The 57,671-nt window shown below is 39.4% G+C and carries 53 protein-coding genes and 1 tRNA gene (1 of these 54 running past the window's edge); 8 read left to right on the top strand and 46 right to left on the bottom strand.

The window, feature by feature from the left end:
* The 8 genes from eno to rpoN all read right to left on the bottom strand — a co-directional run.
* Window positions 1-747 carry the 5' portion of a phosphopyruvate hydratase gene (eno, locus tag Q4550_RS18695; protein WP_283153608.1) on the bottom strand. It extends 543 nt beyond the left edge of the window, so 747 of the gene's 1,290 nt are visible here — the first part of the coding sequence; its start codon is at window positions 745-747; its stop codon lies beyond the left edge, outside the window.
* Window positions 748-773: 26 nt separating this feature from the next.
* Window positions 774-2,306 carry a 2,3-bisphosphoglycerate-independent phosphoglycerate mutase gene (gene gpmI, locus Q4550_RS18690; protein ID WP_194218793.1) on the bottom strand — a complete coding sequence of 511 codons (1,533 nt, stop codon included), beginning with the start codon at window positions 2,304-2,306 and terminating at the stop codon, window positions 774-776.
* Entirely contained in the window at window positions 2,299-3,060 is a 762-nt protein-coding gene (gene tpiA / locus Q4550_RS18685) for a triose-phosphate isomerase (protein WP_283154257.1), read from the bottom strand. Before tpiA ends, gpmI begins: the two co-directional genes overlap by 8 nt.
* Window positions 3,061-3,101: 41 nt before the next feature.
* Window positions 3,102-4,286, bottom strand: coding sequence for a phosphoglycerate kinase (locus Q4550_RS18680; RefSeq protein WP_303535208.1), 1,185 nt, complete (start codon window positions 4,284-4,286; stop codon window positions 3,102-3,104).
* A gap of 133 nt (window positions 4,287-4,419) precedes the next feature.
* Complete coding sequence (gap, locus tag Q4550_RS18675) at window positions 4,420-5,427, bottom strand: type I glyceraldehyde-3-phosphate dehydrogenase (RefSeq protein ID WP_303535207.1); 1,008 nt, start codon at window positions 5,425-5,427, stop codon at window positions 4,420-4,422.
* Between the two features lie 47 nt (window positions 5,428-5,474).
* Window positions 5,475-6,506, bottom strand: coding sequence for a sugar-binding transcriptional regulator (locus tag Q4550_RS18670; protein ID WP_283154256.1), 1,032 nt, complete (start codon window positions 6,504-6,506; stop codon window positions 5,475-5,477).
* A 150-nt stretch (window positions 6,507-6,656) separates the two neighbouring features.
* Window positions 6,657-6,893: a glutaredoxin family protein gene (locus Q4550_RS18665; protein ID WP_303535205.1), complete on the bottom strand. Its 237-nt coding sequence runs from the start codon at window positions 6,891-6,893 to the stop codon at window positions 6,657-6,659.
* 80 nt (window positions 6,894-6,973) lie between these two features.
* Entirely contained in the window at window positions 6,974-8,269 is a 1,296-nt protein-coding gene (rpoN, locus tag Q4550_RS18660; RefSeq protein WP_303535203.1) for an RNA polymerase factor sigma-54, read from the bottom strand.
* 192 nt (window positions 8,270-8,461) lie between these two features.
* Between rpoN and Q4550_RS18655 the strand changes: the two genes are divergently transcribed.
* A complete protein-coding gene (locus Q4550_RS18655; protein ID WP_283153603.1) occupies window positions 8,462-8,743 on the top strand; it encodes a hypothetical protein in 282 nt (93 codons plus the stop codon).
* A 159-nt stretch (window positions 8,744-8,902) separates the two neighbouring features.
* Here the strand turns inward: Q4550_RS18655 and Q4550_RS18650 are convergent.
* Window positions 8,903-8,981 (bottom strand) — tRNA-Arg (locus Q4550_RS18650).
* Window positions 8,982-9,283: 302 nt separating this feature from the next.
* On the opposite strand from Q4550_RS18650, the gene Q4550_RS18645 reads away from it, so the two are divergent.
* Window positions 9,284-9,670 (top strand): YhjD family protein, encoded by a 387-nt coding sequence (locus Q4550_RS18645; RefSeq protein ID WP_303535201.1) that lies wholly within the window; start codon window positions 9,284-9,286, stop codon window positions 9,668-9,670.
* A 164-nt stretch (window positions 9,671-9,834) separates the two neighbouring features.
* Window positions 9,835-10,419: an ATP-dependent Clp endopeptidase proteolytic subunit ClpP gene (clpP, locus tag Q4550_RS18640; protein WP_098445023.1), complete on the top strand. Its 585-nt coding sequence runs from the start codon at window positions 9,835-9,837 to the stop codon at window positions 10,417-10,419.
* A 206-nt stretch (window positions 10,420-10,625) separates the two neighbouring features.
* Here the strand turns inward: clpP and Q4550_RS18635 are convergent, their stop codons facing one another.
* The 16 genes from Q4550_RS18635 to Q4550_RS18560 all read right to left on the bottom strand — a co-directional run bounded on the left by Q4550_RS18635 (window position 10,626) and on the right by Q4550_RS18560 (window position 24,404).
* Complete coding sequence (locus Q4550_RS18635) at window positions 10,626-10,880, bottom strand: HPr family phosphocarrier protein (protein WP_194218785.1); 255 nt, start codon at window positions 10,878-10,880, stop codon at window positions 10,626-10,628.
* A gap of 320 nt (window positions 10,881-11,200) precedes the next feature.
* Window positions 11,201-12,142, bottom strand: a complete 942-nt coding sequence (gene whiA, locus Q4550_RS18630) for a DNA-binding protein WhiA (protein WP_194218784.1) — start codon at window positions 12,140-12,142, stop codon at window positions 11,201-11,203.
* A 40-nt stretch (window positions 12,143-12,182) separates the two neighbouring features.
* A complete protein-coding gene (locus Q4550_RS18625) occupies window positions 12,183-13,151 on the bottom strand; it encodes a gluconeogenesis factor YvcK family protein (RefSeq protein ID WP_226615241.1) in 969 nt (322 codons plus the stop codon).
* A 1-nt stretch (window position 13,152) separates the two neighbouring features.
* The gene (gene rapZ / locus Q4550_RS18620; protein ID WP_194218782.1) at window positions 13,153-14,043 is read right to left on the bottom strand and encodes an RNase adapter RapZ; all 891 of its coding nucleotides are present in this window, start codon (window positions 14,041-14,043) and stop codon (window positions 13,153-13,155) included.
* A 45-nt stretch (window positions 14,044-14,088) separates the two neighbouring features.
* A complete protein-coding gene (locus Q4550_RS18615) occupies window positions 14,089-14,562 on the bottom strand; it encodes an 8-oxo-dGTP diphosphatase (RefSeq protein ID WP_303535196.1) in 474 nt (157 codons plus the stop codon).
* Between the two features lie 366 nt (window positions 14,563-14,928).
* Window positions 14,929-15,897, bottom strand: a complete 969-nt coding sequence (trxB, locus tag Q4550_RS18610; RefSeq protein WP_303535194.1) for a thioredoxin-disulfide reductase — start codon at window positions 15,895-15,897, stop codon at window positions 14,929-14,931.
* Between the two features lie 112 nt (window positions 15,898-16,009).
* Entirely contained in the window at window positions 16,010-17,590 is a 1,581-nt protein-coding gene (locus Q4550_RS18605; RefSeq protein WP_303535192.1) for a tetratricopeptide repeat protein, read from the bottom strand.
* A gap of 191 nt (window positions 17,591-17,781) precedes the next feature.
* A complete protein-coding gene (locus tag Q4550_RS18600) occupies window positions 17,782-17,919 on the bottom strand; it encodes a hypothetical protein (protein WP_165994973.1) in 138 nt (45 codons plus the stop codon).
* A 67-nt stretch (window positions 17,920-17,986) separates the two neighbouring features.
* Entirely contained in the window at window positions 17,987-18,616 is a 630-nt protein-coding gene (hisIE, locus tag Q4550_RS18595; RefSeq protein WP_303535190.1) for a bifunctional phosphoribosyl-AMP cyclohydrolase/phosphoribosyl-ATP diphosphatase HisIE, read from the bottom strand.
* Entirely contained in the window at window positions 18,613-19,371 is a 759-nt protein-coding gene (hisF, locus tag Q4550_RS18590) for an imidazole glycerol phosphate synthase subunit HisF (protein ID WP_303535188.1), read from the bottom strand. Before hisF ends, hisIE begins: the two co-directional genes overlap by 4 nt.
* A 2-nt stretch (window positions 19,372-19,373) precedes the next feature.
* Window positions 19,374-20,093, bottom strand: a complete 720-nt coding sequence (gene hisA, locus Q4550_RS18585; protein ID WP_303535187.1) for a 1-(5-phosphoribosyl)-5-[(5-phosphoribosylamino)methylideneamino]imidazole-4-carboxamide isomerase — start codon at window positions 20,091-20,093, stop codon at window positions 19,374-19,376.
* Between the two features lies 1 nt (window position 20,094).
* Window positions 20,095-20,730: an imidazole glycerol phosphate synthase subunit HisH gene (gene hisH / locus Q4550_RS18580; RefSeq protein ID WP_303535185.1), complete on the bottom strand. Its 636-nt coding sequence runs from the start codon at window positions 20,728-20,730 to the stop codon at window positions 20,095-20,097.
* On the bottom strand, window positions 20,731-21,324 hold the full coding sequence (gene hisB / locus Q4550_RS18575; RefSeq protein ID WP_483298570.1) for an imidazoleglycerol-phosphate dehydratase HisB: 594 nt from the start codon (window positions 21,322-21,324) through the stop codon (window positions 20,731-20,733).
* Window positions 21,324-22,595 (bottom strand): histidinol dehydrogenase, encoded by a 1,272-nt coding sequence (gene hisD / locus Q4550_RS18570; protein ID WP_194218773.1) that lies wholly within the window; start codon window positions 22,593-22,595, stop codon window positions 21,324-21,326. Before hisD ends, hisB begins: the two co-directional genes overlap by 1 nt.
* Complete coding sequence (gene hisG, locus Q4550_RS18565) at window positions 22,582-23,223, bottom strand: ATP phosphoribosyltransferase (RefSeq protein WP_303535182.1); 642 nt, start codon at window positions 23,221-23,223, stop codon at window positions 22,582-22,584. Before hisG ends, hisD begins: the two co-directional genes overlap by 14 nt.
* Entirely contained in the window at window positions 23,223-24,404 is a 1,182-nt protein-coding gene (locus Q4550_RS18560) for an ATP phosphoribosyltransferase regulatory subunit (protein ID WP_303535180.1), read from the bottom strand. The genes hisG and Q4550_RS18560 overlap by 1 nt, the downstream gene beginning before the upstream one ends.
* A 305-nt stretch (window positions 24,405-24,709) precedes the next feature.
* Between Q4550_RS18560 and cax the strand changes: the two genes are divergently transcribed.
* On the top strand, window positions 24,710-25,783 hold the full coding sequence (cax, locus tag Q4550_RS18555) for a calcium/proton exchanger (RefSeq protein ID WP_303535179.1): 1,074 nt from the start codon (window positions 24,710-24,712) through the stop codon (window positions 25,781-25,783).
* A gap of 212 nt (window positions 25,784-25,995) precedes the next feature.
* On the top strand, window positions 25,996-26,751 hold the full coding sequence (map, locus tag Q4550_RS18550; RefSeq protein ID WP_303535177.1) for a type I methionyl aminopeptidase: 756 nt from the start codon (window positions 25,996-25,998) through the stop codon (window positions 26,749-26,751).
* A 36-nt stretch (window positions 26,752-26,787) separates the two neighbouring features.
* On the opposite strand, the gene Q4550_RS18545 is transcribed toward map, so the two are convergent.
* The 14 genes from Q4550_RS18545 to uvrB form a co-directional block, all read right to left on the bottom strand.
* The gene (locus tag Q4550_RS18545) at window positions 26,788-27,294 is read right to left on the bottom strand and encodes an acyltransferase (RefSeq protein ID WP_303535175.1); all 507 of its coding nucleotides are present in this window, start codon (window positions 27,292-27,294) and stop codon (window positions 26,788-26,790) included.
* The gene (ppaX, locus tag Q4550_RS18540; protein ID WP_303535174.1) at window positions 27,291-27,935 is read right to left on the bottom strand and encodes a pyrophosphatase PpaX; all 645 of its coding nucleotides are present in this window, start codon (window positions 27,933-27,935) and stop codon (window positions 27,291-27,293) included. Before ppaX ends, Q4550_RS18545 begins: the two co-directional genes overlap by 4 nt.
* The gene (locus tag Q4550_RS18535) at window positions 27,925-28,875 is read right to left on the bottom strand and encodes a nucleoside recognition domain-containing protein (protein WP_303535309.1); all 951 of its coding nucleotides are present in this window, start codon (window positions 28,873-28,875) and stop codon (window positions 27,925-27,927) included. Before Q4550_RS18535 ends, ppaX begins: the two co-directional genes overlap by 11 nt.
* Before the next feature lie 10 nt (window positions 28,876-28,885).
* Entirely contained in the window at window positions 28,886-29,698 is an 813-nt protein-coding gene (gene lgt / locus Q4550_RS18530; RefSeq protein WP_303535172.1) for a prolipoprotein diacylglyceryl transferase, read from the bottom strand.
* A gap of 36 nt (window positions 29,699-29,734) precedes the next feature.
* The gene (hprK, locus tag Q4550_RS18525) at window positions 29,735-30,673 is read right to left on the bottom strand and encodes an HPr(Ser) kinase/phosphatase (RefSeq protein ID WP_303535171.1); all 939 of its coding nucleotides are present in this window, start codon (window positions 30,671-30,673) and stop codon (window positions 29,735-29,737) included.
* Between the two features lie 206 nt (window positions 30,674-30,879).
* Complete coding sequence (locus Q4550_RS18520; RefSeq protein ID WP_303535307.1) at window positions 30,880-32,556, bottom strand: glycerol-3-phosphate dehydrogenase/oxidase; 1,677 nt, start codon at window positions 32,554-32,556, stop codon at window positions 30,880-30,882.
* A 272-nt stretch (window positions 32,557-32,828) separates the two neighbouring features.
* On the bottom strand, window positions 32,829-34,325 hold the full coding sequence (gene glpK / locus Q4550_RS18515; protein ID WP_303535170.1) for a glycerol kinase GlpK: 1,497 nt from the start codon (window positions 34,323-34,325) through the stop codon (window positions 32,829-32,831).
* Between the two features lie 31 nt (window positions 34,326-34,356).
* Entirely contained in the window at window positions 34,357-35,184 is an 828-nt protein-coding gene (locus tag Q4550_RS18510) for an MIP/aquaporin family protein (protein ID WP_194219585.1), read from the bottom strand.
* A gap of 206 nt (window positions 35,185-35,390) precedes the next feature.
* Window positions 35,391-35,951, bottom strand: a complete 561-nt coding sequence (locus Q4550_RS18505) for a glycerol-3-phosphate responsive antiterminator (RefSeq protein WP_194218763.1) — start codon at window positions 35,949-35,951, stop codon at window positions 35,391-35,393.
* Between the two features lie 85 nt (window positions 35,952-36,036).
* Window positions 36,037-36,399: a phage holin family protein gene (locus tag Q4550_RS18500; protein ID WP_194218762.1), complete on the bottom strand. Its 363-nt coding sequence runs from the start codon at window positions 36,397-36,399 to the stop codon at window positions 36,037-36,039.
* A 63-nt stretch (window positions 36,400-36,462) separates the two neighbouring features.
* Window positions 36,463-37,515, bottom strand: a complete 1,053-nt coding sequence (locus Q4550_RS18495; RefSeq protein WP_303535168.1) for a DUF4097 family beta strand repeat-containing protein — start codon at window positions 37,513-37,515, stop codon at window positions 36,463-36,465.
* 43 nt (window positions 37,516-37,558) lie between these two features.
* Window positions 37,559-37,852 carry a magnetosome magnetite crystal formation protein family gene (locus tag Q4550_RS18490; protein WP_303535167.1) on the bottom strand — a complete coding sequence of 98 codons (294 nt, stop codon included), beginning with the start codon at window positions 37,850-37,852 and terminating at the stop codon, window positions 37,559-37,561.
* Window positions 37,853-37,960: 108 nt separating this feature from the next.
* On the bottom strand, window positions 37,961-40,828 hold the full coding sequence (gene uvrA / locus Q4550_RS18485) for an excinuclease ABC subunit UvrA (RefSeq protein ID WP_303535166.1): 2,868 nt from the start codon (window positions 40,826-40,828) through the stop codon (window positions 37,961-37,963).
* Between the two features lie 7 nt (window positions 40,829-40,835).
* Complete coding sequence (uvrB, locus tag Q4550_RS18480; RefSeq protein WP_303535165.1) at window positions 40,836-42,812, bottom strand: excinuclease ABC subunit UvrB; 1,977 nt, start codon at window positions 42,810-42,812, stop codon at window positions 40,836-40,838.
* Window positions 42,813-43,027: 215 nt separating this feature from the next.
* Here uvrB and Q4550_RS18475 point away from each other — a divergent pair, with 215 nt between their 5' ends.
* A complete protein-coding gene (locus Q4550_RS18475) occupies window positions 43,028-43,894 on the top strand; it encodes a sulfite exporter TauE/SafE family protein (protein ID WP_303535164.1) in 867 nt (288 codons plus the stop codon).
* A 3-nt stretch (window positions 43,895-43,897) separates the two neighbouring features.
* On the opposite strand, the gene Q4550_RS18470 is transcribed toward Q4550_RS18475, so the two are convergent.
* From Q4550_RS18470 to Q4550_RS18440, 7 genes are all read right to left on the bottom strand, one after another.
* Window positions 43,898-44,128, bottom strand: coding sequence for a DUF2198 family protein (locus Q4550_RS18470; protein WP_194218757.1), 231 nt, complete (start codon window positions 44,126-44,128; stop codon window positions 43,898-43,900).
* 133 nt (window positions 44,129-44,261) lie between these two features.
* Entirely contained in the window at window positions 44,262-44,789 is a 528-nt protein-coding gene (locus tag Q4550_RS18465) for an acyl-CoA thioesterase (RefSeq protein ID WP_194219583.1), read from the bottom strand.
* Window positions 44,790-44,932: 143 nt separating this feature from the next.
* A complete protein-coding gene (locus Q4550_RS18460) occupies window positions 44,933-45,268 on the bottom strand; it encodes a hypothetical protein (RefSeq protein ID WP_303535163.1) in 336 nt (111 codons plus the stop codon).
* Between the two features lie 286 nt (window positions 45,269-45,554).
* Entirely contained in the window at window positions 45,555-46,745 is a 1,191-nt protein-coding gene (locus Q4550_RS18455; RefSeq protein WP_303535162.1) for a PDZ domain-containing protein, read from the bottom strand.
* Between the two features lie 253 nt (window positions 46,746-46,998).
* Window positions 46,999-48,438, bottom strand: a complete 1,440-nt coding sequence (locus tag Q4550_RS18450) for a S41 family peptidase (RefSeq protein WP_483298571.1) — start codon at window positions 48,436-48,438, stop codon at window positions 46,999-47,001.
* 500 nt (window positions 48,439-48,938) lie between these two features.
* Window positions 48,939-53,033 (bottom strand): hypothetical protein, encoded by a 4,095-nt coding sequence (locus Q4550_RS18445; protein ID WP_303535160.1) that lies wholly within the window; start codon window positions 53,031-53,033, stop codon window positions 48,939-48,941.
* A 264-nt stretch (window positions 53,034-53,297) separates the two neighbouring features.
* On the bottom strand, window positions 53,298-54,806 hold the full coding sequence (locus Q4550_RS18440; protein WP_303535159.1) for an ATP-binding protein: 1,509 nt from the start codon (window positions 54,804-54,806) through the stop codon (window positions 53,298-53,300).
* A 702-nt stretch (window positions 54,807-55,508) separates the two neighbouring features.
* Here Q4550_RS18440 and Q4550_RS18435 point away from each other — a divergent pair.
* Complete coding sequence (locus Q4550_RS18435; protein WP_303535158.1) at window positions 55,509-56,117, top strand: ArsR/SmtB family transcription factor; 609 nt, start codon at window positions 55,509-55,511, stop codon at window positions 56,115-56,117.
* A 79-nt stretch (window positions 56,118-56,196) separates the two neighbouring features.
* The gene (locus Q4550_RS18430) at window positions 56,197-57,486 is read left to right on the top strand and encodes an MFS transporter (protein WP_303535306.1); all 1,290 of its coding nucleotides are present in this window, start codon (window positions 56,197-56,199) and stop codon (window positions 57,484-57,486) included.
* The last annotated feature ends 185 nt before the right edge of the window (window positions 57,487-57,671 follow it).

The following is a 57,671-nucleotide window of genomic DNA, read 5'->3' as shown; positions in this document are numbered from 1 at the left end:
ATAGATTTCAGAAGATGCTACGTCTAGAGCGAGCATTACTTCTTCACCAGGCTTGTAGCCAGCTTTTTCGATTGCTTCGATAATTGTTTGGATCGCTTCTTCGTTTGAACCAAGGTTAGGAGCGAATCCGCCTTCGTCACCTACAGAAGTGTTAAGGCCTTTTTCTTTCAAAACACCTTTAAGGCTGTGGAAAATTTCAGCGCCAGTGCGAAGTGCTTCTTTGAAAGAAGGCGCTCCAACAGGCATAACCATAAATTCTTGAATGTCTACGTTGTTATCAGCGTGCTCTCCACCATTAAGAATGTTCATCATTGGTGTTGGAAGAGTTTTGGCATTGAAACCACCAAGATAAACGTAAAGTGGAAGTTCAAGCTCTTCAGCAGCTGCACGTGCAACAGCCATAGATACGCCAAGAATAGCGTTAGCACCTAGCTTACCTTTGTTATCAGTACCATCAAGGTCGATCATCATGTGGTCGATTCCAAGTTGGTCGTAAACGCTCATTCCTACTAGCTCTGGAGCGATTGTTTCGTTAATGTTAGCTACTGCTTTTTCTACGCCTTTACCAAGGTAGCGATCTTTGTCACCGTCACGAAGTTCAACTGCTTCGTATTCACCAGTGGATGCGCCAGATGGTACCATTGCGCGTGCTTTAACGCCTGCGTCTGTAAATACTTCTACTTCAACTGTTGGATTGCCGCGGGAGTCAAGGACCTCGCGTGCATAAACGTCAGTAATGATTGGCATAACGTGTCATCTCCTTTAAATGTAAGTTATTTAATTAATGATTTCCCTGTCATTTCCTTCGGTTGCTTGCCGCCAAGCAAATCAAGAAGGGTTGGTGAAAGGTCCGCAAGAATTCCGTCTGTACGAAGCTCAGCACCGTCTTTAGTAACAATAACAGGTACAGGATTCGTTGTATGAGCAGTCATCGCATCGCCATCAAGCGTCGTGACTTCATCAGAGTTCCCGTGGTCAGCGGTAATGATCGCATTTCCGCCTTTTTCTAAAATTTTATCAACGATCTTACCAAGACATTCGTCAACAGCTTCAATCGCTTTGACTGTCGGTTCAAGCATTCCGGAATGCCCTACCATGTCAGGGTTAGCAAAGTTCAAGATAATCGCATCGTGCTTATCGGCATCGAGCTCTTTCAGTAACGCGTCCGTTACTTCGTAGGCACTCATCTCCGGCTTCAAGTCATAGGTTGCAACCTTCGGAGAGTCGATAAGAATGCGCTCTTCCCCAGGAAACTCTTCTTCGCGTCCACCGCTAAAGAAGAAAGTAACGTGTGGGTATTTCTCTGTCTCAGCAATACGCAGCTGCTTGTAGTCCTGCTGAGCTAGTACTTCACCAAGCGTGTTATCAAGGTTTGTTGGTTTGAAAGCAACGTCGCCTCCAACTGTTTCACTAAAACGAGTGAGTGAGACAAAGTGAAGATCTTTCGGACGTTCTTCCCCACGATCGAAACCGCGGAAATCATCATTCGTAAAGACTTGTGAAATCTGGATTGCTCGGTCAGGACGGAAGTTAAAGAAGATTACTGCATCCTCATCATCTACCGTCGCAATCGGTGAACCGTCTTCTTCTGTCATAACGGAAGGAAGAACGAATTCATCATAGATTTCATTCTTGTAATTATCATCAATTAACTCATTTGGATCTTTGTAAGAAGGGCCTTCACCGTATGCCAGGGCACGGTAAGACTTCTCTACGCGATCCCAACGCTTGTCGCGGTCCATGGAATAATAACGTCCTGAGAGAGTCGCAAGACGACCTACTCCGACTTCTTCCATTTTTTCCTCTAACTGCTGAATGTAGGTTTTCGCAGATTGTTGGCCAACATCACGACCATCAAGGAAACCGTGAACATAGACATCTTCTAAACCTTGCTTAGCAGCAAGTTCAAGAAGAGCGAAAAGATGTTTAATGTGACTATGAATACCACCGTCAGAAAGAAGTCCGAACAAGTGTAGGCTTGTCCCTTTTTTCTTCGCATGGTCAATAGCCTCTAGAAATGTTTCGTTCTCGAAGAAGTCGCCTTCTTCAATTGCAAGATTTACTCTTGTTAAGCTTTGATAAACAATGCGTCCTGCACCGATATTCAAGTGGCCAACTTCTGAGTTACCCATTTGTCCGTCTGGAAGACCAACTGCTTTACCACTCGCTTGTAGGGTAGCGTGTGGATATTGGTTCCAGTAACGGTCAAAATTCGGTTTTTTCGCATGAGCTACGGCATTTCCTTTTTCTTCATCTCTAAGGCCGAAACCATCTAAGATGATTAAAGCTTCTGGCTTTTTAGGCATTCTGACCAGCCTCCAAAAGCTGAAGGAAAGATTTCGCATCAAGACTCGCGCCGCCGACTAAAGCTCCATCAATGTCGGATTTACCCATAAGCTCGTCAATGTTACCAGGTTTCACACTGCCGCCATATTGGATACGGACCGCATTAGCTGTTTCGTCAGACGTTTCGTCTTTAAGTACGCCGCGGATAAATGCACATACATCATTTGCTTGATCGCTTGTTGCTGTTTTGCCAGTTCCAATTGCCCAGATCGGCTCATATGCGATGACAGATTGAGCTACCTGTTCATTTGTAAGACCAGCGATTGCCTTTTGAACTTGTTCTTTAACGACATCTTCTGTTACGTTGCTTTCACGCTGTTCAAGCGTTTCACCAACACAGATGATCGGTGTTAGGTTATGTTTAAACGCTGAATGAGTTTTCTGGTTAACGACTTCGTCCGTTTCACCAAATAGCTCACGGCGTTCAGAGTGACCAAGAATAACATAGCCTACTCCAAGATCGTTAAGTGCGACAGGGCTGATTTCACCTGTAAACGCGCCATTTTCTTCAAAGTGCATGTTTTGAGCACCTACTTGAAGTGCTGTTCCTTCTAGCTCATCCGTTAAATAATCAAGGAAAAGAGCAGGAGCACAGACAACGGAATCTACGCGATCGCCATTAGGAATAAGTCCTTTCACTTCGTCAACAAAGCTTTTTGTTTCCGTAAGTGTTTTGTTCATCTTCCAGTTACCTGCGATGATTGGTTTGCGCATGTTCACTCACCATCCCTTTATAAATTTAAGTCATAAGTATTTTATTTGTCGTTAAGTGCGACAACCCCAGGAAGTTCTTTACCTTCCATAAACTCAAGAGAAGCACCGCCACCAGTAGAGATATGGCTCATTTGATCAGCATAGCCGAATTTCTCAACCGCTGCTGCAGAGTCACCGCCACCAATAACAGAATACGTATCATTTGCATTAGCAAGTGCTTCTGCTACTGCTTTTGTTCCATTAGCGTAAACATCTAGTTCGAATACACCCATAGGGCCGTTCCAGATAACTAGCTTGGAATCAGCAACAACTTTGCTGTATGTTTCTCTTGTTTTTGGTCCAATATCAAGCGCTTCCCAGTCAGAAGGGATTTCTTCGATGCTTACAATTTTCGTGTTTGCATCATTTGAGAAATCGTCGCCAATAACAACGTCTTCTGGCATATAGAAATTAACGCCTTTTTCTTTCGCTTTATCCATGAATGTTTTCGCAAGCTCAATTTTGTCTTCTTCAAGTAGAGAAAGACCGATCTCATGGCCAAGCGCTTTTACGAATGTATAAGCAAGTCCACCACCGATGATCAAGTTGTCCACTTTATCAAGTAGATGATCAATCACACCGATTTTGTCTTTTACTTTCGCTCCACCGATAATCGCAGTAAATGGACGAGAAGGCTCCGTTAGCGCGCTTCCTAGAACTTCAAGTTCTTTTTCCATAAGAAAACCAGCTACAGCAGGAATATGATGAGCGATGCCTTCTGTTGAAGCGTGGGCACGGTGTGCAGCTCCAAAAGCATCATTTACGTAAAGATCTGCCATTGCAGCAAATTTCTTCGCAAGTTCTTCATCATTCTTCTCTTCTCCAGCTTCAAAACGAACATTCTCAATAAGAAGAAGGTCGCCATCTTCAAGACCTGCAATCGCACGGTCTACTTCTTCACCATAGACTGCATCTGTTTTTGTTACTGTTTTGCCAATGAGGTCGCTTAAACGGTCTGCAACCGGATCAAGACGTAACTCATCAACAGCTTCACCTTTAGGACGACCAAGATGGCTTGCAAGGATGACTTTTGCTCCTTGATCAGCCAAATGCTGAATCGTTGGAAGTGCTGCTTTAATGCGCGTTTCATCTGTTACCTTTCCATTATCCATAGGTACATTGAAATCAACGCGACAAAATACCTTTTTGCCTTTTAACTCAACATCACGAATTGACTTTTTGTTCATCACGCATGTCCTCCTCTGCATAAAGTTTTAAAAGGTCGTTAATACCACCTTTTAAATATAGCTATATCGTTAGTAATGACAATGGAAAAGGAGGAAGGCTCAAGACTTCCTCCTCCTCTATTAACAATTCTTATTATAGCCCTTTTGCAGCGATGTAGTCGACTAGATCTACTACACGGTTAGAATAGCCCCACTCGTTGTCGTACCAAGAGATAACTTTAACCATGTTTCCATCGATACCCATTGTAGAAAGACCATCTACGATTGAAGAGTTCGGGTTACCGTTGTAGTCTTTTGATACTAGTGGCTCGTCGCTATAACCAAGGTATCCTTTAAGGTCGCCTTCAGCAGCTTCTTTAAGAGCAGCGTTTACTTCGTCAACTGAAACGTCTTTATCAAGTTCAGCTACAAGGTCAACGATTGATACGTTAGGTGTAGGTACGCGCATAGCCATACCATTCAACTTACCATCAAGCTCTGGAAGTACAAGAGATACTGCTTTAGCAGCGCCTGTAGATGTTGGGATGATATTTTCAGCTGCCGCACGAGCACGACGGTAGTCTTTATGTGGAAGATCAAGAATTTGCTGATCGTTTGTATAAGAGTGAGTTGTAGTCATTAGACCACGCTTAATACCGAACTTGTCGTTCAATACTTTAGCAACTGGTGCAAGACAGTTTGTCGTACAAGATGCGTTTGAGATTACGTGATGGCTAGCTGCATCGTACTTTTCTTCGTTAACACCTAGAACAACTGTAATATCTTCGTCTTTAGCTGGTGCGGAGATGACAACTTTCTTAGCTCCTGCTTCAAGGTGCTTCGCAGCATCGTCACGGTTTGTGAAACGGCCAGTGGATTCGATTACCACTTCAACACCAAGATCTCCCCATCCAAGTTGTGCTGGGTCGCGCTCAGAAAGAACAGTGATTTCAGTTCCGTTAACTACAAGATTCTCGCCGTTAACTTCAACTTCAACATTAAGTTCTCCATGTACGGAATCGTATTTTAGAAGGTGTGCAAGCATGTTTGCATCTGTAAGATCGTTTACAGCTACAATATCAACACCAGGGTTGTTTAATGCTGCACGGAATACGTTACGTCCAATACGTCCAAAACCGTTAATACCTACTTTTGTTGCCATTGTGTAGTTCCTCCTTGAATTTCCTCGTTTCCCGAGGTGTGGTTTATTTAATAAAGGGAATCTCCCTCTAATAACGCTTTAGCGGCGCCTTCATCAGTCACAAGGATACTTTGAATCCCTGTCTTAAGATAGGCTTCGATGGCTTTTGCTTTCGAACGGCCGCCGGCAACCGCAATGACTAGTTCACTTCGCTCTAAATCTTCGAGCTGCAGTCCGATCGTTTTCACTTTATGAACGACTTCACCAGACTGATTGAAGTAATACCCGAACGCTTCAGCGACAGCATCCTCACGCTCAATCTTATCAATAACTTCAAGCGTAGATTTACGCCTTTGCGCCATCGTTCTAGCTTCCCCAATCCCATGAACCACAATACCGGCAGACTTGATAATCTCAAGGATATCTTTCACACCAGGCTCTTCAATCAGGGATTGGTATGCTTCTTCACTCAATTGATCTGGAACATGAAGCAAACGATAGTCAGTATGGGCTTTTCTTGCCATCTTCGCACAAATAGTGTTGGCCTGATTTTCAACCTGTTCTCCGAGGCCCCCTCGAGCCGGAACAAACAGCGTCCCTTCCATATCTGAGGAAGGAATCATCATATCAGCCACACCTGCGAGCGTGGTACCGCCTGTTACAGCAATCACTCTATCTTTTAGCTGAAACTTTTTCAAGCGTCCCACAGCGGCTCTGCCCATTTCTTTCTTTACCCAGGGGGTTACATCACTATCACCAGGGACAATAAATACTTCCGGAATGCCAAGTTTATCTTTCAAGCGTTTTTCAAGATTATCAAGCCCGGAAACTTCATTCATAACCGGTTCAAGCTCAAGAAGTAGCTGTTCGCCTTCCTCCGTCAGTTGCATACCTTGTACAGACATATGTAGGAGCCCCTGATCTTTAAAGAAAGTGACTTCGCTTCTGAGAACTCGTTCGGTTATACCCAGACTGTTCGCGAGACTTCTACGGCCAATTGGCTGCATTAGCCTCAACTGTCTTAATACCCGATAGCGCTTATTCATAACATCTAACATGTCCGGCAATAATTTTTGTTGAAGTGACAATAATGAGCGCATAATTCGTCTCCCCTGCTGTTCTTCTTTTTCCATGAGACGTATTATGTCCCGCTTAGACATTTTCAGTCCCACCCGGATCAAAAAGAACTTCTTACAATTTTCATTGTAGCAGTTGCCAAAAGTATGGGCAACTATGTTATACTGAAATTTTTAAAGTAAGCGTTTTCTTATCGTTTTTTTTGAAATTCGACCATAATCCACTACTTCCTCATCTATTTCAACGACGGGTATCATCAGCATAAACTTTTCTAACAGTGCCTCATCCTTATAAATATCGACTATCTGAAGAGAGAACATTTCCTCTTCCTGAAGCTCAAGAAGTAGTTCATATGCTTCATCACAAAGGGGGCATGTCTCTTTCGAATATAAAATAACCGATTTTTGCACACGTTAAACCTCCCTTCATTACTTTACTAGTTTACTCAGACAACCTTTCGAACGCAAAAAAAGAGCGACTAGTGTAGCCGCTACGAATATCGTTTTCGTTTCGATGAGCTTAAGATCTTTAACTCATCTCGATACTTTGCAATTGTACGCCTCGATACTTCAATCCCTTTCTGGATATGAAGAGCTTCTACAATCTTTTGATCTGATAATGGTTTCATCTTGTTCTCATTCTCCACAAGTTCCTTAATAAATAGCTTTACACTAGAGGAAGAAGCAGCTTCTCCAGATTCACTTGACAGTTTGGACGTAAATAAGTCCTTTAAGGCAAAAAGACCATGTGGTGTTTGGACGTATTTGCTTTTAATCGCTCGACTTACTGTGGACTCGTGAACATCTGCTTCCATCGCTACTTCCCTCAAGGTTATTGGAGAAAGCTCACTTATCCCATTTCTCAAAAAATTTTGTTGGTGAACAATAAAAACGCCCATGATTGCACGAAGCGTTTGCTTTCTTTGCTCAATACTTTTTAATAACCAGCTGACTTGCTGGTATTTATCCTTTAGATACTCTTCCGCTTCGTTATTTTTAAAAGAACGGTAGGCGTTGCTCACTTTCATTGCTGGTAAATCGTCATCAAGTAATGCAATAGAGAATCTCCCATTTTTCTCTTCTATCATGACATCTGGAACAATGTAGGATGGTTTATCAATGCCCCACTTTGATCCTGGACGAGGATCGAGATCAGCTACTATATCTGCAGCCCGCTGTATCTGCTCCACAGGAACATGAAATTCTCTCGAGAGTTCACGATATTTCTTTTCTGCTAGCGCTTTCAAATGATAGGAAACAAGATCTCGAGCAAGCTCAAAAATTTCTCCCGACTCTTTTAACTGTAATAAGAGACATTCGGAAAGGGAACGCGCCCCTATACCTGTTGGATCAAGTAATTGAATCTCTCTAATGGCTTCAGTAATCTCAAAGGGCTCGACATCAAGGTAATTTATTACCTCCGTCTCATTTATTCTTAAGTAACCACTTTCATCAATATTATCAATTAAATAATGCACAATGGCTTCCCTTTTACGTGGAAAGTGTAGACACCTCGCCTGATCGTGTAGCTCATCATGCAAACTTTTTCTTGTTTCAGCGTATTCGAGTGGATCTTTTTTAAGTCCCGTATCATAAGAGCGTTTTGAAGAACGAACGCCACCATCCCATGAAGGCGAGTGTAATTCAATTAATGGATTTTCAAGAGCCTGTTCTTTCACGTACTCCAGTAATTCGACCGTAGAATATTGGAGTATAGAAATCGCTTGATGCAACTGGGTTGTCATGACTAATTTCGTTGTCTGCTTTTGTATCAATCCTAATTCCATCGCAATCCCTCCACCTTCATCATACTATATCGCTTCATTTTATGGTATGAAAAAAATGATAATGACCAGAATTTTCTGTTTTTTAAAAGGGGATTTTGACACCATTTTTAAAGAAAATGATGAAATAGCCCGTCCCTTAGTCAAATTTCTACATAAACTGTCTTATAGAGAGAGAAAAAGGAGGCAAATGCCATGGATTTAGCTGTATATGGAATTGCTTTGCTTCCAGTCATCATTGGAGTTGTACACCTTTTTAAGGTGTTTGGTTTTCCGGTAAGGTTCTTACCGATTCTTTCCATTGGAATTGGAATTGTAATGAGCCACATTTATGTTGAACCGGAAGACTTCAAAAAAGCCTTCTTTATAGGATTATGGCTTGGACTATGCGCTACTGGAATGCACTCAGGCTTCAAACACACGATGAGTGGAGCAATCAGCAAAGGACATGACGATGACAAAGATAAGCCCTGTTAGAAGGTAAGACTGATCGCAAGAAGAGTGGACGAGTTCTACTCTTCTTTTTTTGTTCAAAATGAAGGATACTATTCATTCCCTGGATCTAAGCGAACAAAAATGACATTTACCATAAAAAAATCCCCTTCACACTAGCGAAAGGGATTGGAATTATGTATTTGGTGCGCCCGGAGGGATTCGAACCCCCGACTGACGCGGTACCGGAAACCACCGCTCTATCCGACTGAGCTACGGGCGCGCTTCATTAGCGCAAGGATTATTATACGATATGCCCCCTTTTTTTGCAAGGTGAATTTCATAGCTTCCATGTGGCAATCAATGAGTAAACAATAGAGTATAAGAGCATTTTATCTAAACCATGTTAATGAACGCTGTTGCTTTTTTGCTCTGGAGAACGGTGAGATATTAACAACATAGGCTAAAGCTATTACCCAAACATTTCATTCATATCATAGAAAAGGTATTGCTTCAGTTCTTGACGTCTCAACTGTCTCATAGTAAAGTTATACCAAACATACGTTCTGTTAGGTGGAGATGATCATGTTCCAATTAAGTAAAGAAGAAACTAAGGCATTAAGAAACTACCTCTTACTTCCTTACCTGAAAAGAGTGCTGGAGATTGACGCGAAATGGGTGAACCGTTCGAAAATGAAACTTCCGCGCCCTTATCTGGAACTAATTCATGCCGCTTTAACGTTAGCCTCCTCTGACTTAAAATGGGCAAAAGCAATACTTCATGATAGAGGAATCCGCGTCTATATAGAAGATACGAAAGAAGATGTTGTGATTTGCAAAGTATATTGTCAAGGTTACAATCAAACATACCGCTATTCTTCCATTCAAATACGTAATCAGGTAGAAAGACGAATTTTAGCTTACTTTTTAGCAGACGATCGATTAAAAAAAAGGAACATTCCCTCTGTTTAAAATAAAGGGATGCGGGGAAAATGGGTGTATGTGGTTAAAGAAAAATCAAACCCTTTTCATCTATTAAAAAATAGGACAGCACTTTATTTGACCTATATTGACCTTTTAGGTATGATGAACATACAGCAACTACATATTCCACAAATATAAGGGAGGAATTTAAAATGGTTTTAATTCCAACGGTAATTGAACAAACAAACCGCGGTGAGAGAGCGTACGACATTTATTCTCGTCTTCTTAAGGACCGTATAATTATGCTAGGAACAGCAATTGACGACAACGTATCAAACGCAGTCGTTGCACAGCTTCTTTTCCTTGCTGCCGAAGACCCAGATAAAGACATCTCACTTTATATCAACAGCCCCGGTGGTTCAATCACTGCAGGTATGGCGATTTACGATACTATGCAATTCATTAAGCCAAAAGTATCAACAATCTGCATCGGTATGGCTGCTTCAATGGGTGCCTTCCTTCTTGCTGCTGGTGAACCTGGTAAGCGCTATGCTCTACCAAACAGTGAAGTAATGATTCACCAACCGCTTGGCGGTACGCAAGGTCAAGCTTCTGATATTGAAATTCACGCAAAACGCATCATCCAAATGCGCGAGAAGCTAAACAAAATTCTTTCTGAGCGCACAGGTCAACCACTTGAAACAATCGATCGCGACACAGATCGTGACCGTTTCATGGAAGCGACTGAAGCGAAAGAATACGGCTTGATTGATGAAGTAATGGAAAAGAAAGCATAAGATAGACCCTAGAAAGCCTTTCCCTACATAATTGGGAAAGGCTTTTTATTTCTTGGAATAGGCGCTGTTTTTGAACCACCTTCTATTTGAGCAGCCAATGAAACACAATGGATGCTCCCTCTCTCTATAACTCTATTCTCTTAAGAATGTTTCGCAACGTTTACAATTTAATGCAAAACAAAAACCTGGCACACAGCCAGGTTTTGCTAATCTTTTTGAATAAAATCAATTAATGAAGACATCGCATCTTCCTCATCATTACCATCAACAGTTAAAACAACAGAAGAACCAGTTCCAACAGCTAAGCTCATGATGCCCATGATGCTTTTGGCATTAACTTTTTTACCATCCTTTTCAAGGAAGATGTCCGAGTTAAATCGGTTTGCTTCCTGTACGAAAAGAGCTGCTGGACGTGCCTGTAATCCTGTATCCAATGTAACCACAACTTCTTTTTGAATCACTTGTTCATTCCTCCCCTTATTTAAAACAGTCGATCAGAACACTAGAAGTGCTAAACCAGTTATTCTTGTACTCGCCACTTTCAAGCTAAGGCTATGATAGCTTATTTTGTAGCCTCTCGATTTTTAATTTACCAAAGTGTTATTCCACCCAAAAAAGTAAGCGCTATCTCGAAAGGTGAAAAATTTAGAAAAACGCTATTTCCAATGCTTTCATTAAGAAATAGGGTTTTTCTTTGAAGATTCATGCTATCTATTGTACTGCTAGAAAACAACCTTCCACCATTATAGGTGGAAGCTTTTTTCTAACTTGTCCGAAAGACTTAGGAAATCGGTTTACCATCACGAAGCTTATCAGCAATCTGGTCAATCTTTCGTAATCTATGATTGATCCCTGATTTACTAATAGCTCCGCCAGTAACCATCTCACCGAGTTCTTTCAGTGTAACATCTTGATGCTTCACGCGAAGTTCAGCGATCTCTCTTAACTTATCAGGAAGAATTTCTAAGCCAACTTCCTTTTGGATGAAGCGAATATTCTCAACCTGCCGAAAAGCCGCGCCTACCGTTTTATTCAAATTAGCCGTTTCGCAATTCACGATACGATTAACAGAATTCCGCATGTCTTTCATAATGCGTACATCCTCAAAATAGAGTAGCGCCTGATGGGCACCGACAACACTTAAGAACTCCGTAATCTTCTCGCCTTCTTTGATATAAACGATATATCCTTTCTTTCGCTCAAGCATTTTCGCGTTTAATCCAAATTCATTCATTAAGTTACAAAGCGATTCCGTATGCTCTTCGTACATTGAGAAGATCTCAAGATGATAAGAGGTTTCAGGATGATTGATTGATCCACCCGCCAGAAAGGCTCCTCTTAGATAAGAACGTTTACAACAAGACTTTTTGGTAAAATCCTTTGAGATTACTCTAGTGAACGTAAAGGCGTTATCCATTATACCGAGATCTTCAAGGAGATCTCTTGCTTTGGCTGAGACACGGACAATGTATACATTGTTTTTCTTCAGCCTCATTTTTTTACGGACAAGTAGTTCAACATCGAAGTTGTATATCCGCTTAATGAGCGTATAAATTCTTCTTGCAATGGCAGCATGTTCAGTCGGAATGTTTAAGATCAGCTGTCTGTTTCCAAACGAGATCGATCCATTCATTCGAATAAGTGCTGCTAGTTCTGATCTTGCACAGCAAGGTTTACTTTCTAACTGCGTCAATTCTTTCTTTGTATCAGCAGCAAATGACATTGCCATCCCCCCTTTTTCATGCAGGGGCCCCACTGACCCATCATGATCTTTTATCGTCTAATAAGGATAAAAGAATCGATGATATTTCCTTCGCATCATGGCGTACATATTTCTCATCGTATTGAATAATTTTATCACTGATTACATGAAAACCAAAGCTCTTTAGACGATTTTCGTCATATTGCACAACCTCTGCTCGTTCTTGTGCATAACGTTTTGCATAGAACGATGGAATCATTTCCTCGTTTACAATAATCGTATCCATAAGTTTATAGCCGATGTGATCAATGAGTGCCTGCACGTGGTCACTCGCCGTATAGTTTTCCGTTTCACCGAGCTGAGTCATAACGTTACAAACATACACTTTCCTTGCCTTTGACTGCTGAATTTCCTCAGCAATGCCAGGAACAAGTAAATTCGGTAGAATGCTTGTATATAGACTACCTGGCCCAAGAACAATCAAATCAGCTTCACGAATGGCTTGTAGCGATTCAGGGAGCGCTTTGATGCCTGGTGGTGAAAGAAATACCCGCTTAATTGCTTTATTTACCTTAGGAATTTGTGATTCACCTTGAACAAAAGTACCATCACGCATTTCAGCATGTAAAACAATACTTCGATTTGATGCAGGAAGAACTTCACCACGTACGTTAAGAACGCGGCACATTTCTCTAACTCCTGTTACAAAATCACCAGTAATGTCCGTCATGGCAGCTAACATTAGGTTGCCAAGGGAATGACCTGATAGCCCATTCCCATTTTTAAACCGATGTTGCATAAGTCCTTCTAACAGAGGTTCAACTTCCGATAGCGCTGTAATAACATTTCGTACATCACCTGGAGGAGGTATATCAAACTCATCACGTAATCGACCTGAACTTCCTCCGTCGTCAGCTACAGTGACAATCGCAGTAATGTCGACAGGAAACTTTTTAAGTCCACGAAGAAGTACCGATAGGCCTGTTCCTCCACCAATGACGACAGCCTTTGGCAGATTAGTGTCATCCATATTATTTATGACCCTTCCCTTTTTCGATATCCCTGTGCGTAATATTCGTGCGATACTCTGTTTCGAAATGGTGACCAATGTGTTCTGCAAATGCAACAGATCGATGCTTTCCACCCGTACATCCAATCCCAATGACGAGCTGGCTCTTCCCTTCTCGTTTATATTGAGGAAGCATATACGCAAGCATATCAATTAATTTGGCTAGAAATGTTTGTGTTTCTTTCCACTTAAATACATAGTTCGCGACTTCTTCTTCCACACCTGTTTTTGGACGCAAATGCTCCACATAGTGTGGGTTTGGTAGAAAACGAATGTCAAAGACTAGATCGGCATCGATTGGAATACCGTATTTAAATCCAAACGACATCACATTGACACCAAAGTTCTCTTTCTCATTGTTCGAGAATCGGTCCATGATTTTTTCTCTTAGCTGAACTGGCTTAATGTCGCTCGTATCAATAATTTGCTGCGAGCGCCCTTTTAGCTCTTCAAGCATTTCTCTTTCTTTCTTAATGCCTTCTAGCGGCAAACCTTCTGGTGCAAGCGGATGAGAACGTCTTGTTTCTTTATAGCGTCTAACAAGTGTAGAGTCCTTTGAATCAAGGAAAAGAATCTCCGCATCAAGACGCTCATGTGAATCAAGGTGATCAACAGCTTCCACGAGATGGTCAAAGAAATCCCCACCACGTAAATCCATCACGAGTGCTACTTTATTTAATTTCCCTTCCGAACCGTCAACCATTTCAACGAACTTCGGTAAGAGCGCGGGTGGCAGATTATCAATACAGAAATAGCCGATATCTTCAAAACACTGCATTGCCACTGTCTTACCAGCACCACTCATTCCTGTAATAATGACCATATGAATGCGTTTATCAATCGAATCGGTCATTTTCCCCACTCCGTTTCTCAATTTCTCTTATTGTGACACTTCTATTTAAGACGGGTCTAATCGATATGAAAGAAGTTTAAAGTCAGGTGTATAAGTAAATGTACCGTAAATAATGCCGTGACCTTTCATCATATAATCGAGTATATGATAATCACCTGGAGCCATTGGAAGCTCACTAACGTCATCTGTATTTACCCACGAGACTTTTCCTTCATCTGATTTCTCAACTGGTTCGCCATCGTACTCCGTTGCAAGAAACGTAAACATCATCCATTCTGATTTTGTTACTTCATTTTCTTTAATAATGAATGTGAAAATGCCTTTTAGTTTAGGGTTCTTTAAATAGACACCAGTCTCTTCTCGAAACTCTCGGATCACGGAATCACGGATTGATTCTTCCGATTCCATCTTTCCACCTGGTGCAACCCACCATCCGCGTCTTGGCTTTTGTAGTAAAAGTACTCGATCATTTGCTTCGTCATTTAAAATACAGTTTGTTACACGTTGCACAATTGTCACCTCAATTCGATTATCCGATTTTTATATGAAAGCCTTATGTGCTCAGACTTCAAGATTTTCTATACATAGTATACTATGATTGCTTATCATGAACAATGAGATCGGTTTGGAGAAGCTGTTACGAACCGTCTCAACTCCAAAAAAAAGAGCACGGAGCATATGCCCGTGCCAATGAATGAATCTATTTAAAGGGGGTTAAATCTATTTATAGTGTACCCCATTTGTATTTCAGCGCTGTTACAGCGAAATTAAAAGCGAATGACGCGGTGACAGGCACCACCCGATACCGCTCGAAAGCTGTCGAAATAAGGTTTGTGGGTCAAATGTAAAACCGGGAATCATGAAATTCCCGGCTTCGATTTGGTATTAAACCAGCGCTTCTTTTCCAGCGTCTTCTAGTGATTCAATGTAGTGCTGAACAGATTGTGCAGCAATACTTCCATCACCAGTAGCTGTTACGATTTGACGAAGCATTTTGTCTCGAATGTCACCAGCTGCATAGATGCCTGGAACCTTCGTCGCCATATTTTCATCTGTTACGATATAACCTTCTTCATTTGTAATCTCAAGTCCACTAACGGCCTGATTTAATGGAAGCATACCGATGTAGATAAAGACACCATCTGCACTGAATTCACGCTCTTCACCCGTTACAGTGTTCACAAGAAGCGTTTTACTCACTTTCCCATTTTCACCTAAAATTTCTTTTATTGTATGATTCCAAATAAAGTCGATTTTTTCATTATCAAACGCACGTTGCTGAAGAATCTTCTGTGCTCTTAGCTGATCACGTCTGTGTACAATCGTCACTTTAGATGCAAATCGAGTAAGATACACACCTTCCTCTACAGCAGAGTCTCCTCCACCAACAACAACGAGTTCTTTGTTTTTAAAGAAAGCCCCGTCACAAACTGCGCAATAAGATACGCCACGGCCACTGTACTCAGCTTCACCAGGTACACCGATTTTCTTGTATTCAGCTCCACTTGTTACAATAATGGCTTTCGCATGGAATTCTTGATTTCCGGAGACGACTGTTTTGTAATCACCATTATCTCGAATTTCTTTTACATCACCATATTGATATTGAGCGCCAAATTTCTTCGCGTGCTCAAACATTTTCGTAGATAGATCTGGACCAAGAATACTATCAAACCCTGGATAGTTTTCAACATCTTCTGTATTTGCCATTTGTCCGCCCGGAATCCCGCGTTCAATCATAAGAACATCGAGATTAGCACGAGAAGTGTATACAGCTGCAGTCATGCCTGCAGGACCGGCACCGACAATAATGACATCATAAATTTTTTCACTCATCTGTTTCACTTCCTTCACGTTTCTATTAGTAATTTAATTATATTCATTATTAGAAAGTAATATTTCTTATTTAGAATCATATCCGATTAGTAGAAAAAAGTCTAATAGGATGCTCAACATACCTATTGTTCTAAAGTAATCGAGTTAACTTTTTACGATAGGCATAAACTGTTGACCCAGATACACCGAACGCATTTGCTACGTCGATTTGAGTCACATCCGTTTGGTTAACTTTATGCCACATGTAGAGCATGGCTGCAGCAGTGGCTTTCTGATTTTGAAATGCTTTGCCACTTTCTGAAAGCTTAACATAACAAGGTAACCAGATCATCGCAATTAGCTCATGCAAATCTGAGTCACTGATGTCCGCCTGCTCGAGCTCAGCAATCACACGCATACCTGAAAGAACGTGATCAGGGAAGTCTGTCTGAGTGTAAACCATATATTCATCTTTTTCATTTACAATTTGAACAGGTTCATCAGAAAGCGTAAGCGCAATATAAGCTGACAGTTCCTTTACAATAAGGGGCTCATCTTTACGTCTGCAATACGATTGCAGAATTGATGCGCCTTCCGGATCACGTCTTGTATGGAGCAGCATAAGATGCGTCATTCTCGCATGATAATCATGCTTCGCATCATTCTCCTCTGGGACCGACATCTGGGATCGGTAGCTTAGCTGATTTTTATCAAGCGTCCCTTGCTCTAGTTCACTAAGATAGCGGCTCGCCATTTCATTAGATGATTCCACTTGTTGCATCTTTTTCCAATTACGTCTCGCAAGATCAGGACGATCGAGATGAAAAGCAGAGACAGCCAGCCAATGATAGAATGGTGCATCCCATGTGTGACGTGTTACTTCTGCTTTACGTAGCCAGTGATAGGCTAACTCATGTTGACCTAAGAATCCAAATGTACTCCCAAGCTTATATGAATGATCAGGATGAATCGGATAAACATTTTTCAACCGTTCCAGCATGACGTCACGTTTGACGTGCTGGCCAAGGAAATCATAGAAAAGCGTGAGATTACAAACCGCATTCAAGTTCCCTTCGTTTTTCGTCAAAACATCATCTAACACTTGGATGGCTTCCTCATATTGCTCGCTATAAAAATAAGCGAGCGCAAGGTTATTATAGGCAGGCCAGAATTCAGAGTAAACCTCCGTCATCTGCTCCAGTAAATCTATGGCATCAAGAAAGTGGCCGGATTCAATGGCTTTACGTGCAGCTTCATGCGCTTGAATCAGCTGCTCCTCTTCGCCAATCTCCTGAGGTAAATCTTCCGACTGCTCGAATAAAATAAGATCTACGAGCTCTTCTGCATCTTCAATAAATTCTCCCTCAGGTTCGTGCTCAAGGTAAGTTCGCGCATTCTCTTCCGTTTGTTTAAACAGACCCATATGTGCGTAATTGTTCGCAAGAAAAAAGTAGCAATCATAGTATTCAGGATCAAGATCGTCAAGTACAAATTTGAGCCATTCATTTGATGCTTCATATTCGCCTAATTCCGACAGGACCGCTGCAAGTTGACATATATAATCGACTTCTTCGGGGACAAGTTTAACCGCACGTTCAAGATGCTGTTTTGCTTTATCCAAATTCCGTTGCTGATAGGCTTTCATAGCCTTTTTATAAAAATAATCTCCGTCCTGAACGAACGGAATCAGTCGGCCTTTCATTTCCGAAGAAGCATGAAGTTCTTTCCTCATGTTTCCCCCCAATAAGTTCGCTTCGAATAATACTATTACCAGTCATATCCGTTCAAAAGTATAACATACATCAGGGTGAAGTCGTAAAAGAAAATAAGTAGTAAAACCTGGCTAGCGGCACACTCAAGCTAACTTAATTGTTTCTTTTTGTCCCAATAGCCCATAATAAAAACGAGCTCCGCGGCTCGCTTTTATTTCCACATATCTTTTTTGCGCTTTGAGATTTCTTGCGCAATAAAACCAATTCCCATTCCAAGCAGTACACCAGGTCCTGGCTGTCCGAGAAAAAGCCCAATAGCAAGTCCCACAAACATAAACCCTACAAACATACGACCTCTCTCCATTTCTCGTAATTGAATTTACTCTTATCTACGATCAAAAGAGAATAAAGTTTCATTACTTCGAAGCGTGTCGTTCCTCAAGTACTTGAAGGACGTCATCAAGTGAACATTCCTGCTCTCTTAACAGAACCATCCAGTGGAAAATGAGATCCGCTGATTCCCACGTAAGTTCTTCGCGATCGCGGTTTTTCGCTGCAATTATAACTTCAGAAGCCTCCTCTCCTACCTTCTTCAGTATTTTATCGACACCTTCCTTAAAGAGATACGTAGTATAAGCCCCTTCAGGACGCTCTACTTCTCTTTTCGCAATCACTTCTTCAAGCGTATTGAGTATGGTGAAGCGATCAGCATCCGGCTTTACTTCTTCTAAAAGTAAGGAATCATTGAAGCAAGAATAGGTTCCTTTATGACAGGCAGGTCCCGCAGGGTTCACAAGTACAAGGACGGCGTCTTGATCGCAGTCATAACGTAGATCCAATACCTGTTGCGTATTACCTGAAGTCTCTCCTTTATGCCAGAGTTCTTCACGAGAGCGACTGTAAAACCACGTTTCTTTTGTTTCAATCGTTTTCGTAAGGGACTCTTTGTTCATATAAGCAAGTGTGAGAACTTCTTTACTTGCTGCATCCTGTACAATCGCGGGCACTAGACCTTTTTCATCAAATTGGATCATTTCGGTATTCATCGAATCGCCACCCCGTTTTGTTTTAAGTAATCTTTCACATGTGATAGAGAGGTTTCTTTATAATGGAAGATGGACGCCGCAAGAGCAGCATCTGCTGAAGCATCACGGAAGACTTCGAGAAAATCTTCTGAAGACCCTGCTCCTCCTGATGCAATCACTGGAATTGAGATGGCATCTCCAATTGCTTTCGTTAAAGGAACATCAAAACCATCTTTACTGCCATCCGCATTCATACTAGTTAGTAATATTTCTCCTGCGCCCATTTCCTGTGCCTTGATTGCCCATTCAACTGCATCCCATTCCGTCGCAGTCCGACCACCGTGCGTATACACACGCCATGATTGTGTTTCATCTTCCCACTTCGCGTCAATCGCCACAACCATGCACTGCGTCCCAAAATAATCGGCACCTTCACGGATTAATTCTGGACGAAGAACAGCGGCGGTATTCATCGATACCTTATCAGCTCCGGCACGAAGTACACGCTTCATATCCTCAAGCTTATTAATGCCTCCACCAACTGTGAAAGGAATGGCAAGCTCTGCTGCAACTTGCCTTACCACATCAACCATCGTTTCTCTTCCTTCATGAGAAGCTGATATATCTAGAAAAACGAGTTCATCAGCGCCCTCTTCATCATACACTCTTGCTAATTCAACCGGATCACCGGCGTCTCTCAGACCAACAAATTGGATACCTTTCACAACGCGGCCGTCTTTTACATCAAGACATGGAATAATTCGCTTTGTTAGCATGTCTAGACCTCCAACGCCTGTTTCAATGTAAATTGATTTGTATAAAGAGCTTTCCCGATGATCGCACCGCTAATCGAATCACTTCTTTGCTGAAGACTTTTTACATCGTCAAGGTTACTTATCCCACCTGAAGCAATCACTTCTTTCCCCGTAGCCTCACCAAGTTCAGCAATTGCCTCAACGTTTGGCCCAGACAGCGTGCCGTCCTTTGAAATATCCGTAAAAATGAAAACTTCCGCTCCGTGTTCAGCGAGTTCTTTGCCAAGATCCACCGCTTTGATTTCAGAGGTTTTCAACCAGCCTTCCACAGCGACATACCCATCTCTTGCATCGATACCAATCGCGATTTTTTCTTTATAGCGCTCAAGCATTCTTTTCACGAAGTCAGGATCTGAAATGGCGCTACTACCGAGAATAATACGATCAACACCGTTTTCAAGGTAATAAGCGACATCTTCTTCAGTTCGAACCCCGCCGCCAACCTGGACACGTGCTGATAACCCATTGGCGACCTCAAGAACGTGACGATTATTCACGCGCTTACCTTCTCTCGCACCGTCAAGATCAACCATGTGAATCCACTCGGCCCCATCATCTGCAAATTGCTTTGCCATATCAAATGGTGAATCGCCGTAAACCGTTTCTTTGTTATAGTCACCTTGCAAAAGGCGCACACATTTGCCGCCTCTCATATCAATAGCAGGATAGATCGTAATTGGCATCTTATGCGTCATTCCTTTCTACGTATTGTGCATAATTCTTTAAGATCTCAAGGCCAGCATGGCTACTTTTCTCCGGGTGAAACTGGGTGCCAAACACCTTCCCTTTACCAACAACCGCCGGAACTTCCTCAGCGTAATTTGCCGTGGCAATAAGAACATCCCGATCGTTCGTATCAACATAATAGGAGTGAACAAAATATACGTGTTCCTCACCGACATCATTCATTAAAAACGACTCTGGCTGCTCGATCACTAGCTTGTTCCATCCCATATGTGGAACTTTATAAGCGTTGCCTAAAGAATCTTGTCCAAGAAATTTCTTTACTTTACCTGGCAAAAAAGAAAAGCCTTCCGCATACCCATTCTCATCGCTTTCTTCAAATAGAAGCTGCATGCCAAGACAAATACCAAGTAGCGGCTTTCCTGCCTCCACTTCTTTTTCAATAAAAGCCTTTAATCCTGTTTCAGTCAAAATCGACATCGCGTCACGAAAGGAGCCGACGCCAGGAAGGAGGAGCCCTGTTGCTTTTGAAAGCTCCTGTTCATCTTCGGAAACGAAATAATTATAACCGAGACGCTCTAGTGCCTTACTAACGCTGTATAAATTCCCCATGCCATAATCAATAATTCCAATCATTTACAGCATTCCTTTCGTTGATGGTACGCCTTCTACACGAGGATCAATAAGCGTTGCTTCGTCTAAAGCACGTCCTAGCGCTTTAAAAATGGCTTCAATGATGTGGTGCGTATTGTGACCATAGTGAACAATCACGTGTAAGTTCATTCTTGCTTCAATGGCAAGCTTCCATAAAAACTCATGAACCAATTCGGTATCAAATGTCCCTACGCGATTCGATGGCAATTCAACACGATATTCAAGATGAGGACGGTTGCTTAGATCAACCACTACTTGCGCAAGCGCGTCATCCATCGGCACAAACGAATTTCCATACCGCTTAATGCCTTCTTTCGTACCCAGTGCTTGTTTCAACGCTTCCCCTAGACAAATACCAATGTCTTCCGTTGTGTGGTGATCATCCACTTCGGTATCTCCGTTCGCAGCAATGGCTAAATCAAACTTTCCGTGCTTCGTGAACAGATCAAGCATATGAGTAAGAAAAGGAACGCCGGTTTGTAAATCTGTTTTCCCGCTTCCATCTACCCCAAACGAAAGGTTAATCGATGTTTCAGATGTTTCTCTTGAAATCGAACTTTTTCTCTCTTCACCCATCATAAATCCTCCAATCGAAGTTCAACGGCTCTTGCGTGTGCATCCAGACCTTCAAGCTTTGCGAGCGCTGCGATGCTGCTACCGTTTGTTCTCATTGCCTCTTTACTATAAGAAATGACGCTTGATTTTTTAATGAAATCGTCTACTGATAGCGGACTTGAAAAACGAGCTGTTCCGTTCGTAGGTAGTACATGGTTCGGGCCGGCAAAATAATCACCAACTGGCTCTGAGCTATATGGTCCAAGGAAAATAGCTCCTGCGTGACGAATTTTCCCAAGAAGCGTCATTGGTTCCTCGACCATAATTTCAAGATGCTCCGGAGCGAGTTCATTGACGGCATCGACCGCTTCAGCAAGATGATTCACGACATAAATCATTCCGTAATCATCAATTGACTTAGATGCAATTTCAGCTCGTGGAAGCTCGACAAGCTGTTGCTTCACCTCTTCTTGAACACGCTCAGCTAGTGTCTCTGAAGTTGTCACTAGAACAGCGCTAGCTCGCTCATCGTGTTCGGCCTGCGATAATAAGTCTGCTGCCACATAAGCTGGATTAGCCTTTTCATCGGCGAGAACAACGATTTCACTTGGACCAGCGATCATATCAATATCAACAATCCCAAATACTTCTCGTTTCGCAAGGGCTACAAAAATATTTCCTGGACCGACGATTTTATCTACGGGTGCGATCGATTCCGTCCCGTAAGCAAGCGCGCCAACAGCCTGCGCTCCACCTACTTTAAAGATTTCCGATACCCCCACTTCATTTGCTGCAACAAGTACACCTGAAGGAACGTTTCCGTCTGAGTCAGGTGGCGTTACCATTGCAATTCGCTTCACACCTGCAGCGACAGCAGGAATAACATTCATTAATACAGAAGAAGGATATGCAGCTTTGCCACCCGGAACATAAACACCGACAGAATCAAGCGGTGTTACTTTTTGTCCAAGCATTGTACCGTCTTCAGAAGTTGTAAACCATGATTGACGACGCTGGCGTTCGTGAAATGATTGAATATTGCCAGCCGCCTGTCTAATCGTCGTAATGAGTTCATCAGATAAATCGCGATATGCCCGTTCGATTTCTTCATTTGAAACGCGAAGTTCTTTCAAGTCTGCTCCATCAAACTTCTTTGTATTTTCCTTAACGGCTTCATCGCCAGTTGCTTTAACTTGCGAAAGAATAGAAAGAACAGCCTGACGCTGCTCTTCTGTTCCCTGCTCAATCGATCGTTTGATGGATGCCCCTTCGCTCCTATTAACGATTTTCATCTACGCTCTCTCCTTCCACAACCGCTGAAAGACGCTCGACCATATCGTCAATGATTGCATCCTTCGTTCGATAGCTTACCGGATTCACAATAAAGCGAGAGGTGATTGGCTCAATAAACGCCGTTTCCATTAAACCGTTTTCCGTTAGCGTTCTTCCTGTTGAAACAATATCGACGATGCGATCAGCAAGGCCGATTAGCGGAGCAAGCTCAATCGATCCGTTTAACTTAATAATCTCTACCTGTTCACCCTGCTGGCGAAAATAGTTAGAAGCTACGTTCGGATACTTTGTAGCAATCTTTGGTGCAACGCCTTTAATTGGCCCATCCGAAAGACCTGCAACAGCTAAATAGCATCCACTAATTTTTAAATCTAGTACTTCGTATACATTGCGCTCTTCTTCTAGCATGACATCTTTCCCAGCAATTCCAACATCCGCTACACCGTGCTCCACGTATGTCGGAACATCCATTGGTTTTGCTAGAATGAAACGAAGATTTTCTTCTTCTATATCGAGAATTAATTTTCTTGAATCATCAAACTCAGGGGGAAGTTGATAACCCGCGCTTCGAAGCAATTCTACCGCCTCTTCAAAAATACGCCCTTTTGGCATTGCCATCGTCAACATTACAACATCCCCTTTCCGTTCTTACCGATTAAATACGTGACGTCATCAAAACGTTCCGAGTAAGCATCAAGGTTTGTGACACCACTTAATTCCTGCACCACAACTTTTTCACCATTAGCCCTTCGTTCTGACGCCTGTTGAATCGCTTCTTCTCTTCGTTCAGGACTAAAGATAATCGCATATGGGAGATTTTCCTCACTCGTTACACCAAGTGCTTCAGCAAGGTGATCCAAACGAATACCGAACCCTGTTGCCTGTGCCGGACGATCAAAACGAGACAGCAGTTCATCGTAGCGTCCGCCATTGCTTAACGGTACACCAAGATTATTGGCATATCCCTCAAACACAACTCCCGTGTAATAACTCATGTGACTTACAAGAGTGAAATCAAATTTCACCTGGTTAGCTACCCCATATGCTTCAAGCGTATGTAGAAGTGTACGAAGCTCCTCAAGAACTCTTTCACCAGCGTCAGTCGGTAGCAATTCAATGGCTTCTTCTAGTTTTGAACCATCACCTCTGAGCGTTAAAAGAGCCATAAGTCTTTTTTGATCAATTGTAGAGAGCGGCATTTCTCTTACATGCTGGCGATACCCTACATAGTTTTTTTCATATAAATAGCGGCGTAGAATGGCAGCTCTCTCTTCGTTACCAACGATCGAAAGAAACAGCTCCTGAATAAATCCAACATGGCCAATCGCGATTTGGAAATCTTCAAGACCAGCTTCTTTTAAAACGGCTGCCATTAATGCGATAACTTCTGCATCAGCACTCGTCGTGCGATCACCAATTAACTCAACACCTATTTGTTCAAACTCTGCCGGTTTTCCACCTTCGTCTTCCTGCGCTCGAAACACATTAGAATCATAAGCAAGGCGCAGTGGAAAAGGCTCATTCTTTAGACTAGACGCAGCGACACGAGCGATTGGCGCGGTCATGTCGGGTCTTAAGACAAGCGTATTGCCACGCTGGTCAAGTAGTTTAAAAAGCTGCTGATCAAGGATAGCAGAAGCTTCTCCGACCGTTTCATAGTACTCTAGCGTAGGGGTGTTCATAAAACGATAGCCCCATCCCTCTGTTACACGCTGAATTTTTTCACGAATGCTTGTTTTCAAGTCATATAGTACCGGTAGCGTATCGCGCATACCGAGCGGCTTCTCAAATACGAATGGTCTTGTCATTTTGTGCACCTCACATTTCCTTTAGTTCGCTAACATACTAACAAGATGAAGTTATTTGTAGTTTACACGCCTTTATTTTCTTCGTCAACCAATAAGGGGCATTATTCCCTTTACTCCTTTTCTGTACTCCAATATGAATCCCCTTTATTTTTTAGGTAATCTTAAGGAATGATGTCGATTTATGACTCTTCCCGTCTTCATCAGGATCACTTATTGATAAATTAGGGTAATAGCTTTGAAAGAAACTTTCTTTTCCAATTTAGGAAATCTATAATGAGGAAAAGAGTAGATAATGAAAAGAGAGGATGTGTCATGTGGTCAATAAAATCTTCTTCTTCCTAGTTATTATTGGGGTACCATTGTCCGTTGCCGGAAGTCTTCTTCACTGGTCGCAAACACTAATGTTTATTGTGTATTGCTTAACAATCATTTCTCTTGCTGCTTTTATGGGAAGAGCGACGGAAAGCCTTGCTGTCATCTCTGGCCCTAGAATTGGCGGGTTGTTAAACGCCACATTTGGCAATGCTGTTGAACTGATCATTTCTATCTTTGCATTAAGAGAAGGTTTAATTGAAATTGTGCTCGCTTCGCTAACAGGATCAGTACTAGGGAATCTACTCCTCGTTGCAGGATTATCCTTTTTCGTTGGAGGCTTAAAATTCAAAAGGCAAAAATTCAATGTATTTGACGCAAGGCACAACTCAGGATTACTTATGTTTGGTGTCATCGTAGCGTTTGTTATTCCTGAAGTTTTTTCAATGGGTATGAGTGATGCTGAAGCCATTTCATTAAGTACAGGCATTTCCATTATCCTCATCATGCTTTACCTTGCCGCTCTCTTCTTCAAGCTTGTCACTCACCGCGGCGTCTATCAGCACGTCTCAGACCAAGAAGGTGGCGATCATGCACATGAAGAGCCTGAATGGAGCAGAAAAAAAGCAATGCTCGTTCTAGCACTCTCCACAGCCGCCGTTGCCTACGTGTCAGAAAGCCTTGTTCATACGTTTGAAACAGTTGGAGAAACGTTTGGATGGAGCGAGTTATTCATTGGGGTGATTATTGTTGCGATTGTAGGAAATGCCGCTGAACATGCTTCAGCTATTATTATGGCCTACAAAAACAAAATGGATGTTGCTGTGGAAATTGCAGTAGGATCAACGCTTCAAGTTGCAATGTTTGTTGCACCGCTACTTGTCCTAATCTCTCTTTTCTTCCCAGTGCAAATGCCACTCGTCTTTACATTACCAGAGCTTGTCACTATGGTAACAGCTGTCCTACTTATGATTGTGATTAGTAATGATGGAGAAACAAACTGGTTTGAAGGAGCAACATTACTTGCTGCTTACTTAATCATGGGGATAGGATTTTATCTACTTTAATCAATAGCTATGTTGGCTTATATTGTTGATATCTTTATTTTTGGTTCATTAATATAAGCTAAACAATAAACCTGCAATTTGCGGGTTTTTTTGTTACAGTAACTGAGGGAAGTTCTTCCGCATAACGTGTTAGAAAATAAACGATAATAGCCAATAGCAGGTGGAAGAAACACCTAATAGAACAAATGAATACGCAGAAAGTAGGCGAAAATATGATTCACCGTAAAACAAATCGAGAGATTCAATTAATGAAAGAAGCAGGCGAAGTACTTGCCGATTGTCACAAAGAATTACGAAGCATTATCAAGCCTGGTGTAACAACCAAACAAATCGATGACTTCGTTGAACTCTTTCTAGAAGAACGCGGCGCGACACCTGAGCAAAAAGGTTACCAGGACTATCCTTACGCAACGTGTGCTTCAGTTAATGATGTCATTTGCCACGGATTCCCAGGTTCAAAAAAATTAAAAGAAGGCGACATCGTTACAATTGATATGGTTGTCAATTTGAATGGCGCACTAGCTGATTCTGCATGGACTTATGCAGTTGGAGAAATTTCAGAGGAAAAACAGCATTTGCTTGAAGCTACGAAAAAGTCCCTCTACCTTGGCATCGAGCAGGCAGTCATTGGCAATCGTATTGGCGATATTGGCCATGCAATTCAAAAATACGCAGAAGCAGAAGGCTTTGGCGTTGTCCGTGACTTCACAGGACACGGCATTGGACCAACGCTTCACGAAGAACCAATGATTCCACACTTTGGTCAACCTGGTACAGGAACACGATTGAAAGAAGGTATGGTCATTACAATTGAACCGATGCTCAACATCGGTAAACCATATAGCACAATTGACGAAGACGGCTGGACAGCTCGCACAGTAGATGGTTCTACATCAGCTCAGTATGAGCATACGCTTGCGATTACAAAAGACGGTCCAGTAATTTTAACTGATCAAGGTGACGAATAACTAATAGAAATCCCGTAGCAATATGCTACGGGATTTCTATATATCATGCTTTGCTCGTTCTTCTTTCGTATAAATCACCTGCATCGGATTCCCACCAACAAAAGCCCCTGCTGGCACACTTTTATGAACTAGCGTTCCAGCTGAAACAATCGCTCCGTCACCAATCGTAATGCCAGGAAGCAAAGTACTATTTGCTCCGATCATTACGCGATCGCCAATTACAACATCCCCAAGTCGATACTCATCAATCAAATATTCATGAGCAAGAATGGTCGTATTGTAACCAACAATTGAATTCTTCCCGACTGAAATTTTCTCCGGAAACATAATGTCGAGCATCACCATTAGGGCAAATGCGGTTTGGTCGCCGATTTTCACTCCAAGAAATGTCTTATATAACCAATTTTTCATCGGAATAAACGGGGTATACCGAGCAAGCTGAATAATAATAAAATTCTTAACTACCTTCCAAAAGGGGACTGTTTTATAAATTTGCCAGAGAGCGTTGCTACCAGTAACGGGGGACCGCTCCGTGTTTCTCACTTTTCGACTCCAGCAATTTCAAGAAGTTCTCCCATATGGTCAACAAGGTAATCTGGCTTAAACGACGCCAGGAAGTCGCTCCCTTTAATCGTCCACGAAACACCTACAGTCGTAACACCTGCGTTTTGTCCAGCAAGAATATCGTATTGGCTATCTCCAACCATAATCGTTTCTTCTCGAACTGAACGAAGCTCCTTCATTGCTGTTTCAAGCTGTTCTGGATGCGGTTTAGGGTTCTCAACTTCATCAACTGTGATGACAACTGGGAAGAACTGATCAAGCTCAGTTAGCTTTAACCCCATTTCAACTGTGTTTCTCATTTTTGACGTCACAATTGCAAGCTTATATCCGTTTTCAGAAAGCGTCTTAACCGTTTCAAAAACGCCATCGAATTCCGTTACAAGCTTATCGTGATTTGCGATATTATGTTCACGATAATAAGCGACCATTTCTTCCGCTCGACTTTCATCATGCTTAGCAAATGTCAGATAAAGTGGCTCTCCAATAAACTGCTTCAACTCTTCATCCTCATAACGACCTGGATAAAAATGTTCAAACGTATGTCTAAATGAAGCCATAATTAAATCATTCGTATTAATTAGTGTTCCGTCTAAATCAAATAAAATTGTGTTAATGCTCATACGATGGTTCCTTTCTTTCTGAAGCGTTCAATTCACGTCGCTTCCATATTACTGAGACGATAATCGTTAAAAGAATGGCTGTTACAAGTCTTACGAGAAGCAGCCAGATAACAGGAATTCCAAGAGGAATGAAAATAAGAGTATCCTCAATGACAGCATGACACGCTACAAGAAAAATAAACGCTAAGTAAAGGTCTTTCTTCTCAACGCCATCTTCTTTTACAGCTTGAATCATTACTCCTGCTCCATAAGCGAGCCCAAAAACAAGACCTGCAGCAAGCGTTGTAGATGTATTTTCTTTCATACCTAACCCCTTCGTCACTGGAGCCATCCAGCGTGAAAACGTCGAAAGCCAGGATAAATCTTTCATAACCTGTATGAAAATCATAAGTGGAATCACGATCAGAGCGAGCTGAAGAACACCTAATGATGCTTTTTCTAATCCTTGAAGAATAATAGAGCCCCAACCGGTAACCATTTCATTCGTTTGAGAAACAAAACCATAAGCTGCCTGTTCACTTCCACCCTGCCAGACAATGTTGATTATAAAAGCAGAGAGGACAGCAAGCCCCAGTCTAACGGCAAGAATAACCCATAACTTTACACCCACTCTTGCAGCTACGCCTGACTCAATAAGCAAATTGTGTGAAAAGGAAAGCATTACAGCCAAAATAAACACCTCTTTGACCGTTAAATCGAGTGTAAGAATAGCTCCGATCCCCGCATAAAGATTCAAGAAATTCCCTAACACAAGAGGGATAGCTGCGTCTCCAGACAAGCCAATCCATTTCATGACAGGAGCAATTAACGTAACGATCCATTCGAGGACAGGTGTATAACGCAGGAGGGTCATTACTAAGGTGATTGGAAAAATAATTTTCCCAAGGTCCCACGTTGTCATGAGCCCTGCTTTTAAGCCCCGTCGCAAAATGCCCACAATGACACTCCTCCTATCCTTTTTCGTTATAAGGCTTTGCTTTCATTACTTTGCGTCGATAAATGATTAAAGCGATTGATACAACAATTAATACGACTGAAATCACCTGTGCTACCCTTAAAGATTCCGTTAACATTAGACTATCTGTACGTAGTCCCTCAATATAAAGGCGACCAATAGAATACCATGTTACGTAAGCAAGGAAAACTTCTCCTCGCTTAACGGCCGTTCTTTGAAGAATAACAAGCAGCACGACTCCAGCTATGTTCCAAAGTGATTCGTAAAGAAATGTCGGGTGATAATAAGTCCCGTCAATATACATTTGATTAATAATAAAATCCGGAAGCATCAAGTTCTCGAGAAATGCTCTTGTGACAGGTCCCCCATGCGCTTCCTGGTTCATAAAGTTACCCCAACGTCCGATCGCTTGCCCTAGTATAATACTCGGAGCGGCGATGTCAGCAATTTTCCAGAAAGATAGTCCACGCTTTCTAGTGAAAATAATAGCTGTAATAACAGAACCAATTAATGCACCGTGAATGGCGATACCACCTTCCCAAATGGCAAAGATGTCACCAGGATTATCCTTGTAGTAGCTCCACTGGAAAATGACATAGTAAATACGCGCTGAAATAATGGCTATGGGGACAGCCCATAAAATTAGATCAACAAAGGTTTCTTTTGGCAGGCCCTGGCGCTTTGTTTCTCTCATAGCTAGAAGCAAGCCAAGGTAAGCTCCAAAAGCAATGATAATGCCGTACCAGTAAATCGAGATCGGTCCCAGCTCTAGCGCGACGCGATCAAGAGGCTGTATTGAGGCTAGCATGTCGTTGTCTCTCCTTTATCCATATCTTGATTAAGATTAGATGCTGTCGTGCTCGTCTCCATCTTCAATCTCTCTTGTTAGTCTTTCTGAGAATTGCTTTGCTGCATTCATTCCCATATTTTTCAGACGGAAATTCATCGCTGCTACTTCTATAATGATCGCAAGGTTTCGTCCTGGACGAACTGGCACAACGAGTCTTGGCACATTCGAATCAATGATTTTCATATACTCCTCTTCAAGACCAAGACGATCATAAACCTTTTTCGAATCCCAAAGTTCTAGATTCATCACTAAGGAGATCTTTTTGTAGTTTCGAATCGCACCTGCACCAAACAAAGTCATGACGTTAATGATGCCGAGGCCTCTTATTTCAAGTAAATGTTGAATTAATTCAGGAGCGCTACCGACTAACGTATTTTCCGCTTCCTGACGGATTTCCACGGAATCATCTGCTACAAGACGATGTCCACGCTTTACAAGCTCAAGAGCTGTTTCACTTTTCCCTACGCCACTCGAGCCTGTAATGAGTACACCTACGCCATAAATATCCACAAGAACGCCGTGAATCGCAGTGTTTGGCGCAAGCTGACTCTCAAGATAATTCGTTAAGCGGCTGCTTAAGCGAGTCGTTGTCATATTAGATCGTAAAATAGGAACATCTTTTTCTTTAGATGACGCGATCAATTCCTCAGGAACTTCCATATCTCTAGAAAGAACTATCCCAGGTGTTTCGTCTGTACAGAGCTTCTGCATCCGCTCTACTTTCTGCTCACCTGTTAAACCATGAAAGAAGGACATCTCTGTCTTTCCGAGTAGCTGCAAACGTTCTGCTGGATAATAAGTGAAAAAACCAGCCATTTCTAGTCCCGGTCGTGAAATATCACTCGTTGTGATCGGACGATGAATCCCTTCCTCCCCGCTCACAAGCTCAAGACTGAACTTCTCAATGACATCTTTCATACGAACTTTAACCATTCGTAAACCTCCTATGTAAGAACCAAAAAGACGGTTCCATTTCAACTTCCCCTATTGTACCATTTCCTATTTCAAAGCACATACAGAATTGGAGCCCTTTTTGAGAGTGGGATTAGGAGATACGTACCTGACCCCACTTTCACTCTTAAAAAGATTAACACTCCTTAATACAAAAAAACCGAAGCGAATGCTTCGGTTTGAAAAGCTTATTTTACTTTTAATGGCACAACAGCATCATGCATTTGCTTATCTAGCTCTTGAATGTGAGCTTGTTTCATTTCATTTGACCAGTTAAGTCGCTTAGCCATATACTCGATAACTGGCTCTTTCCAGCGACGAACCCAATCAATGTCAAAGTAAAGGGCACTTGTTCTACGATTGAAGTAATCAAGTGGAGTTGCCACCATTTCTTCTTCAATACCATAGATGAGGGTAGCGAATACTTCAAGACTTAAGTTATGGAAATTCGCTTCCGTTCCGACCGTTTCAATAATTTGATAAATTCGTTCAATGTTAGAACCATATCGCTGCACGAGCGCTTCTGCTTCATTAACACTTAGACCAAGTGTTGTACCTCTACGAACTTGTTCTGTTGCATATTCTTTAAAGCCTTTGCTCCCTCCAACATAGCCACCAGAGAGAACCATATTTTTTGTAGTAGAAGCAGGAAATTTCTTATATTTTTCTTCTTTAAATTGATCCGCAATCAGACTAACGACTTTTTCAGCCATTTTGCGATAGCCCGTTAATTTACCACCAGCAATGGTAATCAAACCGGAATCTGATAGGAAGATCTCATCTTTACGAGAAATTTCAGATGGGTCTTTTCCTTCTTCGTGAATCAACGGACGTACGCCTGACCAGCTTGATTCCACATCTTCTTTTGTTACATTAATGCTTGGGAACATATAGTTGGCTGCATCCACAATATAATCTCTGTCTTCCACTGTCATCTGAGGATGTACAGGATTTTTCGTATAATGTGTATCCGTTGTACCAATATACGTTTTGCCGGCGCGTGGGATTGCAAACATCATTCGCCCATCATTAAATGGCGTGTCGAAATAGACGGCTTGTTGAAGTGGGAATTTAGATTGATCAAATACTAGGTGAACCCCTTTAGTTAGGAACATGTGCTTCCCTTTTTTCGATTGATCAAGACCACGAATCTCATCGACCCATGGACCAGCTGCATTCACAACTTTTTTCGCTCTAATCTCACGTGTTTCACCTGTTACAACGTCTTTAGCTCGTACACCAACAATCTTACCATCTTCATATAAAAGCTGTTCTGCTTTCACATAGTTTACAGCTTTTCCACCGCGATGAACGGCTTCTTTCATAATTTCAAGCGTGAGACGGGCATCATCTGTTCGATACTCAACATAATATCCGCCTCCCTTCACATCACTTTTACGAAGAAGTGGCTCTTTGTCTAGCGCTTCCTTCTTAGAAAGCATGCTTCTTCTTTCTTTCCGTTTAACACCAGCCAGTCTGTCATAAAGTGCAAGACCAGCTCCAGTAGAAAATTTGCCGAATGTACCGCCTTTAATAATTGGTAGTAGCATCCATTCAGGTGTTGTAACGTGAGGAGCATTTTCATAAACGATCGCTCTCTCTTTCCCAACTTCAGCGACTAATCCAATTTCGAGATTTTTCAAATAACGCAATCCACCGTGAACAAGTTTCGTTGAACGACTTGACGTACCAGCAGCGAAATCCTGCATTTCGATAACAGCCGAGTTCATTCCACGTGATGCAGAATCAAGCAAGATACCTGCCCCTGTAATTCCGCCTCCAACAACGAGTACATCTAACTCCTCTGATACAATTTGATCAAGCACAACGCTTCTTTGTAATCCTGAAAATGGTTTAACCAAGATGAACACACTCCCTTTTGTTATATAAACACTTACATTTTTAAAATGATTAATTAATACCTCTTCAGTACTTTACCCCTAATGTAGGGTTTCTTAAGCATAAGATTGAACATTCCTACTAAGAAAACTGGTTTAAAGGACAAAAAAAGACCACAACACACCAGAGCATAACAAACTATGCTTGGGCGCTGTGGTCTTCTCCTATTCTCCGACCAGAACTATATTAACTTGTTTCCATTGTAGCACAGTTAGAAGACTATGCCTACAAAAAAGGATTATTTAAAAGCCATTGTAGCATTTACAGCTTTCTTCCATCCTCCGTAAAGCTCTTCTCTCTGATCTTCTTTCATTTCAGGATCAAACGTGTGATCAATCATCCATTGCTTTTTGATCTCTTCTTTATTTTTCCAATATCCTGTCGCAAGTCCTGCAAGATAAGCTGCACCAAGTGCAGTCGTCTCACTAACAGTCGGGCGCTCAACAGGTACACCAATGATATCGCTCTGGAATTGCATCAAGAAGCTATTGTTTACTACCCCTCCATCGACGCGAAGTGTTTTCAAGTCTATGCCAGAATCAGCTGTCATCGCATCAAGAACATCTCTTGTTTGATAAGCAAGTGATTCAAGAGTTGCACGAACAAAGTGCTCCTTACTCGTTCCTCTAGTTAATCCAAATACAGCACCTTTTACATCGCTATCCCAATAAGGTGTACCAAGACCAACAAAGGCAGGTACCATATACACACCGTCTGTTGACTCTACGCGTTCCGCATAGCGCTCACTTTCTGGTGCTTCGTTAAACATACGTAATCCATCTCTTAACCATTGAATTGCTGATCCTGCGACGAAGATACTACCTTCAAGTGCATATTCCACTTTTCCATCAACGCCCCATGCGATAGTCGTGAGAAGTCCATTATCTGATTTAACCGCTTTTTCACCTGTATTCATAAGCATGAAACAACCCGTACCATATGTGTTCTTAGCCATTCCTTTTTCATAACATGCTTGGCCAAATAGTGCTGCTTGCTGGTCTCCGGCCACCCCAGCAATCGGGACATTCTGACCGAAGAAATGGTAATCGACTGTATTAGCATATACTTCAGAAGATGGGCGAACTTCAGGAAGCATTGATTTAGGAACATTCAGCATTTCAAGCAACTCATCGTCCCATTTTAAGTCATAAATATTATACATCATCGTACGAGAAGCATTAGTATAATCTGTCACGTGTGCTTCCCCACCAGATAGTTTCCAGATTAACCAGGAATCAATTGTACCGAAGAGAAGATCCCCATTCTCAGCCTTCTCGCGTGCACCATCAACATTATCCAGAATCCATTTAACTTTCGTTCCAGAAAAGTAAGCATCGATTAGAAGACCAGTTTTATCTCGAACCATTTCTCCATAACCCTGTTCTTTTAATTCATTGACAATTCCGGCTGTTTGGCGAGACTGCCATACAATTGCATGATAAATTGGCTTACCAGTATTCTTATCCCAAACAACTGTTGTTTCACGTTGATTTGTAATCCCGATGGCTTCAATGTCTTTCGCAGACAACTCAGAAGTGGACGAAAGTACTTGAGCCATTACCGAAAGAATAGAGCTCCAGATTTCTTGAGCATCGTGCTCAACCCAACCAGCCTTAGGAAAATGCTGCTTAAATTCTTTTTGAGCAACGTTTACAATTTCACCTTTCTTATTAAACAAAATGGCACGCGAACTCGTAGTTCCTTGGTCTAATGATAGAATGAACTTCTCTGACATGATAATTCCTCCCTAAATATAGTTATGAAGATTAATTTTTAGCCTCTGAAGAAGAGTGAACAGAATCTTGAAGTTTATCACTAAGCTGATACAACACAATAAATAAAATGGCTGTAATCACTGTAGCTATCCAGAAAATCATACCATAACTTGCTTCTGTTACGGCTTTAAAAAGAATGGCTCCATACATTCCCCCACACACTGGCCCTATAACTGGAATCCATGCATATTGCCAATTCGAATCACCTTTACCTGGAATAGGTAAGAAAAAATGTGCGATTCTTGGACCAAGATCGCGAGCAGGGTTAATGGCGTAACCAGTCGTACCGCCTAGTGATAGACCAATAGCTACAATGAGAAAACCAACGATGAATGGATTCAGTCCATCGGTAAATTCATTAGAACCAATCGCTAGTAACCCAATTAAAAGCATAGCCGTCCCAATAAACTCACTTAAAAAGTTGCTGAACGTATGCGGTATAGCAGGGTCAGTAGAAAAAACAGCTAATTTAAGCGCTTTATCATCTTCTCTACGAAAATGAGGTAGAAAATGAAAATACACAATACATCCACCGAGAAATGCACCAATCATTTGCGCCGTTATGTAGCTCGGTACATCGCTCCATGGAAAATCGCCAACGGCAGCTAGTCCTAATGTTACAGCTGGATTGAGGTGAGCCCCACTAACTTGTCCAACAGCATAAACACCCATCGCAACACCAAGTCCCCAACCGAGGGCTACAACGATCCATCCACCTCCCTGAGCTTTAGAATCTTTTAAGTTAACGTTTGCAACAACGCCACCACCAAAAATGATTAAAATCATAGTTCCTAATATTTCACCAATAAATGGAGTCAACTTAGTCACCTTCCTCTTGAGTTTAGGTAAAAACTCTTCCATGTATCTATTCCCTTTTTTTATTATTCTAAAAGGGTAAATAAAAAAAACCACAACAATATTTCCTATCTATATGATAGGACTTGTGTGTGGTTCTCCTCATCTCAGGCACGAGTTATTAACCTAATAACTATTTAAGCAGATAAATGTAAGCGATGTCAACTGGATTAATTTGGTTGGAAATGTCTCCACAGCTCTTTCTTAGAGGTTGTTACAGCAGCAGCACCACCTCTTAACGCCGCTTCTACATCCTCAACTGAACGAATAAATCCTCCTGCGAAAATAGGCACTTTAATTTGTTCATGAAGCTCTTCAAAAACCTGCGGAATGATACCAGGCAATACCTCAACACAGTCTGGCTTCGTATTTCTGACCATGCTGTAACTGGTATCAAGGGCCATTGAATCAAGCATAAACAAACGCTGCACAGAAAGAATCCCTCTCCGTTTAGCAACGGAAAGAACGCTCGATCTTGTAGAAATTAATCCAGCAGGCTTTACTTCCTGACAGAGAAATTCTGCACCATGTTCATCATTCCTTAACCCTTGAACTAAATCAGCATGAAGAAGAATCTTTTTCCCTGCTCGATTCCCTTCCTTAATTACCGATTTCAACTGACCAATGTGCGTATCTAAAAGCACGATATATGTATACTTACTGTTCAATAATGTTTCAAAATCACGCATCTTCCTAACAGCAGGCAAAATGCTCTGGTTATGAAATGACATGCACACCCCTCCTTTTCTTATTATCTTACCAGAAAAAGCACTCCCGAATGCGACGAAAAACACGCCCTCACAAGAGGGCGTGCTTTTAGGCTTTATTACGAATAGGTTCGATAATCACTTTATCAATTAACAAGTTCAACAAACCTATAATAAGCGCAGCAAGAATGGCCATCATAAAACCATCAATTACGAAAGCTTCTCCCATTAAAAAGGCCGTTATCATAAGCGTAATAGCATTAATAACAATGAGAAACAGACCCAGAGTGACAATCGTAACAGGAAGCGTAAGTAAAATTAAAATCGGCTTCACAAAAACATTCACAATTGCAAGGAGCACGCTTGCCAGTATAGCCGACCCGATTCCTTGAAGGTAAAAACCTTCAAAATATCCTGCTACGACCATTAATACTATACTGTTGACGAGTAAGCTTACAATCCAATGGCGCATCACGATTCCTCCTTACAATTGACCTTAATAGTATAAACTGTTAATTACACCTTATTCGAGCAATCAAAGATACGATACTGAAATGGAACCAGCAGTCGAATTGGCTTCAATTCGATAGTTATGTTCTGATTCTTCTTCTGTTCTAAACTTCTTCAATCGGTGAGAAATTTCTTTCTTCTCGCGAATAATACTCATATGATCAAGGTCAGTCGTAATCGCTCCAATCGTCGATTTTAGATCACCTTTAATATTCATACCCTTCGGCACAACAATTTGAATCGTACCGTTCACTGTTTTAAGGTCTGCACTTCCGCTTACTGGATTGGTAAGAGTATGACGAATAGCTCCGTTCATGGATTGCGCATCTGCTTCAACAAATGTACCATCAATTGTAATTGGGCCGTTTGCTGTCTCGAGCTCACAAACTTCTCCATTTGTATCTTCTACAGAAATTGCGCCGTTTCCGGTCTCAGCTTCAAGCACTTTCACCGTAGATTTTCGAATGCCAATTTTACCATTACCTGTTTTTAACTTCGCTTTCGCAGAGTTCATTCCTTCACCTGTAACGTCACCATTGAAGGTCGTTATCCATACACCTTGATATTCTTTAGCAGGAACATAAATAACTAAATTCACTTTCACATCCGCACGTTCTGATTTAAAAGTTACTTTATCATTATCAACGGAAAAGTATGTTTCACGGAGAAGCTTATCCATGGCATCTTTCTGATTAGACACTCTGTATACATTAGCGCTACAATCAATTTTTACGTCGTTACGGTCCCAAGTTTGAAATGTAATTTCCCCATTTCGAACATGAACATCAAGTGTATCCGTCGAAACCTCTGATTGTTCAAAAACATGGGAAACCTCTTCAGAAGAACCAAAGTTGAAATCAAGATCCATATCCTTTACTTTTTGAATGAGCGACTCAACGAATTGACCTACTCTATATGCTGGTGCCGACCGATCCGCGTTAGAATCTGAAGACTTCTCTTGCTTCGTTTCTTCGGATTTTTCGTTTGTGCCAAGAGCTTTTAATAGTTTCGCACCCTCATCAGCTGATATTTTACCATCTTCAATCATTTTCAAAATCATTCTACGTTCTTCATTCATTCAAAACATCTCCTTTTTTAAATTCGTGTGAACCCATGTACGATTACCAGCGGAGAACCTGAATACCTTTGACAATGTTCCAAACAAACACAATGACATTAAGTAAACTAAACAATAGAAAACCTAAAATGATCACAACTCCTATATCCATCATAAAAACAGCCACCAACGCAAGAAGGATAGTGAGAAATGGAAGGAGATGAGAAAAAATCGAGCGCTTCGCATGGTAAGAAACTTCTTCATCCTTCACCACAAAATAAACGATGATTGGGAAAAGAAACGGTGCGAAAAAAACGCTAAAATAACAAAGGGAGGACATCACTTTCTCAACAGACATAATTGCTTCCCCTTTCAATATTCTCTAACTATCTATACGATTCGTCAAAAAGAAAGTTTCAAAAATGAAAAAGAAAAACGAAAAGACAGCGATCGCTGTCTTTTCCAATTATACTGACTGTGTTTGTTCTAACCTTTTCTTCATCCGGTTCTTATCACGCTCTAGAATTGGGGCAAGGTAACTTCCCGTATAAGAACGCTCTTCTTTTACAATTTTTTCTGGTGTGCCAGTTGCAATGATTTCACCACCACCGTCGCCTCCTTCAGGTCCGAGATCAATGAGGTAATCAGCGGTTTTAATAACATCTAGATTATGCTCAATAATGAGGACAGAATCACCGTTTTCAACAAGTCTCTGTAAAACTTCCAGTAACCTTGAAATATCGTCTACATGTAATCCCGTAGTCGGTTCATCAAGAATATATAGGGTTTTCCCCGTTGAACGTTTGTATAGTTGTGAAGCTAGCTTCACACGTTGCGCTTCACCACCGGATACGGTTGTTGCTGGCTGACCTAATTTAATATAGCTTAACCCGACATCATAAAGCGTTTGTAGCTTACGATTAATCTTTGGAATGTTTTTAAAGAAATCTAGACCATCTTCTACCGTCATCTCAAGAATATCAGCAATATTCATGCCCTTGTATTCAATTTCAAGCGTTTCACGATTATAGCGTTTGCCATGACATACTTCACACGGGACATAAACGTCTGGCAAGAAGTGCATTTCAATTTTAATAATCCCATCGCCACGACAGGCTTCACAACGTCCACCTTTGACGTTAAAGCTGAATCGTCCCTTCTTATACCCGCGAACTTTTGCTTCATTTGTTTGTGCAAAAACATCACGAATGTCATCAAAAACTCCTGTATACGTTGCAGGATTTGAACGTGGCGTACGGCCAATTGGAGACTGATCGATATCAATGACTTTATCCACATTCTCGAGTCCATTTATCTTCTTATGCTCACCTGGTTTATCCTTTGCTTTATGGAGTTTCTGAGCAAGTGCTTTATATAAAATTTCATTAATAAGTGTACTTTTACCAGACCCAGATACACCCGTTACACAGGTGAATAATCCAATTGGAATCTTCGCCTTCGTGTTTTTTAGATTATTTTCTTTTGCCCCTACTATTTCAATATATCGACCGTCTGGTTTTCGACGCTCAGTCGGAACAGGGATAAATTTCTTGCCTGATAAATATTCTCCAGTTAAGGAATCCTCGTCATCCATTATTTCAGCAGGCGAGCCTTCTGAGGTAATGTATCCACCATGGGCTCCCGCACCAGGTCCTATATCAATAATATGATCTGCCGCTAACATCGTATCTTCATCATGTTCTACAACAATAAGTGTATTCCCAAGATCCCGCATATTCTGAAGCGTTGATATCAAACGATCGTTATCACGCTGATGTAATCCGATAGACGGTTCATCCAAAATATAAAGTACACCCATTAATCTTGACCCAACCTGTGTTGCAAGCCTAATCCGCTGCGCTTCACCGCCGGATAATGTGCCAGCTGATCGGTTAAGCGTTAAATAATCTAAACCAACATTAACAAGGAAGCCAAGTCGATCCTGGATTTCTCGTAAAATCATTTTTCCGATTGTAGCTTCTTTTGCAGTTAAATCCAACTGATCAAAAAAGCCAGCAGCATCTTTAATCGCATATTCCGTTGCTTCGCCAATATGTTTTCCATTAATTAAGACAGAGCGCGCTTCTTTCTTTAATCGATAACCTTTACAAGTTGGACAAGGTTTTTGTGCCATATAGGCTTCCATTTGCTCACGGATATAATCTGAACTAGTTTCACGATAGCGTCGTTCAACGTTTGGAATAACCCCTTCAAAAGGAACGTTATTTTCACGAACCTGCCCAAAATCATTTTCATAACGGAAGTAAATCTTTTCCCCATCGCTACCATAAAGCACTTTATCGAGCTGTGCTCTAGGAATTTTGTTTACTGGGGTATCCATATCAATTCCAAAATGATTACAAACACTTTGAAGTAGCTGTGGGTAGTAATTGGAACTTACCGGCTCCCAAGGTGCAATGGCATGTTCTCGAAGGGATTTGTCCCAATCCGGTATGACTAGGTCAAGATCCACTTCAAGTTTCAGTCCTAAGCCATCACAAGAAGGACAAGCACCAAAAGGACTGTTAAACGAAAATAATCTCGGCTCCAATTCCCCGATGGAAAAACCACAGTACGGACAGGAATGATGCTGATTGAAGAGAAGCTCTTCCTGCCCCATAACATCTACAATCACCTGGCCACCACCAAGATTAAGGGCGGTTTCAAGGGAATCTGCTAATCTTGATTGAACGCCTTCTTTCACAACAATACGATCAATCACAACTTCAATGGAATGTTTCTTGTTTTTTTCAAGCGAGATCTCATCTGCAACTTCCATCATCTCACCATCTACTCGTACGCGAACATAGCCTTGCTTCTTAATATCTTCTAGTACTTTTACATGTTCGCCTTTACGACCTGAAACGACTGGGGATAAAATTTGGAGCTTTGTTCGCTCTTCATAAGTCAGTATCCGATCAACCATTTGTTCGATCGTCTGTGACGTAATTTCTACGCCATGACGTGGACAGACAGGGCGACCAATTCTTGCAAATAGAAGACGGAGGTAGTCATAAATCTCGGTTACCGTTCCGACTGTTGAACGAGGGTTACGACTCGTTGTCTTTTGATCAATGGAAATGGCGGGAGACAGACCTTCAATAGCATCTACATCCGGCTTATCCATTTGTCCAAGAAATTGTCTTGCATATGCTGATAACGATTCAACATACCGTCTCTGTCCTTCTGCATAAATCGTATCAAATGCTAGAGATGATTTTCCTGATCCTGACAAGCCTGTTACAACAACAAGCTTATCTCTTGGGATCGATACATCTATATTTTTTAAATTATGGGCTCTTGCCCCTTTGACGACGATTTCATCGTTTGCCATCTGTTCGTCATCCTTCCGCTTTAAGCTCTAATAGTAGGTCACGAAGTTCTGCAGCACGTTCGAAATTCAGTTCTCGTGCAGCTTCCTTCATTTCAGTTTCCACATTTTCAATCACTTTAGCACGCTCTTGCTTCGTCATCTTACCTTGCTTAGGAATCTTGTATTCTTCACCATCTTCAGCTGCAACCGTTGCTCTTATACCTTCACGCACTTTCTTTTGAATCGTTGTCGGAGTAATGCCGTATTTTGCGTTGTATTTTTGTTGAATTTCTCTTCTACGACTCGTTTCATTCATTGCCACTTCCATTGAATTGGTGATTTTATCAGCATACAAGATAACATGGCCACCTGAATTTCGAGCAGCACGTCCGATTGTTTGAATTAAAGAACGTTCAGATCGTAAGAACCCTTCCTTATCTGCATCCAAAATTGTCACAAGGGATACTTCCGGAATATCGAGACCTTCCCTTAAGAGGTTAATTCCTACAAGAACGTCAAATACACCTAATCTGAGATCACGAATAATTTCAATACGCTCGAGCGTCTTTATTTCAGAGTGAAGGTAACGTACCTTTACCCCCATTTCAAGTAAATAATCCGTTAAATCCTCTGACATCTTTTTCGTAAGTGTCGTCACCAGCACTCGCTCATTACGTGCAGATCGCTGATTAATTTCATCTAATAAGTCATCAATTTGACCTTCGATAGGACGAATTTCAATCGTCGGATCAAGCAGACCGGTTGGACGGATAATTTGTTCGACAACTTTGGTTGAATGTTCTTCTTCATATGGCCCTGGCGTTGCAGATACATAAACAAATTGATGAGCCTTCTCTTCAAATTCTTCAAAGCGAAGTGGGCGATTGTCTTTTGCTGATGGCAAGCGGAAGCCATGATCCACTAGCACACCTTTTCTTGCCTGATCTCCATTGTACATTCCTCTTACTTGGGGAAGCGTAACGTGAGATTCATCAACCATAATTAAGAAATCATCTGGAAAGTAGTCCATTAACGTATATGGCGTTGCACCTGCTTCTCTCAGTGTCAAATGCCTGGAATAGTTTTCAATTCCTGAACAAAAGCCCATTTCAGCCATCATTTCAATATCGTATCTCGTTCGCTGTTCAAGACGTTGAGCTTCAAGAAGCTTTCCTTCTTCATTTAAAACCTTCAGTCTCTCTTCAAGCTCAGCTTCAATTCGCTGTATCGCGATTTTCAACTTTTCTTCACGGGTAACGAAGTGGGAAGCTGGGAATATAGCCACGTGCTCTCTTTCTCCAAGAATTTCACCTGTTAGTGAATTTACTTCAGTAATACGGTCAATTTCATCTCCAAAAAATTCGACGCGAATACAGTGTTCATCTCGTGAGGCAGGGAAAATTTCCACAACGTCTCCTCTAACCCGGAACGTACCACGTGTGAAATTAATATCATTTCGCGAATATTGAATATCAACCATATTGCGCAACAGTTGATCACGATCTTTTTCCATACCTTTTCGAAGCGAAAGTACTAGGCTTCTGTATTCTTCTGGATTACCGAGACCATAAATACAAGAAACACTTGCTACAATAATGACGTCATTACGCTCAAACAAACTGGATGTAGCAGAATGTCGTAGTTTATCTATTTCGTCATTAATACTTGCATCTTTTTCGATGAATGTATCTGATTGAGGTATGTACGCTTCTGGTTGATAATAATCATAATAGCTTACAAAATATTCCACAGCATTATGCGGAAAGTACTCCTTAAATTCACTATATAATTGACCAGCAAGCGTTTTATTGTGCGCAATAATGAGGGTCGGTTTATTCACCTCTTGTATCACGTTAGACATTGTGAACGTTTTACCAGTCCCTGTTGCGCCGAGCAACGTTTGGTGGCGTTCATTATTATGAACACCTTGTACAAGTTTCTTAATGGCTTCAGGCTGGTCGCCTTGAGGATTATAATCAGATACCAACTCGAACTTTTTTTCCACCATCTTCGCCTCCGTTCCTATCATCCATGTCACTTATTATATCACAGAATATGGTCTAAACTTCAATTAAAGCGAACTGATATTCGCATTGCATTTTCAAGGTTATCTTTCTCTTCATTCAAAACTGTTGTATGCTGTTAAAGATTGATTCACAGTGTAGCAGAATTCACGCACTTAAAGGGATTACTAAGTATTACTACAAAGGAGTTTTAACATTGCTGCTTTTATGGGCTTTACCACTTGGCCTCTCGATCGGTGCTGTCTCAGGATTTTTTGGCGTAGGCGGGGGATTTCTCCTCACACCTATCCTTTTGTTACTTGGTTATTCACCTGCAACAGCAATCACCATTAGCCTTCTTTATAGCATGAGTACTTCGATTTCTGGAGCTTTGAAGTATATTCAAAGTAGAAGAATTCTATGGAAAGTGACTCTTTTTCTATCGATTAGTGGCATGGTCGGCACACAGCTTGCTCAACCACTTGTCTTATATATGGAAGAGAGCAAAATCGATGGTCCTGTTATCTCAACTTTATATATCGTTCTTCTTGCATACTTTTCCATATCCATGCTTTCCAAAGGACAAACTATAGATGAAGAAAATTCTTCTATTTCTGTTTCCCCTCTTCGAACAATTTTAATCGGCTTACTAGGCGGATTTATTTCTTCTACTCTTGGAGTGGGGGGCGGTTTTGTCATGGTACCACTTTTAATTCATGTACTACGTCTCCCGCCACGCCTTGCAGTAGGTACATCTTTAACTTCGATCTTCTTCATTGTATTGACCGGTTTTTTCTCATATATTCAAACGGTTACCATTCCGACCACCCTCGCCATTCTCTTAGTGAGTGGAGCAGTCATTGGAGCTAGAATTGGGGCTGGAATGACAGATTCTTTCACTGAAACCACAATAAAGAATCTCCTTGGTATCCTTTACTTTTTTACATTAGTTAGTATTCTATTACAGCTATTCCATCAATCAATTTCAGGCCTACTCATTCTATTTCTCTATATCATTTGCTTAATGTGTCTCTTCATTTACCAGTATTGGACGAAAAAGAAGCGCCTATTCTTTTTAAAATAGGCGCTACTTCATTTTCTTCTTATTTTGTTTTTGTGTTTTCATTGAAAAGTAAAATCCAACAAGCGCTGACAAAACCGTTAAGACAATCAAATGTATCGGATGATCGATTCCACCAAACACAGCCCACATAAATAAAATCGTTAACCCGAAACTAACGTAAGTATTATATGTAACTCGCGTAAACACGACCATGATAATTGCCGGAACGAATAAAGCAATTAATATTCCTTGCATACTGGTAAGTTCCCCTCTCTAATCACAACTTCTCCCCCCATCTTACAACAAGTTAGGGAGAGAATGCTATGATCATAAAAGAAAACTCATCATTGGATATTCGTAACCTTGTCACATAGAATAAGAAACAACTTTACAATGTAGTAAACTGAGCTGCATCCCAAGGCTTTGGTGTTCCAAATTCACGAGCTAGCTTTCTACTTTCACCTTTGCGACCTTTACGAATCTCTTTTCGTTCAACAGCTGTTTCATTCAAGAATTTCTCCTCTTCTGTTTCAGGGTAAACACCTGGTACTTCAACTGGATTTCCTTCTTCATCAAGGGCTACAAATGTTAAAAGCGCAGTCGCACATACGTGACGTTCACCAGTGAACATTTTCTCTGCAATTGCTTTAACGAAAACCTCCATTGATGTCTTATGAGTCCACGTCACCATGGATTCAAGACAAACAATGTCTCCTTGGTTAATCGGATGAAGAAAATCTACTGAATCGGTTGAAGCTGTTACACAGGGTCTTCTTGAATGACGAGTTGCTGAAATAAGAGCAACGTCATCAATAAAGGCCATCAGTTGACCTCCAAATAATGTTCCATGAATATTTGTGTGAGTCGGATTGACTACGGTTGCTTTAGCCGTTCTGGACTCATTGGTAGACTTCATATTTGTATCTTCGAATACATTGTCCATTCTAATCACCTTTTCTTTCTTAATGGCTCTGCTAGTAAATTATTTTCTAGACTCATACCCTAATCGAGTAAATCTGTGTTGTTAGAAACAAATGACGAAATTCAACTCTTTATAGCTTATTTACTATATTTAAATCCTTTTTCACTAATCCGAGTAATAGGATATTCTTTTGACTCAGCAAGCATTTCAAGAATATTAAAGAGGGATGACTTAGAAATCGTGATTCTATAATGCTTCTCTAGTAGATCTGTCAGGTAAAGCGGCCCCATTGCCACTTGAGAACGTTCAAGGATTTCTACGATTTCGGAAATTGGAGCTCTTGTAACAACAGACGCGCTACCGTGCATTTGATTCATAATTGTTTCACGCTCTATTTCAAACTTTTGAAGCAACTTTATTTCTCTTTCATTAAGATCCATTAATTGTTGCTGCAACTGCTTTTCTCCAGTCATTGCGACATGCTCCTTTACGTTAAGAATGATCAAAGTGTAGCAAGCGTATTGCTAACATACAAGACAGTGAAAATCACTGTAAACGCAATCATGCAGGAGGAGAAACGCTTTTCTCACTTCCATATATTTCTCGAATAGAATCTATAACTAAATGGCATAGAAACAAGTACAATTTTATTTAGGTTTATATTTATAAGTAATAAAGAGAAACATGACTTTTACTATTTAATTAAAATAGCACAACAAAATAGAAGAAAGCCTCAGCCTTCTTCTATTAATTCGTTTATTATTGTGCTTCCTCTTGCTCCTCAAAACGATTTTCTTTTACAAATAGCAAACCAAGCTCATGATGAGTATTATTATAAAGCGCTTTTTGCTCAAACCTAACTTCTCCATTAACATCAAGCACTTCCATTTTACAAAAAGCGGCATTACGTTGCAGAGCCGTATAAAATTCTACACCTTTTCCTAAAGGTATCCCATTCACCTTAGATATGACTTCGCCAACTTGTAAGTTCATTTGATCTGCAGGTGAACCGGGGAGAATTCCAAGAATAACAAGTCCATTATTTCGTTCATTAAAATAGGCAGGCTTATTTTTACCTCGATGAAGAAGTAAAATACCAGCTCGTCCAAGAATCACTAGGATGATCGCAACTAATGCAATCCATCTATTACTCGAAAGGTAACTCACTAGACCAATTAAGACCGTTGCTCCCCCGAGAAGTGCAACCTGCCTCCCATTACTCTTCATTTCTGGAAAGGGTAATGCATGGTGTATAAGCTTTCGAAAGCCAATAGGAAACGGCAATAAGATAAAGGCATAGGTGCCAGCACCAAAATCAAGAAGAGGCCACCATGTAAATGATTCAACCTGACCGACTGGAAGGAAGAGGAATAGTGGTAAAAGCCATAGTCTTTGGACTTCATGGGCCCCCACTAACTTTCCACGTTTACTTTCTACGAGTCTTGGTGACGTCTGTTTCCCAGCATTCATCGTAATGAATAACCCTTCCATAAATACTAGAAAGCCAACTAAAATAGCGAGCGCAATCGGCGATGCATTCCCGATCCCCTCTTGCATCGTATTGAGAGTATCGTTACCGAAATCGATTGGAGTATAAAAAAACGTTGTTAGTGTAGGTAAGATGAACACAAAAGCAGGTGATAAAAAACGAATTTGTCCTGTTACTAAAAGCAAAAATGCTCCGAGACTCATTGCTACGGTGGTACTGAAAGGAATCGTTAAACCAAGCAAAAGATTAAGTATCAGAAAAGCGGCTCCCATCAATAATCCAGGTATGATAGCAAATGGAACATCGTCCAAAACATCATGTACTCTTGTGTGAAAATCTCTTCTATCACGTTTTACTCGTGAAAGACCGAGCATAAATGCTCCAATAATCGTAATATACGTGAGGGGATGAAGGAAAAAACTAATAATTCCCTTAAGTATTGAAAGGCCAATAGTGTCCATTTTATATTCCTCCATGCTTCTTAGCAGTTACTAAATGTCTGGCTATGTTATATGAATGTTCTGCTCATTTTTGTCATGAGAGAATTATCGAAAATACCCTAACATTGCCAAATAATCATGAGACAACCATTCTAGTTTACCTCATTTTAAAAATGTCTTCTATTTGTTCAATGTGCATATCATGGTCGAAAAAAATTCCGCAGGATTTCCTGCGGAATAGCTTCGACATCAACAGTTCATTTCCTTCTTGGAATTATTTAGCAAGTAGCTCGACCGCTGTCTTAAGCTGCACATCGTTATCAGGATTACGAATGGAATCAATAATTTTTTCCTGAAGTTTCTGCGCCGTTTTTTCATCTATTTTCCCAGTAATATTTATATCATTCGAACGTTGGAAAGCTTTTACTGCTGTAACTGTTTTATCACTAAAATATCCGTCTTTGCGTCCCGGTTCAAAACCAAGGCCTTTGAGCATGATTTGCGCAGACTCTACCTGCTCGCTGTTCTGATCAAATTCTAACGTCTTTTCAGTAGATAATGGATTTACGTAGAAGTAATCAGGCTGCTTCGCTTCAACCGTTGGCTCAATTCCTTCTTTATGAATCCAGTTGCCATCTGGTGTTAACCATTTAAACATTGTCAGTTTAATATTACTGCCATCTCCAAGGTCTAGCGTTGATTGAACCGTTCCTTTACCAAATGACGTTTCACCGACCAAATCATAATCGCCTGCTTCTTTAAGCGCTCCGGCAAGAATTTCTGCAGCAGAAGCACTCCCGCGATCAATAAGACCTACGACAGGATAATCTTTTTTCTCTTCAAGAGTAGAAACAGAACGCTGCTTCTCTCCTTCACGATCTTCAATTTGAACGTAAGGTTTGTCATTAGGAATCAGTTCTTCCGCCATATCCGAAACAACATTTAACAGGCCTCCTGGATTATTACGAACGTCAAGTACCAAACCATCAATGCCCTGTTTTTCTAATTTCTTCAACTCTTCTGAGAAGCTTTTAGCTGTATCCTCTGAGAATGAGGTGATTTGCAAGACACCGATTGTTTTTCCGTTTTCTTCTACCGTACTTGCACGCACCGTTTCAATAGGAATCTCATCACGAGTCACTTCTACCTTCATTGTCTCTGAAGCTCCCGGGCGTTGAACGCCGAGCGTGACAACCGTGCCTTTCTCCCCACGAATCTTTAATACAGCATCATACAAATCAAGTCCTTCTGTGCTTTCACCGTCGATCGTCATGATTTTATCATTCGGACGAAGACCTGCTTTCTCAGCAGGTGAATCTTTATAAGGTGACACAATCGTTACTCTTCCGTCAGTCATATTAACTTCCGCCCCAATCCCCTCAAAGGAAGAACCAAGGGATTGGCTAAATTGCTCAGCAGTTTTAGGGTCCATATAGACTGAATAAGGATCTTCAAGTGTATCTACCATTCCTTTAATAGCTCCATCTAACAACTCTTTTTGATCGATATCATTTACATAGCGATCCTGGATTAATTCATAAGCTTTGTTAATTTTCGTTAGCTCTTCTGTCTCTATTTCATTACCAGAACCAAGAGTTAAAGATTGAGTGCTCCCTTCAGGCTCGTCCTGTAATAAAGTGAAAGCCGCGTATGTACCACCTGAACCGATTACGAGGGCAATCACGACAAGTAAAGCGACAACTTTCCCCTGTATCTTCATTGTACTCACCTCTTCTAATTTGAAGGAAAAGGCACCCCATCATAACGATGCGATGCCTTTTCATCTTATTGTACTATATGATTCAGTTGTTTTCATTATGTTTCCATCTCAAATTGTGAGGGGGAAAGCCCGTTGAAGCGAGGCTCATCTTGTAAAAATACAAAAGAACTCTTAAAAAACTTTAGAGGTGTAAGCTTGATAAATCAAGCTTACACTATTTTTTTGTACAAAAGAAGGTTTAAATTGTACTTTATAAAAACTTTATAATTATTACTTTTTTAGTTTAACTACAATCACTTATTGTATAAAAATTCACTAAATTACATAAATACTACAAAGACAATAATAACGAATTGAGTTTCCCTTAATTTATATTTAGAAATCCTTAGTCCTTATCAAAAAAATCTTTTAGTTAGTTCCGAATTTTTGATTTCTATCCCTTATAATTAACATATTACATTCCCTCTTTTACTTCTGTATACTTAATTTTTCGTTCAAATAAATAATTCAACTGAAATTAAATTAATTAATAATATGTCTTCTTTTATTCTTTGTATATTAGTTAAAGACTCATCGTTTATTTGTAGAGACCCATCAAAGTGATCAAGTAAATAATCCTTAATAAATCGCACCTTTTCAAAAAGCTCTATTTCTAGGTGCGAATCTAGTTTACTTTTTTCACTAAGAAGATTTGTAATATTGGTAAGCTCTTGAAGCAACTCTGAAAAACTCTTGCTTACATTCTCTAAATAGCTTTCTCTATTCAGATATTTATCTATAATTTTTAAAGTAAGTTTGTCAGTACTTGAGTATTCATTAACAATCGCATTTAAATGTTGCATAATCAATAATATCTCACTGTATTTTTCAAATAATTTCGTATTTATTTCTTTGTTGATTTTTAGGTGATCCTTTTGCTGCTTATCAAGAGGTTTAGGAATTAAATAAACCTGATTAATATTTTCAGTTTCTTGTTTTAATGCATAGAAAGGAATAATCCAATTAAAAGTAAAGAAATACTTCTCTCTATAGCTGGGAAGAATAATAATTTTATTGATCATCTTATCAATATCCAGATACAAATTAGTTCTTTGATTGATGTCACTAATAACCCCCTTAAGTTTAAAAATTATTAGTTCAACTACTTCAAAAATTGTAAATATGCTTCTGTTTATATCAAAATGAATTATTAATACGTTCTCTTCTATTTTATCTTGTTGTACGTCTATATAATTCATTTCCTTAATTTCTTTAATTCCTTTAACTTCTTTTATTAGATTATTCAAAAACAAATCCAGATCCCTTTTATGTGCACTCTCTAAGTTATAATGGCTTGATCTTTGGTTTTCAATTATCCCTGCATAATAAGATAGAATAGTTTGCAGTTCTTTTATTAAATTCTTTTGATGTTCAAGTTTATTTTCAATTCCCTCTTTAAACCATCCCTTAAAAACTTTATTATACTCGTTCGAGAAAACACAAAGGTTCTCCAAAGCACTTCTTATATTAATTAGGATCAACCAGTTACCGACTTTTGAAGCCTCAATTTTCTTTAAATTTTCTTTTGAAAATTTTTGAGTATATTTTTTCTTAGTAATATAGTTGTATGAAATATTTAATTCTATATCCTTAGCTAACTTCTCCATATTTGCCCTGAAATCTTCCCAGGACTTTGTTAACTTTTTATATTTCTCTATAGTTGGAATTAATAAGTTTGTTTTTTCTAATTTTTCCATCGTACTATCTTGCGACTTTAATATTAGATATTCATCTATAGCACCAAATTTATCTATTATTAAACTTGGTAATAATAATTGACTTATTTTTCCCAACTCATTTATGCTATCTGTATATTTTTTTAAAGAGACAGTAAAAGCTCTAAGACTATTTTTCTTAAAATAATTAGTTAATAGTTCTTTTAAAGATAAAGTGAGATGAGTAATTTTTTCAAAATTCTCATCATGCCAACTAAGAAATTCATTCCAATTCTCTACTCTGTATTGATTTCGTAGTAAAGCCAATGCTACCCTATTTAACTTTTTATACTCATTTAACAAAAGATTATCTATAGAAATCTTTTTGAAACTTTCGTCTAAATCCGTCCGTACTTCATCCATTATAAATTTATGCCCAACACCTTGACTGCAATAATATTTTTTATAAGGGAATAGTTCTCTCAATATATAAAGCTCATTAGTTACCAGTACGCTTACAGATTTTTCATTATACAAATTTATCATTTTATAAATTTTAATACTTTCAGAAGTTTGTTCTACTTTGAGGATGTTGTATTGTAGTCGAAATTTTCTTAAAAGAACTTCCTTGTTTTTTTCACAAAATTCTTTAATCTTATCAGGAATAATTTCATTAATTCCAGCGATTATCTTTGCTATCTCCTCAATTTTGTAATCTAATTTAAGAATTTTATTCAAGTTAATTTGTTCGATAAAAGTTCTTAGGTCTCCATTACCTTCTGATTTACCTATCCATAAACTAGAGTTTCCTAATGCTAACCATTCATTTTTGGTTTGAGGATAATTGATTACATTATTTATATCACTTAACCATTTCTTTATATATTTGAATGTATTTACTTTTGGAGTTTGTCTTTTTCTATAATTTTTTATTTTATTTAATGAACTCTCATCGATAATGTTCTTTAGCATTGTATATGAAGGTTCCTTCATTATATTAGAAATATCAAAATCTAAAATAAATAAACTGATACTTGCATAATCAAATTTTTCACCAATCTCATCTATTAATGTCTTATTCTCTTCTATATAATCCCTAGTACCTAACCAAAGTAGACTGGATAATACTCCATTTATCCCCACCCATGTAGTTGGTGAAAACCTCTCTTTATTAGATATAAAAGTTAAAATATCTTTTACATTACGATTTTCAACATAAACGTTTTTTAGAAAAGCCTCGTAATCCTCTTCTACGATAGAAATTAAACTATATTTGGCATAATCAACCCAAGGATTAAATATATCATCAATAACAATGTCTCTTATTATTAACGATCTAACATAATGTAATCCTTCTAATATATTTTCTTCTTCATCTATTTTTATAAAATACTCATTTTCTAAATATTTTAAGGAAGTAATATCTTTTAAATTTAGACATTTTTTTATTTTCTTTAAATCTACTCTGCTATTATATACTGATGAAATAGTAATTACCTTTAATAACTCTAATTTTTCATAATTTTGAGTTCGGCCACATTCTTCTTCTAATTTCTTAATTTGCATAGACAACTTCTCTTTTAATCTGATTCCTTGATTTAAATAATATGCGAACTCTAATAGCGGCCCTTTTTCTCCAAAACTACTCCATGCTTCTTTAAAGTTTAAATGTTCTTGTTGAGGTAATTTATTAACATATTCTTCATAATACTTTTCTGCTTCTTCTTTCGAAAAAGATAACTCTATTTCTTTCCAACTAAGTTCGTAAACGTCTCCACTTGAGCGTTGCCAATCTTCTTCTCTGATTGTTACCAAAATAAATATGTTACTAAAACCTTTTAATTCTCTCAAGATATCTAACCAATTAAGCTCTCTTGGAGGAATATCAATATAAAGACCTATTGGTACTTCAGGTATTCTTGCTGCAAAGCTTTTTATTGCATGCGCTACTTCCAAGGTAGTTTCAATTGACGATAATCCTTTAGCTGTTAATTCAAAACGAAAATTTTCAGGAAAATATTCTTTCATATATCTATATGCCAATGTTGTTTTACCTTGTCCTGAAGCGCCATGCATAATTACCAACTGGTCTTTTAAATGTCCTTCATAAATTTGTTTTAACCATTTTTCTCTTTTAATATCTAAATTTTGTTCAATATGATTAAATTCTGTAAACGATCCTTCAGTAAAAGCATTTTTATTTACCAACTCTTTATTTCCGTTTAAGGCTGAAACTGTTTTACCCCAATGTTGTTTATATTGCATTTGAGCATTAGCATTATCCCCAATACTATATATTTTTTCTATAAAGTTCTTAAGTTTTATTTCAATAGAAAATTCCGAGCAATGATAAAGCCAAGCGTTTAAAATATCGAAAGTAGTACCTATAGAACAAGCCATAGATATCTCTTCTATTTTTTCAAATATCAGACTTTTCAAAGCGCCTTCATCTACTATTTCAATAGATATTGTTTGAAAAAAATATCCTATTTCATCTATTGTGTACCCTGCTTTAATTAATTTCTTTCTAATTTTTTCTTGATCATCTTTATTTTTTTTAATAAATGCACCCATTAATTCAGGCCCGACTTTATCAAAACTTATAATTTTAATGTTAGGGTTTTTTTCAAACTCTTTATATTTTGAAATCCTCCTAAAAAAGCTGTCTTGCTTACCAATTTTAAAATCAGACAATTTCAATTCACTACTTGCATGTGCTTTAATTTGAATAACTTCTAATAGACTTTCATCTTCGTCGCGGATACTTAAATCTTCATCTTTTTCCGGGTAGTATTTATACTTATCTTTAGCATTTAATATCCTGTTTATAATATAAAGTGTTTGTAGTCTATATCCCCTAAAAGCTGCAGGTGCGCCTAACTTAGACTCATTCATCTTACTATCTTTCCTCTCGAAAGTTTATAATAAATGATTTTGCTTATTTTACTTCTCAGCAATACTCAGGCTATTGTTATTGGGGGTTGAAAAATAAGAAAGATACAATAATTGTTTCTAGACCAAAGTTTAGTCATTGAACAAGAAGAGACCAAAAAAGTAATAGACTCAATCATTAGACAATTAACGGAGAATGATTTTATTTAAAGAGACAAATTTGCTAACGTAATATAATTAAATAATATACTCAATCCCCCCTTTGCCTCAGGAGGGGATTGAGTGTTTTCCACTACCATCATTTAAAAATAGCAGTACATTGCTTAACATATCTTCATTATTAACTAGTATTAAACATAGTTTCTTTTTTGCTCTAGTTAATATTTGAAATAGCATTTTGGTAGAATGATAGTACGACTGATTTGTTCCCATTAACCGTCCATTTTCATAATAAAAATGTTGATCAATTATAACACCTACTTTTTCAAACTCTTGTCCTACAACTTTATGAGCGTTCTCTTCTATCCCATGAATAATAGAATCATCGAATGGATCAATATTGTGTAGGCTATTTGTAAAGTTAATAAATTTCCACCCATCTCTCCTTAATACTACTGAATATTCTTTTGCTGTTTGCATGTTTTCAAAATATCTCATATGGACAATATCTTCAAAATTATATTTATTGTTTGATTCAGCAGTATTCAAATTAAATAAGTGTTTGATAAATGTTGCCATTTCTTTGTTAGTTCTTACTTTTTCTTTAAGACTATATGTCACATCACAAGAATCAATAATTTTCGTCGCCATTTGACGATTTATTTCTTTACTATGAAGACATTGGGCACCATCGTGAGAAAAGATGCAAGTAATATTCATATTATCTGTGAGTTCTAGAAGTGCATTAAATTTAGTAAGATCAATTCTTTGTGATTCATCAATGATAACTAGGTCCAAGTCTGAACTTATATTTGAACGGAAATTTCTTATCCCACAAATTGCCCAATTAAATTTATCAATTAATTTATTATGTCCGCTGTTTAACATTCCGCAATGTATAATCAGTACCTTTTTTCCTTGTAACCTTTGTTCTTTAGCAATATCATAGATTAAAAGAGTTTTTCCAGTACCAGGTGCTCCCTTAATAGAGACTCGATATGGCTTATTTATATAAGATTCCATCAACTCTTTTTTTATATTTTCTTGTTGTGCTGTTAAAAAATATTCTCCATTAATAAATTCGTTTGTTGAATTAAAAGGTGAAACTAAATAATAAGAAGGATCAAAATAAACATCTAAATTTTCTCTTATATTAACATTTTGCTCGTATATTAAATTAAGAACTTCCTTAACCTCTATATCAATTAAGGTATCGTTATGTAAACATACAAATCTATTCTCATCTTCAATAAAAGTTATTAAGTAGGCTTTTTTTTTCAAAGGACTTAAATAATAAGCATTTTTTATAAGTTGGTTTTTAATTTTATCACTACTTGTAAACTCACTCTTTAATTCAATATTAATATTATAATTTTCACCTAGTCTTAATAAATCAAATTCTTTTCCTATTTGCTTTATTTCATAACCAACTGAGAATTGATCTAAGTATTTTACTAAATCATAATTTCCGCTAGTATTTTCATATAAATTCCTAACCAAACTAGCTATACATTGTACTTCATAATCTCGAATATTAACCCCGTTTATTATTTTGTACTCTTTATATACTTCTTTTTTTAAGTTATTTTTAGCGTCAATTAATGATATTAAGTTCATAAAATCCCCCATCTTCAGTTGCTTTTTATAATAGAATGTATTTGTTTTCTTTCATATTTATTATACCAAAATATAACATACTGTACGGATAACACCTGTGGAAAGATTAGTTATTCCATAATTTCTCCGAGATAATTGAGGAAGTGAGGGAATCAATCATCCACTGTTCCACCACGATATAAATAAAGAAACAAGCACTGACACTATTTATGAATAAATTTATCAGTGGGATCGTTTTACGTTTATTACTTCCAATAAGTGAACCAATTAATCCAAAGAATATACTTAACACAATAGTATATACCGCTAAATCTATGAAACCTCAAGACGCATATCTCTCCCCCTTACTATAGCGAAACCGTCCAAATCTAAAAAAGGACAACTAAAATCTATCTTTAACTATTCCAATCTTTATCTTCCTTTTCTCTTTAGAAGGAGAAGGGCAATTATTACTAGAATGATTGGAACTAGCGAAATCATCGCTATGCTCATTCCACCCATACCCACACAATCCCTCCTCTACAGCTCTGTACTACTTTTTTTAGCAATCAAGACTACAATTGTATTTTAACATAAAATCCCAATAAATCTTTCCTTCTATATCCCTTTTCAAATGTAAAAGAGTATATTGTAAATCTCTTCCATAGATGTTACTATACAGTTAAATAAAACTGACGGAGTAAATAAAGGAGACTGTAGTATATGCTACCCATGATGACGTTAACCGATCACAGTCAATTAAAAGCCCTAAGCGATCCACTGAGAGCTAAAATGATGATTCGTCTCTTAGAAAAACCTTATACTGGGCAACAATTATCAGAGGTTTTTGACCTTTCTCGTTCCAAAATTCATTATCACTTAAAAGAACTTGAGAAAAATAAGCTCATAAAGGTTATTCGAAGAGAAGAGAAAAACGGGATTGTTCAAAAATTTTATCAGTCTGTAGCACGTGGTTTTACACCATCTGCGGAATTACTCCCACACATGACTGATATCAGTGAATCTTCAAGGCAACTACTATTCCAAATGGCTGAAAAAACCAAAAGTGTGATTTTATCTGCTCCTGAACATGCTTTTAATCAGGATCACGCTACTGAGGTACCGTCTGAGTGGAATTATGTAGGTTCAATGTGGCAGGTTAGTGCTACAGAGGAGCAGTTTAAAACCTGGATAAAGAAATATTTTGCGCTTATGGAAGAGCTTAGATCGTTAAACGAACAGAAAGAGAAAACTTCGAAACAAAAACTGTATTTTGTTTCGACGATGGCATTCGAGATTGATGATGAAATTTTTAAAGATGAGAAGGAGTAAGCACTCCTTTTTATTTGCCTTTACAGTCAAATAAATTTGACTGAGTAATTTTTTTAACTATAAGGAGGTTCTATTAATGATTGACATACTTAAGGACAAAAATTTTTCATTTTTATTTTTAGGTAGAATCGTAACGAATATTGGGGATAGTCTTTATTATGTCGCTACAATGTGGCTTGTTTACGAATTAAGTCAAAGTTCTTTTTATGTTGGTTTAGCAGGCTTTCTAGTTTTAGCGCCAAAAGCGCTGCAGTTTTTAACAGGTCCATTCGTAGATAAATGGGATATTAAAAAAATACTAGTTTCTACACAACTCCTTCAATGCCTTTTTTTGATATTAATTCCAGTAGCTTATGCACTTCAGTTTCTCACAGTACCCTTTTTGTTAGTCCTAATGCCTTGTATTGCCATTATCGAGGAATTTGCATATCCTACTCAAACAAAAGCCCTTCCATTAATACTAAAGAAAACGGATTTAATTAAAGGTAACTCTCTATTTTCGTTCGCCTATCAAGGCGTTGACTTAGTTTTTAATGCTCTTGCGGGCATTCTTGTTGCACTCATTGGAGCTATCAGTCTTTTCATTGTAGATTCCATCACCTTTGGTATTGCCGCTATCCTCTTCAGTTTCCTTAAGATTCCTAAAAAGAGGGAAGCACAGTTAGCAGCTGGTGTTAGAGAGGAAGCTCCTTTTGTCTCCTATAAAAGGGATTTGTCCGAGGGCTTCTCTATTGTCTTTGGATCCTTACTTTGGGTATTTTTACTTGGTTCGGTGGTGGCGAACTTTGCAATTGGCATTACGATGGCTATTTTACCCTCTTTCGCTAACAATATTGGTGGTGTAGAAATGTATGGTTTTTTATTAACTGCTGTTTCGGCTGGTTCGTTAATCGGTGCTCTCTTAGGTTCGGTATTAGGAAAGTTTCGTGTTGGCGTCATCTCCATTGTCTGTTTCGCATTAGGCGCTGGATCATGGACATTATCCGCGCTCATAGGAGCACCAATCATATCTACCGTTCTATTTGGACTTGCTTGGATACCAATAGGAGCAGTCAACGTATTATTTGCGGGGATTGATCAGGCAGTCATACCAAACCAAGTTTTAGGAAGAGTCAACTCTGTCATGTACAGCATAAGCGTGATAGCTATGCCAATTGGTTCTTTGTTAGGTGGATATTTAGCTACGACAATGAGTAGTTCAACAATATTTGCTTTTACTGGAATTGGTGTGTTTTTTATTTCATTAGTATGGCTTGTTCATCCAGATTTAAGAACGTTACCTAAAGCACATAACATTGATGCAAGCACCTTTAAGATCAATACGCAATCTTTTGAGCATGATACAGGAAAGGAAGCTCCCTTCAGATAGGATGTGAAACAGGGAATCTACTACTTTTAGAAATCAACAATAAAACGAGCCAAACTCTTTGTGCATAAGAAAGAGAATTGGGCTCGTTTCGTTACTCTTTTAAAGCTCCGATATTATGTAGTTACTTTTTTAGCTGTAGTAATCATTTTTTCTTTTCTCTTTTTTCTATTTTACTTAGTTGGCTA

It is taken from the genome of Anaerobacillus sp. 1_MG-2023, from assembly GCF_030547345.1.
Lineage (GTDB): Bacteria > Bacillota > Bacilli > Bacillales > Guptibacillaceae > Guptibacillus > Guptibacillus hwajinpoensis_B.
Note: the sequence above shows the minus strand (reverse complement) of the source record. Positions and strands in the feature narration are given on the sequence as shown.

What these genes read in the sequence shown, in the direction of transcription:
- gpmI (WP_194218793.1), bottom strand. Translation starts at nt 2,306, where the DNA reads ATGCCTAAAAAGCCAGAAGCTTTAATCATCTTAGATGGTTTCGGCCTT.
- tpiA (WP_283154257.1), bottom strand. Translation starts at nt 3,060, where the DNA reads ATGCGCAAACCAATCATCGCAGGTAACTGGAAGATGAACAAAACACTT.
- Q4550_RS18680 (WP_303535208.1), bottom strand. Translation starts at nt 4,286, where the DNA reads ATGAACAAAAAGTCAATTCGTGATGTTGAGTTAAAAGGCAAAAAGGTA.
- gap (WP_303535207.1), bottom strand. Translation starts at nt 5,427, where the DNA reads ATGGCAACAAAAGTAGGTATTAACGGTTTTGGACGTATTGGACGTAAC.
- Q4550_RS18670 (WP_283154256.1), bottom strand. Translation starts at nt 6,506, where the DNA reads ATGCGCTCATTATTGTCACTTCAACAAAAATTATTGCCGGACATGTTA.
- rpoN (WP_303535203.1), bottom strand. Translation starts at nt 8,269, where the DNA reads ATGGAATTAGGATTGATACAAAAGCAGACAACGAAATTAGTCATGACA.
- Q4550_RS18655 (WP_283153603.1), top strand. Translation starts at nt 8,462, where the DNA reads ATGGATTTAGCTGTATATGGAATTGCTTTGCTTCCAGTCATCATTGGA.
- Q4550_RS18645 (WP_303535201.1), top strand. Translation starts at nt 9,284, where the DNA reads ATGTTCCAATTAAGTAAAGAAGAAACTAAGGCATTAAGAAACTACCTC.
- clpP (WP_098445023.1), top strand. Translation starts at nt 9,835, where the DNA reads ATGGTTTTAATTCCAACGGTAATTGAACAAACAAACCGCGGTGAGAGA.
- whiA (WP_194218784.1), bottom strand. Translation starts at nt 12,142, where the DNA reads ATGTCATTTGCTGCTGATACAAAGAAAGAATTGACGCAGTTAGAAAGT.
- Q4550_RS18625 (WP_226615241.1), bottom strand. Translation starts at nt 13,151, where the DNA reads ATGGATGACACTAATCTGCCAAAGGCTGTCGTCATTGGTGGAGGAACA.
- rapZ (WP_194218782.1), bottom strand. Translation starts at nt 14,043, where the DNA reads ATGACCGATTCGATTGATAAACGCATTCATATGGTCATTATTACAGGA.
- Q4550_RS18605 (WP_303535192.1), bottom strand. Translation starts at nt 17,590, where the DNA reads ATGAGGAAAGAACTTCATGCTTCTTCGGAAATGAAAGGCCGACTGATT.
- Q4550_RS18600 (WP_165994973.1), bottom strand. Translation starts at nt 17,919, where the DNA reads ATGTTTGTAGGGTTTATGTTTGTGGGACTTGCTATTGGGCTTTTTCTC.
- hisIE (WP_303535190.1), bottom strand. Translation starts at nt 18,616, where the DNA reads ATGAATACCGAAATGATCCAATTTGATGAAAAAGGTCTAGTGCCCGCG.
- hisF (WP_303535188.1), bottom strand. Translation starts at nt 19,371, where the DNA reads ATGCTAACAAAGCGAATTATTCCATGTCTTGATGTAAAAGACGGCCGC.
- hisA (WP_303535187.1), bottom strand. Translation starts at nt 20,093, where the DNA reads ATGCCAATTACGATCTATCCTGCTATTGATATGAGAGGCGGCAAATGT.
- hisH (WP_303535185.1), bottom strand. Translation starts at nt 20,730, where the DNA reads ATGATTGGAATTATTGATTATGGCATGGGGAATTTATACAGCGTTAGT.
- hisB (WP_483298570.1), bottom strand. Translation starts at nt 21,324, where the DNA reads ATGGGTGAAGAGAGAAAAAGTTCGATTTCAAGAGAAACATCTGAAACA.
- hisD (WP_194218773.1), bottom strand. Translation starts at nt 22,595, where the DNA reads ATGAAAATCGTTAATAGGAGCGAAGGGGCATCCATCAAACGATCGATT.
- hisG (WP_303535182.1), bottom strand. Translation starts at nt 23,223, where the DNA reads ATGTTGACGATGGCAATGCCAAAAGGGCGTATTTTTGAAGAGGCGGTA.
- Q4550_RS18560 (WP_303535180.1), bottom strand. Translation starts at nt 24,404, where the DNA reads ATGACAAGACCATTCGTATTTGAGAAGCCGCTCGGTATGCGCGATACG.
- cax (WP_303535179.1), top strand. Translation starts at nt 24,710, where the DNA reads ATGTGTCATGTGGTCAATAAAATCTTCTTCTTCCTAGTTATTATTGGG.
- map (WP_303535177.1), top strand. Translation starts at nt 25,996, where the DNA reads ATGATTCACCGTAAAACAAATCGAGAGATTCAATTAATGAAAGAAGCA.
- ppaX (WP_303535174.1), bottom strand. Translation starts at nt 27,935, where the DNA reads ATGAGCATTAACACAATTTTATTTGATTTAGACGGAACACTAATTAAT.
- lgt (WP_303535172.1), bottom strand. Translation starts at nt 29,698, where the DNA reads ATGCTAGCCTCAATACAGCCTCTTGATCGCGTCGCGCTAGAGCTGGGA.
- hprK (WP_303535171.1), bottom strand. Translation starts at nt 30,673, where the DNA reads ATGGTTAAAGTTCGTATGAAAGATGTCATTGAGAAGTTCAGTCTTGAG.
- glpK (WP_303535170.1), bottom strand. Translation starts at nt 34,325, where the DNA reads ATGTCAGAGAAGTTCATTCTATCATTAGACCAAGGAACTACGAGTTCG.
- Q4550_RS18505 (WP_194218763.1), bottom strand. Translation starts at nt 35,951, where the DNA reads ATGTCATTTCATAACCAGAGCATTTTGCCTGCTGTTAGGAAGATGCGT.
- Q4550_RS18500 (WP_194218762.1), bottom strand. Translation starts at nt 36,399, where the DNA reads ATGCGCCATTGGATTGTAAGCTTACTCGTCAACAGTATAGTATTAATG.
- Q4550_RS18495 (WP_303535168.1), bottom strand. Translation starts at nt 37,515, where the DNA reads ATGAATGAAGAACGTAGAATGATTTTGAAAATGATTGAAGATGGTAAA.
- Q4550_RS18490 (WP_303535167.1), bottom strand. Translation starts at nt 37,852, where the DNA reads ATGTCTGTTGAGAAAGTGATGTCCTCCCTTTGTTATTTTAGCGTTTTT.
- uvrA (WP_303535166.1), bottom strand. Translation starts at nt 40,828, where the DNA reads ATGGCAAACGATGAAATCGTCGTCAAAGGGGCAAGAGCCCATAATTTA.
- Q4550_RS18470 (WP_194218757.1), bottom strand. Translation starts at nt 44,128, where the DNA reads ATGCAAGGAATATTAATTGCTTTATTCGTTCCGGCAATTATCATGGTC.
- Q4550_RS18465 (WP_194219583.1), bottom strand. Translation starts at nt 44,789, where the DNA reads ATGAAGTCTACCAATGAGTCCAGAACGGCTAAAGCAACCGTAGTCAAT.
- Q4550_RS18460 (WP_303535163.1), bottom strand. Translation starts at nt 45,268, where the DNA reads ATGACTGGAGAAAAGCAGTTGCAGCAACAATTAATGGATCTTAATGAA.
- Q4550_RS18455 (WP_303535162.1), bottom strand. Translation starts at nt 46,745, where the DNA reads ATGGACACTATTGGCCTTTCAATACTTAAGGGAATTATTAGTTTTTTC.
- Q4550_RS18445 (WP_303535160.1), bottom strand. Translation starts at nt 53,033, where the DNA reads ATGAATGAGTCTAAGTTAGGCGCACCTGCAGCTTTTAGGGGATATAGA.
- Q4550_RS18440 (WP_303535159.1), bottom strand. Translation starts at nt 54,806, where the DNA reads ATGAACTTAATATCATTAATTGACGCTAAAAATAACTTAAAAAAAGAA.
- Q4550_RS18435 (WP_303535158.1), top strand. Translation starts at nt 55,509, where the DNA reads ATGCTACCCATGATGACGTTAACCGATCACAGTCAATTAAAAGCCCTA.